Origin of the sequence: Kitasatospora sp. GP82, assembly GCF_029892105.1 — a bacterium.
Taxonomy (GTDB): Bacteria; Actinomycetota; Actinomycetes; order Streptomycetales; family Streptomycetaceae; genus Kitasatospora.
Window position 1 is genome coordinate 54,089 of sequence record NZ_JARZAJ010000012.1, and the last position, 56,339, is coordinate 110,427.

Sequence of the window (56,339 nt, forward strand, 5' to 3'; positions counted from 1 at the left end):
GGGCAGTGCCGAGGGCTCGCCGAGGGACTCGGTGTCCAGCTCGGTGACGGTGTGCAGCAGGCGGTCGGCGGACTCTGCGACGGCCTTCAGTGCGGCGGTGGCGTTCTCGGCGTCGGCCATGGTTCCTCCAGTGCGGTCTGGGGCAGGCGTTGCCCGGACGGGTGCCTGCTCGTTGTCAGCGGTGGCGGTCAGCGGTGAATCTATCCGGAGGTCGCGGCCCTGAGCAGGGGTTTTCTCGCCAGAGAAGATCGCTGCCGCAGGCGTGCATCACTCGTTCGGGTGGTCTCGGCTGGACAAGCTCGATATTCGAACGTCTGAGCTATAGGCTGGCGTGCGGCAAGCTGGAAGAAATCACCCGATTGCGCAGTTGCCGACTGAGCAGTCCCGGCGGCGCCCGTCGCGACAGACCGTCCCGACGCAGACCGTCCCGACTCCCGAAGTCCCCGACTCCCGTAGTCGCAGCCACCTCCCCCGGGAAAGGCGCCAGAAGCAGTGGCAGACCGCCTCATCGTCCGCGGTGCTCGCGAGCACAACCTCAAGAACGTCTCGCTCGACCTGCCGCGGGACTCCCTGATCGTCTTCACCGGCCTCTCCGGGTCCGGCAAGTCCTCCTTGGCCTTCGACACGATCTTCGCCGAGGGCCAGCGGCGGTACGTGGAGTCGCTGTCCTCGTACGCCCGCCAGTTCCTGGGGCAGATGGACAAGCCCGATGTGGACTTCATCGAGGGTCTCTCCCCGGCGGTCTCGATCGACCAGAAGTCCACCAACCGGAACCCGCGTTCGACGGTCGGCACCATCACCGAGGTGTACGACTACCTGCGGCTGCTCTTCGCCCGGATCGGCAAGCCGCACTGCCCGCACTGCGGCCGCCCGATCGCCAAGCAGTCGCCGCAGGCCATCGTCGACCGGGTGCTGGAGCTCGCCGAGGGCACCCGCTTCCAGGTGCTCAGCCCGGTGGTACGCGAACGCAAGGGCGAGTTCGTCGACCTGTTCGCCGACCTCCAGTCCAAGGGGTACGCGCGCGCCCGGGTGGACGGCACCACCGTCCAGCTGACCGAGCCGCCCACGCTCAAGAAGCAGGAGAAGCACACCATCGAGGTGGTGATCGACCGCCTCACCGTCAAGGAGAGCGCCAAGCGCCGCCTGACGGACTCGGTGGAGACGGCACTGAAGCTGGCCGGCGGCATGGTGGTGCTCGACTTCGTCGACCTCCCCGAGGACGACCCCGAGCGCGAGCGGATGTTCTCCGAGCACCTCTACTGCCCCTACGACGACGTCTCCTTCGAGGAGCTCGAGCCGCGCTCCTTCTCCTTCAACTCCCCGTTCGGCGCCTGCCCGGACTGCTCGGGCCTGGGCAACCGGATGGAGGTCGACCCGGAGCTGGTCATCCCCGACCCGGAGCGCTCGCTGGACGACGGCGCCATCCACCCGTGGTCCCAGGGCCACACCAAGGAGTACTTCCAGCGCCTGGTGGACGCGCTGGCCGGCGAGCTGGGCTTCCGTACCGACATCCCCTGGGCCGGGCTGCCCGCCCGCGCCAGGAAGGCGCTGCTGTACGGGCACAAGACCCAGATCGAGGTCCGCTACCGCAACCGCTACGGACGCGACCGCTCGTACACCACCTCCTTCGAGGGCGCGATCCCGTTCGTCACCCGCCGCCATTCCGAGGCGGAGAGCGACAGCAGCCGCGAGCGCTTCGAGGGCTACATGCGCGAGGTGCCCTGCCCGGCCTGCGAGGGCACGCGCCTCAAGCCGGTGATCCTCTCGGTCACCATCCAGGACAAGTCGATCGCCGACGTCTCCGCGATGTCGATCAGCGACTGCGCCGAGTTCCTGGGCGCGATGAAGCTCACCGCGCGGGACAAGCAGATCGCCGAGCGGGTGCTCAAGGAGGTCAACGAGCGCCTGCGCTTCCTGGTCGACGTGGGCCTGGACTACCTCTCGCTCAACCGCGCCGCGGGCACCCTCTCCGGCGGCGAGGCCCAGCGCATCCGCCTCGCCACCCAGATCGGTTCCGGCCTGGTCGGCGTGCTGTACGTCCTGGACGAGCCGTCCATCGGCCTGCACCAGCGGGACAACCACCGGCTGATCGAGACGCTGGTGCGGCTGCGCGACATCGGCAACACCCTGATCGTCGTCGAGCACGACGAGGACACCATCAAGACGGCCGACTGGGTGGTGGACATCGGCCCCGGTGCCGGTGAGCACGGCGGCAAGGTGGTGCACTCCGGGTCGCTGAAGGAGCTGCTGGCCAACGACGAGTCGATGACCGGCCAGTACCTCTCCGGCAAGCGCTCCATCCCGATCCCGACCGCCCGCCGCGAGCGCGACCGCAAGCGCCAGATCACCGTGCACGGTGCCCGCGAGCACAACCTCAGGGACGTCACGGTCGGCTTCCCGCTCGGCACCTTCACCGCGATCACCGGTGTCTCGGGCTCGGGCAAGTCCACCCTGGTCAACGACATCCTCTACACCCACCTCGCCCGTGAGCTGAACGGCGCCCGCAGCGTGCCCGGTCGGCACACCCGGATCACCGGTACCGACCTGGTGGACAAGGTGGTGCACGTCGACCAGTCGCCGATCGGTCGCACCCCGCGCTCCAACCCGGCCACCTACACCGGTGTGTTCGACCATGTCCGGCGGCTCTTCGCGGAGACGCAGGAGGCCAAGGTCCGCGGCTATCTGCCGGGGCGCTTCTCCTTCAACGTCAAGGGCGGCCGCTGCGAGAACTGCTCCGGCGACGGCACCATCAAGATCGAGATGAACTTCCTGCCGGACGTCTACGTCCCGTGCGAGGTCTGCCACGGCGCCCGGTACAACCGGGAGACGCTGGAGGTCCACTACAAGGGCAAGTCCATCTCCGAGGTGCTGGACATGCCGATCGAGGAGGCCCTGCACTTCTTCGAGGCCGTCCCGGCGATCGCCCGCCACCTGAGGACGCTCAACGACGTCGGCCTCGGCTACGTCAGGCTCGGCCAGTCCGCGCCGACGCTCTCCGGGGGTGAGGCACAGCGCGTCAAGCTCGCCTCCGAGCTGCAGAAGCGCTCCACCGGGCGGACGGTCTACGTCCTGGACGAGCCCACCACCGGCCTGCACTTCGAGGACATCAGCAAGCTGATCAAGGTGCTCGACGGGCTGGTGGAGAAGGGCAACACCGTCATCGTCATCGAGCACAACCTCGATGTCATCAAGACCGCCGACTGGATCGTCGACATGGGCCCCGAGGGCGGCAGCGGCGGTGGCATGGTGGTCGCCGAGGGCACGCCCGAGGAGATCGCCTCGATCACCGCCAGCCACACCGGCAAGTTCCTCCGCGACATCCTGGGCGACGGCCAGGTCGACGCTCCGGCACCGGTCCTGCCGAAGGCCCGTACCGCGAGGGCGGCAAAGGCCGCGACCACGAAGGTGGGCTCGGCCAAGACGTCCACCCGCAAGCGGGCCGCCGCGAAGTAGCGCGAACCATCGGGGGCGCGGGGCTCTGTTCGATCAACTGCGTGCGCGACCAGCCATGCACCTCCGTAGAGGGCCGGTCGCGCACACAGTTGATCGAACAGAGCCTCGCGCCCCTGGGTGGTGCATGGCCGGTCGGGTGCCTTGCAGTGGGGGTGCATGGCTGATCGGCTGCCGGGTTCTTAAGCGGGCGGGCATAGACTGCCGCCGGTCCTGCCCGTACCCCGTCCCGAGGGAGACGTCACCGATGTCCGAGGCCATCGAGAGCCCCACCGCCGCCACGCCCGAGACCTCCCGTCGGACGCTACTGTGCGGCGCGAGCGCCGTTCTGGCCGTCGGCGGTGCCATTGCGGTCAGCGGGTGCTCCTCGCCGTCCTCCACGGGCGAGTCCGCGAGCAGCTCGACCAAGCAGGCCACCCAAGCGGCCGGACCCGTCGACGTCGGCCCTGCGGCGGACGTCCCGGTCGGCGGCGGCACGGTCTACCGCGAGAAGAAGATCGTGGTGACCCAGCCGACGGCCGGCCAGTACAAGGCGTTCAGCGCCGTCTGCACCCACGCGGGCTGCGTGGTGGACAAGGTCGCCGACGGCCAGATCAAGTGCCCCTGCCACGGCAGCCGCTTCGCCATCGCGGACGGCGCCGTCCAGGACGGCCCGGCGCCCTCGCCGCTGCCCGAGTACAAGGTCGTCGAGCAGAGCGGCAGCCTTCAGGTCACACCCTCCTGAGCCACCGGCCCCTCGTACCGCACCAGCCCCTCATACAACACCGGTCACCGTGACCGGTGTTCGGGACGGTCCCCGGAGTGTCGGTCGGGATCGGTACGGTAGAGCCATGGCCGACCCCTCCACGTACCGCCCGGCACCTGGTGCGATCCCGACCTCGCCCGGTGTCTACAAGTTCCGTGACGCGCACGGGCGGGTCATCTACGTCGGCAAGGCCAAGAGCCTGCGGCCGCGGCTCTCCTCGTACTTCCAGGACGTGGCGGGTCTGCACCCGAGGACGGCGACCATGGTCACCACCGCAGCCTCGGTGGAGTGGACGGTGGTCGCCACCGAGGTCGAGGCGCTCCAGCTGGAGTACTCCTGGATCAAGGAGTTCGACCCCCGCTTCAACGTCAAGTACCGCGACGACAAGAGCTATCCGGAGCTCGCCGTCACGCTCAACGAGGAGTTCCCCCGGGTCCAGGTGATGCGCGGGGCGCACAAGAAGGGCGTGCGCTACTTCGGTCCGTACGGGCATGCCTGGGCGATCCGCGAGACGGTCGACCTGATGCTGCGGGTCTTCCCCGTCCGCACCTGCTCCAACGGTGTCTTCAAGCGCGCCCAGCAGGTCGGCCGCCCCTGCCTGCTCGGCTACATCGGCAAGTGTGCCGCGCCGTGCGTCGGCCGGATCTCCCAGGCCGAGCATGTCGAACTGGCCGAGGAGTTCTGCGACTTCATGGCCGGCCGCACCGGTGGCTACCTGCGCCGCCTGGAGCAGCAGATGCAGGAGGCCGCCGTCGCGATGGAGTACGAGCGCGCGGCCAGGCTGCGCGACGACATCGCGGCGCTCAGGCGCGCGATGGAGAAGAACGCGGTGGTCCTCGGCGACGGCACCGACGCCGACCTGTTCGCCCTCGCCGAGGACGAGTTGGAGGCCGCCGTGCAGATCTTCCACGTCCGCGGCGGCCGGGTGCGCGGCCAGCGCGGCTGGGTCACCGACAAGGTCGAGGACGTCGACACCGCCGCCCTGGTCGAGCATGCGCTCCAGCAGCTCTACGGCGGCGGCACCGAGTCCGTCCCGCGCGAGGTGCTCGTCCCCGAGCTGCCCCGCCCGCTGGAGCCGGTGCAGGAGTGGCTGAGCGGTCTGCGAGGCTCTCAGGTGGACCTGCGGGTGCCGCAGCGCGGCGACAAGAAGGACCTGATGGTGACGGTCCAGCGCAACGCCCAGCAGGCGCTCGCGCTGCACAAGACCAAGCGCGCCTCCGACCTGACCACCCGCAGCCGGGCCCTCCAGGAGATCACCGACGCACTGGAGTTGGACTCCGTCCCGCTGCGCATCGAGTGCTTCGACATCTCCCACCTCCAGGGGGACGACGTGGTCGCCTCGATGGTGGTCTTCGAGGACGGTCTGGCCCGCAAGAGCGAGTACCGGCGGTTCCAGATCAAGGGTCTTGCCGGAGGCGGGCAGTTCGATCGCAGTGCGGGGCAGGACGACGTCCGCTCGATGCACGAGGTGATCAGCCGCCGCTTCCGCCGCTACCTCCAGGAGCGCGAGCAGACCGGCGAATGGGCCGTCCCCGAGGAGGACGACGACACCACGGCCAACGGCCCGGTCGATCCGGAGACCGGGCGGCCCAGGCGTTTCGCCTACCCGCCCCAGCTGTTGGTGGTCGACGGCGGCCAGCCGCAGGTCGCCGCCGCCAAGCGGGCGTTGGACGAGCTGGGCATCGACGACGTCGCACTCTGCGGTCTGGCCAAGCGACTTGAGGAGGTCTGGCTGCCCGGTGAGGACGACCCGGTGGTGCTGCCCCGCAGCAGCGAGGGCCTCTATCTGCTCCAGCGAGTCCGCGACGAGGCGCACCGCTTCGCGATCACCTACCAGCGCAGCAAGCGCGCCAAGCGCTTCACGGCGGGGGAGCTGGACTCCGTCTCCGGTCTCGGTGAGACTCGCCGCAAAGCGTTGCTCAAGCACTTCGGCTCGCTGAAGAGACTGCGCGCGGCCACCGTGGACGAACTCTGCGAGGTCCCGGGTATCGGCAGGCGGACGGCGGAAACTGTTGCCGCAGCGTTGGCCTCTCGTACACCGGCCGCACCCGCGGTGAACACCGCAACCGGCGAGATCATTGAAGACGACGCAACGCAGGAGACGCCTTGACGGCCGACGCCGCCCGTCAGTCCCCGAGGCCCTTCTCACTCTCCAGAGTGAGACAGGGATGCCCGGGCGACGCCAGACGCGTTCTCCCCAGCAGAACCATCGAAAGCGGGGAACCGAAGTGACAGTGTCCGACGTGGGCGAGAGCGCCCCAGAGCTGGTGATCATCTCCGGGATGTCCGGAGCCGGCCGCAGCACCGCAGCCAAGTGCCTGGAGGACTTGGGCTGGTTCGTCGTGGACAACCTGCCTCCGGCTCTCATTCCGACCATGGTCGATCTCGGCGCCCGCTCCCAGGGCGCGGTGCCCCGGATCGGCGTCGTGGTGGACGTCCGGGGCCGCAAGTTCTTCGACGACCTGCTGACTTCCCTGGACGAGCTGGAGAAGCGCGGGGTGAGACTCAGGGTGGTCTTCCTGGAGTCCTCGGACGACGCCCTGGTGCGCCGTTTCGAGTCCGTCCGCCGCCCGCACCCGCTGCAGGGCGACGGCCGGATCGTGGACGGCATCAGCCAGGAGCGCGAGCTGCTGCGCGACCTGCGCGGCGAGGCCGATCTGGTGATCGACACCTCCAACCTCAACGTCCATCAGCTCAGGGGCAAGATGGACGCCCAGTTCAGCGACCACGACGAGCCCGAGCTGCGGGCCACCGTGATGTCCTTCGGCTTCAAGTACGGCCTCCCGGTCGACGCCGACCTGGTGGTGGACTGCCGCTTCCTGCCCAACCCGCACTGGGTGCCAGAGCTGCGCGCCCGTACCGGTACCGACAGCGACGTGGCGGACTACGTCTTCCAGCAGCCCGGCGCCAACGAGTTCCTCAACGGTTACGCGGAGCTGCTGCGGATTGTGACCGAGGGGTACCGCAGGGAGGGAAAGCGGTACATGACCCTTGCCGTAGGCTGCACCGGTGGCAAGCATCGAAGCGTCGCCATGTCCGAGCGGCTGACGAAGCGTCTGATCGCGGACGGCGTGGAAACGGTGCTGGTCCACCGCGACATGGGCAGGGAGTAAGTCCTGCGGGAGTGACATCACCGTCCCGCCGGCCGCTTCCAGGGGTATGAAACAGGAACGTGGGGTCGGTGTGACGGGATACTCGCCAGTACGGCAGCAGCTCCAGCACAAGTCTGCCGACCGGCGGGATCACCCTGCACCCAGGCCCCGCCCCGGCGCGCCCAGAATCACCGCGCTGGGCGGGGGCCAGGGCCTGTCCGCCTCGCTCTCGGCGCTGCGCCGGCTGACCACCGAGCTGACCGCCGTGGTCACCGTCGCCGACGACGGAGGCTCCAGCGGACGGCTGCGGGCCGAGCTCGGCGTGCTGCCCCCCGGGGATCTGCGCAAGGCGCTGGCCGCGCTCTGCGGCGACGACGACTGGGGCCGCACCTGGTCCGAGGTGATCCAGCAGCGCTTCACCGGCGACGGCGAGCTCGGCGGCCACGCGGTCGGCAATCTGCTGATCGTCGCGCTCTGGGAGAAGCTGGGCGACCCGGTCGAGGCCCTCAACTGGGTCGGCCGGCTGCTCAACGTGCAGGGCCGGGTGCTGCCGATGTCGGCCGTTCCGCTGGACATCGAGGCGCAGGTCCGCGGCCACGACCCGGCGCGCCCGGACGAGATCAGCTTCGTCCGGGGGCAGGCCGACGTGGCGGTGACCCCCGGCACGGTGCAGTCGATCCGGCTGCTGCCCGAGGAGCCGCCGGCCGTACCGGAGGCGGTGACGGCGGTGCTGGAGGCGGACTGGGTGGTGCTCGGGCCGGGGTCCTGGTTCACCAGCGTGCTGCCGCACCTGCTGGTCCCCGAGCTGGCCAAGGCGCTCACCGAGACCCGGGCGCGTCGCCTGCTGACCCTCAACCTGGCCCCGCAGCCGGGCGAGACCGAGGGCTTCACCCCGCAGCGCCACCTGGAGGTGATCGCCGACCACGCCCCCGATCTGGCGGTGGATGCGATCCTGGTGGACGAGCGGGCGGTCACCGGCGGCGCCTTCGGCGTGGCCGACCTGGAGGGCCTGGAGAAGGCCGCCGAGCGGATGGGCGCCGCCCTGGTGCTCGGCCGGGTGGCGCGCACCGACGGCACGCCGCGACACGACCCGGAGCTCTTGGCGGCTGCGTACGACCGGATTTTCCGGACACATGGAAGGATCGGCCCATGGCGATGACGGCAGCGGTGAAGGACGAAATCAGCCGGCTCCCCGTCACCCGGGCCTGCTGCCGCAAGGCGGAGGTCTCGGCGATCCTGCGATTCGCGGGCGGTCTGCACATTGTGAGCGGCCGGATCGTGATCGAGGCGGAGCTGGACACCGGCATTGCGGCGCGGCGGCTGCGCAAGGACCTGCTGGAGATCTTCGGACACTCCTCGGATCTGGTGGTGATGGCCCCCGGCGGCCTGCGACGCGGCAGCCGGTACGTGGTGCGGGTGGTGAAGGACGGCGAACTGCTGGCCCGGCAGACCGGGCTGGTGGACGGGCGCGGAAGGCCGATCCGGGGTCTTCCCCCGGCGGTGGTCTCCGGGGCGACCTGTGATGCGGAGGCCGCCTGGCGCGGGGCTTTCCTGGCCCACGGCTCGCTGACCGAGCCGGGCAGGTCCTCCTCACTGGAGATCACCTGTCCGGGTTCCGAGGCGGCGCTGGCCCTGGTCGGCGCGGCCCGGCGGCTCGGTATCCCGGCCAAGGCCCGCGAGGTGCGCGGGGTGGACCGGGTGGTGATCCGGGACGGCGACGCGATCGGAGCGCTGCTGACCAGGCTGGGTGCGCACGAGTCGGTGCTGGCCTGGGAGGAGCGCCGGATGCGCCGCGAGGTGCGGGCCACCGCCAACCGGCTGGCCAACTTCGACGACGCGAACCTGCGCCGCTCGGCCCGCGCGGCGGTCGCGGCCGGTGCCCGGGTGGCCAGGGCGCTGGAGATCCTCGGCGACGAGGTGCCCGAGCACCTGGCCGCCGCCGGTCAGCTGCGGATGCAGCACAAGCAGGCCTCGCTGGAGGAACTGGGGGCGCTGGCCGACCCGCCGCTGACCAAGGACGCGGTGGCCGGACGGATCCGCCGTCTGCTGGCGATGGCCGACAAGCGGGCCGCCGAGCTGGGCCTGCCCAGCACCGAGGCCAACCTCACCGACGAGATGGCGCTCAACTGACCGGTACCCAGCTGACCGGGGTCCGACTGACAGCATCCAACCGGCAGGGCCGTACGGTCTCAACAGGCGAACGGCCGGTGTCCGCATCGCGGGCACCGGCCGTTCCCTGTCCGGACGGTCGTTCCCGGGTCGGAAGGCGGTGCCGCCCGAGGCAGTTCGCAGGCCGTCGCAGGAGCGGGACCAACTGCCCTGCCCGGGTGGGGCCGAGGGCCCGGGACACGCTGCCAGGGCCGCCACGCCAAGGGCTTGACGGAGAGGCGATGTGCCCAGCCGACGTCGGGAGGGGTAGGGTCATGGGTGGTCGGGGACATCCCATTTCCACCCCGTCGGCATAGTTCCGGCGTACCTAACGAGGAGATCGGTTTCGTGACGATCCGGGTAGGCATCAACGGATTCGGCCGCATCGGCCGCAACTTCTTCCGTGCGGTTAAGGCCCAGGGCGCGGACATCGAGATCGTCGGTGTCAACGACCTGACCGACACGAAGACCCTGGCGCACCTGCTCAAGTACGACTCGATCCTGGGTACCTTCCCGGGTGAGGTCAGCCACACCGCCGACAGCATCACCGTCGACGGCAAGACCTTCAAGGTCATCGCCGAGCGCGACCCGGCCAACCTCCCCTGGGGCGAGCTGGGTGTGGACATCGTCATCGAGTCCACCGGCATCTTCACCAAGGCCGAGGCGGCCAAGAAGCACGTCACCGCCGGTGCCAAGAAGGTCATCATCTCGGCGCCCGCCACCGACGAGGACGTCACCATCGTCATGGGCGTCAACGACGACAAGTACGACCCGGCGAACCACACGGTCATCTCCAACGCCTCCTGCACCACCAACTGCGTGGCGCCGCTGGCCAAGGTGCTGAACGAGAACTTCGGCATCGTCAAGGGCCTGATGACCACGGTCCACGCGTTCACCAACGACCAGGTCACCCTGGACTTCCCGCACAAGGACCTGCGCCGCGCCCGCGCCGCGTCGATCAACATCATCCCGACCTCGACCGGTGCCGCCAAGGCCACCGCGCTGGTCCTGCCGGAGCTCAAGGGCAAGCTGGACGGCACCTCGCTGCGCGTCCCGGTCCCGACCGGCTCGATCACCGACCTGGTCGTGACCCTGGAGCGCGAGGTCACCGTCGAGGAGGTCAACGCGGCCTTCCAGAAGGCGTCCGAGGGCAGCCTCAAGGGTATCCTGCAGTACACCGAGGACCCGATCGTCTCCTCCGACATCGTGAACTCGCCGTTCTCCACGATCTTCGACTCCCTGATGACCATGGTCCAGGGCAACCAGGTCAAGGTCTTCGGCTGGTACGACAACGAGTGGGGCTACTCCAACCGCCTCGTCAACCTGACCACCCTCGTCGGTGGCCAGCTCTGACCAGCGGGAGCTGACATGAGGTAAGTGGCAGGGCCCGGAAGGCACTTGAGCCGTCCGGGCTCTGTCCCTTGTCCAACACGTGTCTCTGCGCACCCTCACTCTTTCTTGGCGGCCCGGTGCCGTGCCGCCGCCGGGCGTTACCTTCTCCCCAGGAGACCCGAACCGTGAAGACCATCGAAGACCTGGACGTCGCCGGTAAGCGTGTGTTCGTCCGCGCCGACCTCAACGTGCCGCTGTCGGACGGCAGGATCACCGACGACGGCCGGATCCGCGCCGTCGCCCCGACCATCGCCAAGCTGGTGCAGCGCGGCGCTCGCGTGGTCGTCGCGTCGCACCTGGGCCGCCCGAAGGGCGAGCCCGACCCGCAGTTCTCCCTCGCCCCGGTCGCCGTGCGCCTGGGTGAGGTGCTCGGCCAGTCCGTCTCGTTCGCCACCGACACCGTCGGCGAGAGCGCGAAGGCCACCGTCGCCGCCCTGGCCGACGGCGAGGTCACGCTGCTTGAGAACCTGCGCTTCAACGCGGGCGAGACCAGCAAGGACGACGCCGAGCGCGGCACCTTCGCCGACCGGCTCGCCGCCCTGGCGGACCTCTACGTCGGCGACGGCTTCGGTGCGGTGCACCGCAAGCACGCCTCGGTCTACGACCTGCCGGCCCGGCTGCCGCACGCCGTCGGCGACCTGATCGCCACCGAGGTGGCCGTGCTCAAGCGCCTCACCGAGGACGTCGCCCGCCCGTATGCGGTGGTCCTCGGCGGTGCCAAGGTCTCCGACAAGCTCGGTGTGATCGACAGCCTGCTGGGCAAGGCCGACCGGATCCTGATCGGTGGCGGCATGGCGTACACCTTCCTCGCGGCCAAGGGCTACGAGGTCGGCATCTCGCTGCTGCAGAAGGACCAGATCGACAACGTCAAGGCGTACATGAAGCGGGCGGAGGAGAGCGGCGTCGAGTTCGTCCTGCCGGTCGACATCTGCGTCTCCGCGCACTTCCCCGACACCAAGACCCACGCCCCGGTGCCGGACTTCGAGATCGTCGACGCCGACAAGATCCCCGCGATCAAGGAGGGCCTGGACATCGGCCCGAAGACGCGGGAGCTGTTCGCCTCGAAGCTGGCCGACGCCGCCACGGTGTTCTGGAACGGCCCGGTGGGCGTCTTCGAGCACCCGACCTTCGCCGAGGGCTGCAAGGCCGTCGCGCAGGCGCTGCTGGACAGTGACGCGTTCACCGTGGTCGGCGGCGGCGACTCCGCCGCGGCCGTTCGCATCCTGGGCTTCGACGAGACGAAGTTCGGGCACATCTCGACCGGCGGTGGCGCAAGCCTCGAGTACCTGGAGGGCAAGACCCTTCCCGGTCTCGCCGCCCTGGAAGGCTGATCGTATGACTGAGCGCCTCCCGCTGATGGCGGGCAACTGGAAGATGAACCTCAACCACCTCGAGGCCATCGCCCACACCCAGAAGCTGGCCTTCGCGCTGGCCGACAAGGACTACGAGGCGGTCGAGGTGGCGGTCCTGCCGCCGTTCACCGACCTGCGCTCGGTGCAGACCCTGGTCGACGGCGACAAGCTGAAGATCAAGTACGGCGCCCAGGACCTCTCGGCGCACGAATCCGGTGCCTACACCGGTGAGATCTCCGGCTCGATGCTCGCCAAGCTGAAGTGCACCTATGTGGCCATCGGCCACTCGGAGCGCCGCCAGTACCACGGTGAGAACGAGGAGATCGTCAACGCCAAGGTCAAGGCCGCCTACCGCAACGGCCTGCTGCCGATCCTGTGCATCGGCGAGCCGCTGGAGATCCGAAAGGCCGGCACCCACGTCGAGTACACCCTGGCGCAGCTGGACGGCGCGCTGGCGGACATCCCGGCGGACCAGGCCGAGCAGATCGTCGTCGCGTACGAGCCGGTCTGGGCGATCGGCACCGGCGAGGTGGCGACTCCCGAGGACGCCCAGGAGGTCTGCGCGGCGATCCGGGTACGCCTGGCCGAGCTGTACGGCGCCGAGCTGGCCGACAAGGTCCGCATCCTGTACGGCGGTTCGGTGAAGTCCTCCAGCGCGGCCGGTCTGATGGCCAAGGCGGACATCGACGGCGCGCTGATCGGCGGCGCTTCGCTCGACGCCGACGAGTTCGTCAAGATCGTGCGCTACCGCGAGCAGGCAGTAGGCTAACGCCGCCGCAGCAACGTAGGCTTTGGGGCCGGACCGCATCGGCGGCCCGGCCCCTTCGCCGAAGATACGTAGAGAGTTGGTCCCGTCGTGGTTCTCGGGTTCTCGATTGCCCTGATCATCTTCAGTCTGTTGATGGTCCTCCTGGTGCTGCTGCACAAGGGGAAGGGCGGCGGCCTGTCCGACATGTTCGGCGGTGGCGCGATGTCGGCCGGTGGCGGCTCCGCAGTGGCCGAGCGCAACCTCGACCGCATCACCATCATCGTGGGCATCGGATGGTTCGCCTGCATCGTGGTGCTCGGCCTGCTGCTCAAGTACAAGGGCTGACAACCGAATCACGGCCTGTCGGCTGCCCGTCCCCGGATCCGGGCGAGTGGGCCGAGGATCTGACGGTGCGTCTCTCGGGCGCTTATGCTGGAATGCGCCCGGAGGCGGTGGTGGCAGATCCTTAACTCCCGCTTACACTGGGACGACTTCGCCACCGTCCGCAGATAGCGGCGGGCGGCAGTGGATACGCAGGGAGTCAGACCGTGGCAAGTGGCAACGCCATTCGTGGCAGCAGAGTAGGCGCCGGCCCGATGGGCGAGGCGGAGCGCGGCGAGTCCGCCCCCCGTAACCGGATCTCCTTCTGGTGCGCCAACAAGCACGAGACGCGCCCCAGCTTCGCGGCCGAGGCTGCGATCCCGGACACCTGGGACTGCCCGCGCTGCGGCTTCCCGGCCGGCCAGGACGAGCACAACCCGCCGGCGCCCTCGCGCAACGAGCCGTACAAGACGCACCTCGCGTATGTCCGCGAGCGCCGTACCGACGCGGACGGCGAGGCCATCCTGGCCGAGGCGCTCGCCAAGCTGCGCGGCGAGATCTGAGTACGCGTCACCGTAGTACCTGGGCTGGGCCATTGGCCCGGCCCTTTTTCCTTTGCCTTTTTCCTTCCCCGCGAGCGCACCTCACGAGCCCCGTCGTCGACTCGGGTTGACGGTGGGGCTCTCTTGCACCACCATTCCACTAATCAACTAGTGGAATGGTGGTGCAAGTGGTCGACTATCGCATCGACCGGCGAAGTGGTGTCGCCACCTACCTCCAGATCGTGCAGCAGACCAAGCAGGCCCTCAGGCTCGGCCTGCTGGTGCCGGGGGACCGGCTGCCGACTGCCAGACAGGTGGTGGAAGCCACCGCCATCAACCCGAACACGGTGCTGAAGGCGTACCGGGAGCTGGAGCGCGAGGGCCTGGTCGCGCCCCGCCCCGGCCTCGGCACCTTCGTCCTGCGGACACTGGCCCGCGAGGAAGCGGCGCCCGACTCCCCGCTGCGCACGGAACTGGCGGCCTGGGCCGCCAGGGCCCGGCGGGCCGGGCTGGACCGGGACGACATCGCCGCCCTGGTCACCGCCGTGGTCGACGAGGAGTTAAGGGCCCGTCCGGGGGGCGCGGCCGAGAGGGACAAGGGGAACCGATGACCGAGTTCTACACCGGCGACGGCGACGACCGTGCCGAGACCGGGCCGACCGCCCTGGTGGCCGACGGCCTGGGCAAGCGGTACCGGCGCGGCTGGGCCCTGCGGGACTGCTCCTTCCGTCTGCCCGCCGGGCGGATCTGCGCCCTGGTCGGCCCCAGCTGACGGCCGAGGCCGCCGAGCGCGGCACCACCGTGCTGATGTCCTCGCATGTGGTCGCCGAACTGGAGGAAGCCTGTGACTACCTCGTCCTGCTCTCCGAAGGTAGGGTCCTCCTAGCGGGTGACATCGAGGAGATCGTCGACGCTCACCGGATCGTCACCAGCGCCGCCCCACAGGGCAGTACGCCCGCCGTACCGGGCCCACCGGCCCAACTCGCCCCACACCTGGTGATCGAGACCCGCCGCACCGGCCGCCAGATCACCGCCTTGCTCCGCCCCGACGGCCCGCTGCCCGTCGGCTGGCATGCCGAGACTCCCACCCTGGAGGAAGTCCTGCTGGCCCACCTCCGTACCCCCGGTGCCCCCGCCCTGCTCACCGACGAGGCCCGCCCGGCAGCCCTGGCGGTGTCGGTATGAGCGTCGGCCGGACCACCGCCGTCGAGGGCCGTCCGTGCCCGCACGGCCTCCGCTGGTTGATGTGGCGTCAACACCGACTGCTGGCCTGGTCCTGGCTGGCCGTGATCGTCCTGGCCGCCGCGGTCTTCCCGTTCCTGCGCAGCGCGATGGTCGACTACATCGACAGCCACCACATCGCCGGCTGCGCCGGGATATCCCTGGACTCCGAGTGCCAGGGCCAGGGCATGCAGCAGTCGGTGATGAACTTCCGCGAGCACTACGGACTGCTGCTCAAGGGCATCGGTGCGCTGCTCCTGCTGCTGCCCACAGCGCTCGGAGTCTTCGTGGCCGCCCCGCTGTTCGCCCGCGAACTGGAGAGCGGCACCTGGCGACTGGTGCTGGCGCAGTCGGTCAGCCGGACCCGCTGGGTGCTCGCCAAGCTCGCCACCGTCGCGCTGATCGGGACGCTCGGCTCCGCGGCGCTGATGCTGCTCTACCGCTGGCTCTGGCTGCCCTCCGCCAACGACGTCTCCGGAGTGGCCTGGTCCAGCCGGGCGTTCATCGTCTCCGGCGGCCCGGTCCTGGTCGCCACCGTCCTGCTGGCGCTGGCGATCGGCGCCACCGTGGGGGCCCTGCTGGGGAGGGTGGTCCCGGCGATGGCCGTGACCCTCGGTGTGATGGTGGTGTACCAGTACGCGATCTCCACCGTCCGCCCGTACCTGGTGGGCTGGAAGACCGAGTACGTCTCACGCTCGCAACTGCCCAACAACACCTGGGGCTTCGGCCAGGGCTACATGCGCCCGGACGGTACGAAGCTGCCGATGGACGCGTGCCTGCGCCAGCCCGACTATCAGGCCTGCATGGCCGACGCGAGGGAGTACACCAACCTCCACCACGCCTCCGACTACTGGCCGTTGCAGGGCGTCGAGTCCGGCATCTGCCTCGTCCTGGCCGCCGCACTGGTCGTCTTCCTGCTGCTGCGCACCCGCCGCCGCATGGCCTGAGCCACCAGGGGCAACGCGAACAGGCGGTCAGGGGCGCGGGGCCCTGCTTGATCAACTGCGTGCGCGAAACCTTCCGCTGCGCGCACGCAGTTGATCAAGCAGGGCCCCGCGCCCCTGACCGGTTAACCGTTGCCCTGAGAAGGGTTGGCTTCGGCTAGGCCGGCGGGTACAGGCCGGACGGGATCTTCGCTGCCGCTGCGCGGTCGAGCAGCCACAGGGTGCGGCTGAAGCCACGGGCGGCGGAGGCCGGGGCCTGGAGTGCCCCGGGGCCCGACAGTGCCAGCGCCACGGCGTCGGCCTTGTCCTCGCCCGCCGCCAGCAGCCAGACCTCGCGGGCCGCCCGGATGGCCGGGAGGGTGAGCGAGATCCGGGTGGGCGGGGGCTTGGGCGCCCCGCGTACGCCGATCACGGTGAGTTCGGTCTCGCGGACGCCCGGGTGCTCCGGGAACAGCGAGGCGACATGGGTGTCCGGGCCGACGCCGAGCAGCAGCACGTCGAAGGCCGGGACACCGGCGTGGTCACCGGGACCGGCCGCCTTGGCCAGCTCCTGGGCGTAGCGGGCGGCGGCGGCCTCCACGTCGGAGCCGTCCACCCCGTCCGAGGCGGGCATCTCGTGCACCCGCGCCGGGTCGACCGGGACGGAGCCGAGCAGTTCCGCGCGGGCCTGGACGGCGTTCCGCTCCGTGGCCTCGGCCGGGACGAAGCGCTCATCGCCCCACCAGAGGTCCAGGTGCGCCCAGTCCACCGCGTCGCGCGCCGGGGAGGCGGCGATCGCGGCGAGCAGGGCGTTGCCGTTGCGCCCGCCCGTGAGCACCACCGAAGCGGTGCCACGGGCGGCCTGGGCGTCCACGATCCGGGTGATGAGCCGGGCTGCGGCCGCCTGGGCCATCAGCTCCTTGTCGCGGTGGACGACCAGCTGCGGCGTGGTGGCCGCGGTCACGAGGAGGCCCGCTTCCTGGGCGCGGCCTTCTTCGCGCCCTTCTCCGCCGCTGCCTCCTCGGCGGCCGGCACCTGGGCGGTCGCCCCGTCCGGGTCGCCCGCGTCCGCCTCGACCACCGGGGTGGCCGCAGCGACGGCCGGGTCGGCCTTGGCGTCGGACTCGCGCAGCCGGTCCACCGGGGTGCGGACGGCTGCCGCGTAGATGTCGTCCGGGTCGAGCCGGCGCAGCTCCTCGGCGATCAGCTCCGAGGTCTCGCGGCGCTTGAGCGCGACCTGGCGGTCCGGCGAGCCGGGCATGGAGAGCGTGCCCATCAGACCGTCCGGGCGGTCCAGGACGATCTCGCCGTCCTTGGTCCGCAGGGTGACCGAGGTGATCCCGGGGCCTGAGGTGACCACCCGCTCGACTGGGACGCGCAGTCGGTTCATCAGCCACAGCCCGAGCAGTTCGACACTCGGGTTGTAGGACTCGCCCTCGACCACGGCGGAGGTGATCTTCACCGGGTGCTGGTCCAGGGCGGCGGCCAGCATGGAGCGCCAGCCGGTGATCCTGGTCCAGGCGAGGTCGGTGTCGCCCGGGGTGTAGCTCTCGGCCCGCTGGGCGAGCTGGCCGACCGGGGACTCCGCGGTGACGGCGTCGGTGATCCGGCGCTGGGCGAGCGCGCCCAGCGGGTCCTGTGCCGGGTGCAGCGGGGCGTTGTCCGGCCACCAGACCACCACTGGGGCGTCGGGCAGCAGCAGCGGGAGCACCACCGACTGGGCGTGCGCGGCGAGTTCGCCGTGCATGCGCAGGATGACGGTCTCGCCCGAACCGGCGTCCGAGCCGACCAGGATCTCGGCGTCGAGCCGGGTCTCGGCCCGGGCCCGGGGCGAGCGCCCGGCGCGCTTGATGACCGCCAGGGTGCGGTTGGGGTGCTCGCGGGAGGCGTCGTTGGCGGCCTTGAGCGCGTCGTACGCGCTGCCCTCGTCGGTGACGATGACGAGGGTGAGCACCATGCCGGCCGCGGCGTTGCCACCGGCCCGGCGGGCGTCCATCAGCGAAGCGTTGATCTTGCTGGACGTGGTGTTGGTCAGGTCGATCTTCATGGCCGACGCCAGCTCCTGCCGTCTCGTGCGAGCATCTCGTCCGCCTCGGTCGGCCCCCACGTCCCGGCGGGGTACTGGGCGGGAGTGCCGTGGGTGTCCCAGTATTTCTCGATCGGGTCGAGGATCTGCCAGGAGAGCTCGACCTCCTGGTGGCGCGGGAACAGGTTGGCGTCGCCGAGCAGGACGTCCAGGATGAGCCGCTCGTACGCCTCCGGGCTGGACTCGGTGAACGACTCGCCGTAGGCGAAGTCCATGGTGACGTCGCGGACCTCGAAGGAGGTGCCCGGCACCTTGGAGCCGAACCGCACCGTCACACCCTCGTCCGGCTGCACCCGGATGACCAGGGCGTTCTGCCCCAGCTCCTCGGTGGCGTAGGCGTCGAAGGGCAGGTACGGGGCGCGCTTGAAGACCACCGCGATCTCGGTGACCCGGCGGCCGAGGCGCTTGCCGGTGCGCAGGTAGAACGGGACGCCCGCCCAGCGGCGGTTGTTGATCTCCAGCTTGATCGCCGCGTAGGTGTCGGTCTTGGACTGCGGGTTGATGCCGTCCTCGTCCAGGTAGCCGACCACCTCCTCGCCACCCTGCCAGCCCGCCGCGTACTGGCCGCGCACGGTGTGCTTGCCCAGGTCGGCGGGGAGCTTGACCGCGCTCAGCACCTTGAGCTTCTCGGCGACGAGAGCCTTCGGGTGGAAGGACGCGGGCTCCTCGATGGCGGTCAGGGCCATCAGCTGGAGCAGGTGGTTCTGGATGACGTCACGGGCCGAGCCGATGCCGTCGTAGTACCCGGCACGGCCGCCGATACCGATGTCCTCGGCCATGGTGATCTGCACGTGGTCCACGTAGGACCGGTTCCAGATCGGCTCGAACATGGTGTTGGCGAAGCGGAGCGCCAGGATGTTCTGGACGGTCTCCTTGCCCAGGTAGTGGTCGATCCGGAAGACCTCGTCCCGGGGAAAGACCTCGTGGACGACCCGGTTCAGCTCCTGGGCGCTCTCCAGGTCGTGGCCGAACGGCTTCTCGATCACCGCACGGCGCCAGGAGCCCTTCGGAGCGTCGGCCAGGCCGTGCTTCTTGAGCTGCTGGACGACGATCGGGAAGGACTTCGGCGGCACCGACAGGTAGAAGGCGAAGTTGCCGCTGGTGCCCTGCGCCTCATCGAGGTGCTCGATGGTCTTGCGCAGGTGCTCGAAGGCGTCGTCGTCCTCGAAGTCGCCCTGGACGAAGCGCATGCCCTTGGCGAGCTGCCGCCAGACCTCCTCGCGGAAGGGGGTACGGGCGTGCTGCTTGACGGAGTCGTGGACCTCCTTGGCGAAGTCCTCGTCCTCCCACTCGCGGCGGGCGAAGCCGACGAGTGAGAAGCCCGGCGGCAGCAGACCCCGGTTGGCGAGGTCGTAGATGGCCGGCATCAGCTTCTTGCGCGACAGGTCGCCGGTGACACCGAAGATGACCAGCCCGGACGGGCCGGCAATGCGCGGCAACCGGCGGTCGGCTGGGTCGCGCAGCGGGTTCGAGGGCGGGAGCGGGGGTTCGCCCTGCTCGACCTCGGGGAAGTCAGTGCTCACTTCGTGGGCTCCGCTTTCGATGGGACGGGTGTGAGCAGGACGGTCACTTCTCGCCGGCGAAGGAGGCCAGGGAGGCGGTGACGGTGTCGAGCAGCTCGTTCCAGGACTGCTCGAACTTCTCCACGCCCTCGTCCTCCAGCACCTGGACCACGTCGTCGTAGTCGACACCGGCGGCGGCGATGGCGTCCATCACGGCCTTGGCGTCGGCGTAGTTGACGGTGATGGTGTCACCGGTGACCACGCCGTGGTCGTCGGTGGCGTCCAGGGTGCCTTCGGGCATGGTGTTCACGGTGCCGGGGGCGACCAGCTCGGTGACGTACAGGGTGTCCGGCAGGGCCGGGTCCTTGACGCCGGTGGAGGCCCACAGCGGGCGCTGCGCCTTGGCGCCGGCGGCCTCAAGGGCCTTCCAGCGGTCGGAGCCCTGCCTCGAACCGTCGGCCGAGCCGAACACCTCCTCGTACGCCTGGTAGGCGAGGCGGGCGTTGGCCAGGCCGGCCTTCGAGCGGAGCTCCCTGGCCTCGCCGCCGATCTTCTCCAGGCGCTTGTCGATCTCGGTGTCCACGCGGGACACGAAGAAGGAGGCGACCGACTCGATGCCGGAGAGGTCCAGGCCGGCGGCCTTGGCCTGCTCCAGACCGGTCAGGTAGGCGTCCATCACCGCGTGGTAGCGCTCCAGGGAGAAGATCAGCGTGACATTGACGCTGATGCCCTTGCCGAGCACGGCGGAGATGGCGGGCAGACCGGCCTTGGTGGCGGGGATCTTGATGAACACGTTGGGACGGTCCACCAGCCACCACAGCTGCTTGGCCTCGGCGACGGTGGGGGCGGTCTCGTGCGCCAGCCGCGGGTCGACCTCGATGGAGACCCGGCCGTCGCGGCCGTTGGAGGCGTCGTAGACCGGGCGCAGCACGTCGGCCGCGTCGCGCACGTCCGAGGTGGTGATCATGCGGACGGCCTCGTCGGTGCTGACCTTGCGGACCGCCAGGTCCTTCAGCTGGCCCTCGTAGGCGGTGCTGCCGCCGCCGATGGCCTTCTGGAAGATGGTCGGGTTGGTGGTGACACCCACCACGTGCTTGCTCTGCACCAGTTCGGCCAGGTTCCCGCTGTTCAGCCGATCGCGGCTGAGGTCGTCCAGCCAGATCGCCACGCCTTCGTCGCTGAGGCGCTTCAGTGCGTCAGTCATGGTGCTTCATCCTCTTCTTCGTCTTTGTTCGTCTGCTGTGGGGTCGTCAGACGGGCCGGGCATCCAATGTGCGGTCGGATGCCCGGCTCGCTACATCCCGCCGGCCTCCGGGCGCTGTGGTCCGATGTCGACGCTGGTGGCTCTCGGCATCGGCGCGCCCTTCGGTCGGCGGGGGTGGTACTAGCGGGAGACGGCCTCGACCGTGCGGAGCGAGGCGCGGGCGGCGTTGGCCACGGCGTCGGCGGTCAGGCCGAACTCGTTGAACAGCACCTTGTAGTCGGCGGAGGCACCGTAGTGCTCCAGGCTGATGATCCGACCGGCGTCGCCGACCAGCTCGCGCCAGCCCTGGGCGATGCCCGCCTCGACCGAGACCCGGGCCCGGACGTTCGGCGGCAGCACGCTGTCGCGGTACGCCTGGTCCTGCTCGTTGAACCACTCGATGGACGGCATGGACACCACGCGGGTGGCGATGCCGTCGGCCTCCAGCGCCTCGCGGGCCTTGACCGCGAGCTGCACCTCGGAGCCGGTGCCGATCAGGATCACCTGCGGGGCGCTGTTGGACGCCTCGGCCAGCACGTAACCGCCCTTGGCGGCGCCGTCGGCCGAGTGGAAGACCTCGCGGTCGAAGGTCGGCACACCCTGGCGGGTGAGGGCGAGGCCGACCGGGCCCGGGTGGCTGGAGTGCCGCTCGGTGATGGTGCGCCAGGCGACGGCCGTCTCGTTGGCGTCGGCCGGGCGGACCACGGCCAGGCCCGGGATGGCGCGCAGTGCGGCCAGGTGCTCGACCGGCTGGTGGGTCGGGCCGTCCTCGCCGAGGCCGATCGAGTCGTGCGTCCAGACATAGGTGACCGGGAGCTTCATCAGCGCGGCGAGGCGGACGGCCGGGCGCATGTAGTCGGAGAACACCAGGAAGGTGCCGCCGAAGACCCGGGTGTTGCCGTGCAGCGCGATGCCGTTCATGGTCGAGCCCATGGCGTGCTCGCGGATGCCGAAGTGGATCGTCCGGCCGTACGGGCTGGCCGACTTCAGCGGGTTGCCCTCGGGCAGGAAGGAGCTGTCCTCGTCGATGGTGGTGAGGTTGGACTCCGCGAGGTCGGCCGAGCCGCCCCACAGCTCCGGGATCACCGCGCCGAGCGCCTTGAGGGTGTCGCCGCTGGCCTTGCGGGTGGCGACGTCCTTGCCGGCCGGGAAGACCGGCACGGCCTTCTCCCAGCCGTCGGGGAGCTCACCGGCGGTGATCCGGTCGAACTCGGCGGCGCGCTGCGGGTTGGCCTCGCGCCAGGCGTGGAAGGACTCCTCCCACTCGTGGCGCTTCGCCTTGCCGCGCTGGACGACCTCGCGGGCGTGGTTGATGACGGTGTCGCTGACCTCGAAGTGCTTCTGCGGGTCGAAGCCCAGCACCTTCTTGGTGGCGGCGATCTCGGCCTCGCCGAGCGCCGAACCGTGCGCCTTGGCGGTGTTCTGCGCGTCCGGCGCGGGCCAGGCGATGATGGTGCGCATCGCGATGATCGACGGGCGGGAGGTCTCGGCGCGGGCCGCGTCCAGGGCCGTCGCCAGAGCGTGCACGTCGATGTCGCCGTCGGCCTTGGGGGTCACGCGCTGGACGTGCCAGCCGTAAGCCTCGTAGCGGGTCAGGACGTCCTCGGAGAAGGCGGTCGCGGTGTCGCCCTCGATCGAGATGTGGTTGTCGTCGTAGAGCGCGACCAGGTTGCCCAGCTTCTGGTGCCCCGCCAGCGAGGACGCCTCGGCGGAGATGCCCTCCTCCAGGTCGCCGTCGGAGACGATCGCCCAGATGGTGTGGTCGAACGGGGACTCGCCCGCCGGGGCCTCGGGGTCGAACAGACCGCGCTCGTAGCGGGCGGCCATCGCCATGCCGACCGCGTTGCCGATGCCCTGGCCCAGCGGCCCGGTGGTGGTCTCGACACCGGCGGTGTGGCCGTGCTCCGGGTGCCCCGGGGTGCGGCTGCCCGCGACGCGGAACGCCTTGAGGTCGTCCAGCGACAGCCCGTAACCCGCGAGGTAGAGCTGGGTGTAGAGGGTCAGCGAGGTGTGCCCGGGGGAGAGCACGAAGCGGTCGCGCCCGGTCCAGGCCGGGTCGGTGGGGTCGTGGCGCAGGAAGCGCTGGAAGATCAGGTACGCCGCGGGGGCCAGCGACATGGCCGTACCGGGATGTCCGTTGCCAACCTTCTGGACGGCGTCCATGGCCAAAACCCGGGCCGTGTCGACCGTCCTCTGGTCCAGCTCGGTCCACTCGAATGTGTTCGTCGGCGTGGTGCTCACCCTGAGTCAGGGCTCCTTCCATAAATGAAGAGTGACCCCGTGAGGGACCGGGTCGGCCCACGTCGCTGTGGTTCGACGCCACGATGGTGCCGGTCACGGAGGGTTGATCCCGCTTCTCTGTGCGAGCCTACCGCCAGAGCGGGCCTCACCCTGCGTGCTGGAACAACCAGGAGTTCACGGCCGCGATTCCCTGCGGAGGCGGCACACACCTTGTCCTACCCTGACCCATCTCGATCGGCTTTGCGCGTCCGCAGAGCAAGACGGGCGAGCGGGTGGTTTGCGGTGATTCACCCGGCGGTGTGCGCTTGCGCCTCGCCGGGGGACCCCGAGGCCGGTGCGGAGATATGGAACGTCTAAGGTGGCGTGGTACGCGCAGCGCGGTCGTGACGGAACCGAGTGGTCCCGGGGACGCCTGTGAAGATTCATCTTGAGTTGGGGTGTTCGTGACCGCCGTCGAGAGCCGCCCTGCCGGGGCGGTCGGGGCGAGCCCTGCGCGCCGGCCCTTCGGGGCCCGTGTCGGGGCCTTCGTCGCACTGACCAAGCCTCGGATCATCGAGCTGCTGCTGATGACCACCGTTCCGGTGATGTTCCTGGCGCAGCGCGGGGTACCCGATCTGCTGATGGTCCTGTACGTGGTCATCGGCGGCTATCTGTCGGCCGGTGGAGCCAATGCGCTCAACATGTACATCGACCGCGACATCGACGCGGTGATGTCCAGGACCGAGCGCCGCCCGATCGTCACGGGCATGGTGTCGCCGCGCGAGGCGCTGCTCTTCGGTATCGCGCTCGCGATCGGCTCGACCGTCTGGCTGGGCGAGTTGGTCAACTGGCTGTCCGCGGGCCTGGCGCTGACCGCACTGCTCTTCTACGTCTTCGTCTACACGCTGGGCCTCAAGCGCCGGACCACCCAGAACATCGTCTGGGGCGGTATCGCGGGCTGTATGCCGGTCTTCGTGGGCTGGGCGGCGGTGACCAACTCGCTGTCCTGGTCGGCGCTGGTGCTCTTCCTGGTCATCTTCTTCTGGACGCCGCCGCACTACTGGCCGCTGTCCATGAAGGTCCGTGAGGACTACGAGAGGGCCGGGGTCCCGATGCTCCCGGTGCTCAAGGGCAACCTCGCGGTGGCCAAGCAGATCGTCATCTACTCCTGGGTCATGGTGGCCGTCTCGCTGGCCCTGTGGCCGCTGGCGCACACCACGCTGCTGTATCCGATCGCGGCGGTCGTGCTCGGTGCCTTCTGGCTCAAGGAGGCGCACGGCCTGTACGCCCGGGCCAAGGCCGGGGTCGTGGGGGCGCAGCTGAAGGAGATGCGGCTCTTCCACTGGTCCATCACCTATCTCTCGCTACTCTTCGTGGTCATCGCGGTGGATCCGTTCCTCTGATCGACCACCGCAGAAGGGCCCGACCTCATCAGGTCGGGCCCTTCTGCGTCAGGTGGCGGGCTGTCATGTGGCCCGCCGCACACGGCTCTCCCGTCGCCAGCCGGACTACTGGTCGGTAGCATGCGGGCATGAGCAGCGCAGAGACCGCCACCACCGCCGCACCGGACGCCCGCGCCGAGCGCCGTGCCAAGCGCATCGCCAAGCACATCGACAGCTTCGCCAGGCAGCACGGCGGCAGCGCCGAGGGCGTGGTCGAGTACGTCGGCCGCACGGCCACCCGGATCGTCATGGTCGGCGCGGACGGCGCCTGGGGCGACCAGATCGCCCCGACCTATGCGATCGGCCGCCGGGCCGCCGCGCTGTCCGGGCTCACCCTGCACGACAGCTTCGAGGGCGAGCTCGGCCTCAAGGTGAAGACCGGCCCGTACGAGTGGAAGCGGATGGCCGGCATCCAGCTCGGCGGCTGAGAACCCCCCCGGGGGCCCCGCGCAAACCTTTAGGGGCAAGGGCCAACTTTTCAGGGGCCGCGCCCCTGTTTAGTCGGCCCTTGCCCTGAGAGGCTCAGGCGGGCTGCAGGGCCTTGGTCGGGGCGGCCGGGGCGGGGTCCTCGGCGGAGCGGGTGCGCAGGGCCAGCGGGATCCGCAGGGCGGCAGCCCAGATCAGGGCAGCACCGAGCATGTGCAGGCCGACCATGACCTCGGGGGCGTCGGTGAAGTACTGGACGAACCCCAGCGTGCCCTGCACCAGCAGCAGGACGAAGAGATCCCGCACTCGTGCCCGGGCCGCCGGCGGAGCCTTGATCGCGGCGAACACGAAGATCACCGCCAGCGTCAGACCGACCGAGAGGAAGACCAGGTCCGCGTGGGCCTGGGCGAGGCGGTCGTAGTCGATCGGGATACGCGGCACGGGCTTGCCGTCCTTGCCGGGCGCGCCGGGGTGGTGACCGGCACCGGTCACCACCGTGCCGACGGCAACCAGCAGGCCGATCACCGTAATCAGCACGTACGAGAGCTGGATGATCGGCCGACTGACGGAGGGCTGCGGCGCGCCGTCGCCCTCCTTGGTGCGCTCCCACATCAGCAGGGCGACCCAGACCAGGCCCATCGCCGAGATCATGTGCACGGCCACCGAGTACGGGTTGAGCCCGGTCAGTACGGTGATGCCGCCGATCACGGAGTTGCTCATCACCAGCCAGAACTGGGTCCAGCCCAGCTTGGTCAGGCTGCGGCGCCACGGCTTGTGGGACCGCGCGGCCAGGGTGGCCCAGGCGATCGCCGCGCAGAGCACGTACGTCAGCATCCGGTTGGTGAACTCGATGATGCCGTGGACGCCCATCTGGGGAGTCGGCGTCAGGCTCTCGCCGGTGCAGCGGGGCCAGGTGGTGCAGCCGAGGCCGGAGGCGGTGAGCCGGACGGCGCCGCCGGTGACCACGATCACCACGCTCATCACCAGCGCGGCGAGCGCGGCCCGCCGGACCGTCTCGGCGGTGGGGTGCCAGCGGTCGGCGAGGAGGGAGGAGGGGGTACGCACCCGTTCATCCTAGGTCGGCTTATGCCGGATCTTGGTGCGGGGCCGCCGCTTCCGGGCGGGGCGCGCAGAAGGAGACGTTTTCCGGCGGACCGGTCACCGTTCTTGACCGACTGGTCCGCCCGGCCGCGAGGGTGTGCACCCGGTCCGCACCCATTGGTCCAGACCCATCGCCCTGATGGTCGGGGCGCTATCCAGGTCGGCTCCGCAGGCACCGAGGTGATGTACCGCAACGGTGTCCACTCCGGGGAGAAGGTAGGCTCTGGCCGTCTGGAGGCGCACTCCGGGACGGCCTCGAAGGGCCCGTCCCCGATCGACTTCGCGGCCGAGTTCGCCAAGCTGCGTGCTGCCTCGACCGCGCCGGCCTCGGCCGCCCCTCCGCCGGTGTCACGGTCACGACCGAAGGCAGCGGAGGCGGCAGCCGGATCACCTTCACCGGCGGCGGCGCGTCGGCGCGCGGGCCGCAAGGTCCGGCACTCCACCGAACAGGCGAAATGCACCATGTCCGATCGGAAGCGTTCGGGCAGGGTGCATTTTCTGTATTCCCGCATGGCCGACTTCCTTGCCGTGATGGGCTGTTGGGCCACACACATTCGGCCGTTCGACGGGGGTGGCACAGCGCGCCCGGCCCGGTAGAGTGCCCCATCTCAGGCCGGGGCGGAGTCGTCGGAACCGTCAACGCCCGTCCGCGGCAAGGAAATTCGGGAGGGACGATCCGGCATGGCGGGACAGCGGCGGATTCGGAACGGCGCACTGGTGGCAGCGGTCGCACTCGGCACGGCAGCACCCCTGGCGGTGGCGGGCAGCGCCTCGGCACACGTACCGCACTGGTCGGTGACCTGCGACAGGGTGAGCATCCAGCTGACCGACTACAACGCGAAGTTCAAGAACACCGTCACCCTCGTCCTGGACGGGCAGAAGGTGGTCGACCAGAGCTTCGGTGAGACCTTCGGCAAGGACGTTCCCGTCAAGGCGCACAGCAAGGACGTCAAGGCCGAGCTCATCGTCCTCACCGACGAGGACCCCAAGGGCCAGAACGGCTGGAGCATCGACCAGACCAGGACCGTCGTGCCCTGCCAGACACCGCCGCCCTCGCACAGCCCGAGCCCGAGCCCGAGTCCGAGCCACAGTCCCAGCCCCTCGCACTCGGCCACCCCGTCGAAGAGCCCGACGCCCACCCCCGGCACCAGGAAGCCGAGCCCGTCCCCGAGTCCGTCCGGGCCGGAGCTGGCCTCGACCGGGGGCGGCGGCAACGCCCCCGTGATCGCGGCGGGCGGCGCGGCCGTGATCGTGGTCGGTGGCGGACTGCTGTTCGCCACCCGCCGCCGGTCGCGCCGCCACTGACCCGGCCTGCCGGCCGCCGGTCCTGCAACCAGCCCTACCGGGCGGGGAGTTCGCTCGGCCCGACGTGGTTGTCCAGCCAGGCTCGCAGCGGTTGGGAGGCGCGCAGGAAGGTGGTGATCCGCTTGGCGGCGGTGCGGGTGCCGAGCCAGGCGGCGGGCGGCCACTCCTGCCAGGCGACCAGGCCCTTGTAGCGGAGGAGTTCGATCCGGGGGTGGTCCTTCGGGTAGCCGCGCGGTGCGGTCTTGAGGGCGTCCCGGCCGTGCACGGTCGGCCCGGCCTGCTCGACATCGGCGATGACGCGCTTCAGTTGGGCGCCGGTGATGTCCTCGGAGACGGCGGTGCGGTAGCGCTCCAGCTGGTCCGGGGCGAGCTGGTACATGCCGTTGCCGCAGGCCAGGCCGTCGGCGGAGAGCTGGATGTAGCCGCCGCTGCCCAGGTGGGCGCCGATATGCGTCTTGTACGGCGACTTGTCGGCACTGAACCGGACATCGCGGTTGGGCCGGAAGATCTTGCCGGGGCCGAACTCGTCCTCCAGCTCGTCCAGCAGGTCGGCCATCGGGGTGCGGACGGTCTCCTCGTACGTGGAGCGGTGCGCATCCCAGAACGTCTTGGAGTTGTCGGCCTCCAGGTGCTCGTAGAACTCGAGCGCCTCGGCCGACCAGCCATGAAAGGTCACGGCACCAGCGTAAGTGTCAGGGGCCCCGCACCCCTGAGCAGCTACTCGTTCGCCCCCGGAAAGTCCCTTACTCCCAGCGGAAGAAGCGGGCCGCGGCGCCGAGCCCCAGCACCGCCCAGACGCCGAGGATGCCCAGGTCGGACCAGGGGATCCCGGCGCCGTACTGGAGGACCGAGCGGAGGCCGTCGGAGAGGGCGCTGATCGGGAGGAGCTCCAGGGCCGACCGGACGCCGGAGGGGAACTTGGAGAGCGGGACCACCACGCCGCCGGCCAGCAGCAGCAGGATGAACACCAGGTTGGCGGCGGCCAGGGTGGCCTCCGCCCGCAGGGTGCCCGCCATCAGCAGGCCGAGGCCGGAGAAGGCGGCGGTGCCGAGGACCAGGAGTCCGACGACGGCCGGCAGGTTGCCGTGCGGGGACCAGCCGAGGGTGAGGGCGATCACCGAGAGCAGGGCGACCTGGAGGACCTCGGTGATCAGTACGCAGCCGGTCTTGGCGGTCAGCAGTGCCCAGCGCGGCAGCGGGCTGGCCCCGAGCCGCTTGAGGACGCCGTAGCGGCGCTCGAAGCCGGTGCCGATGGCCTGGCCGGTGAAGGCGGTGGACATCACGGCCAGCGCCAGCAGGCCGGGCGCCAGGAAGTCCACCCGCTTGCCGGGGCCGTCCACCGAGACGACGTCCACGGCGCTGAAGAGCACCAGCAGCACGGTCGGGATGACCACGGTGAGCAGCAGCTGTTCGCCGTTGCGCAGCAGCATCTTCGTCTCGAAGGCGGTCTGCGCCAGCAGCATCCGGCCGACGGGCGCGGCACCCGGAGCGGGGGAGTAGGAGGTCATGAACGAAGGTCCCGTCCGGTCAGGTCGAGGAAGACGTCTTCGAGGCTGCGGCGCTGGACCGTCAGCTTCTCCGGCATCACGCCGGAGGAGGCGCACCAGGCGGTGACGGTGGCGAGCAGCTGGGGATCGAGCGGGGCCTCGATGCGGTACGTGCCGGGGCGCGGTTCGGCGACCGAGGAGCCGTCGGGCAGCACCTTGAGCAGTGAGCCGAGGTCGAGTCCGGCCGGTCCTTCGAAGTGCAGGCTGCTCTCGGCGCCGTCCCGGCAGAGTTCCTCGGGGCTGCCCTCGGCGATCACCCGGCCGCGGTCGACGATGGCGACCCGGTCGGCGAGCTGCTCGGCCTCGTCCATGTGGTGGGTGGTGACGACGACGCTGACGCCGTCGCGGCGCAGGTCGCGGACCAGGTCCCAGGTGGCGCGGCGGGCCTGCGGGTCGAGCCCGGCGGTGGGCTCGTCCAGGAAGACCAGTTCGGGGCGGCCGACCACGGCCATCGCCAGGGCGAGGCGCTGCTGCTGGCCGCCGGAGAGGCGGCGGTAGCTGGTGCGGCCGCAGGAGTCGAGGCCGAGACGCTCGACGAGGGTGTCCACGTCGAGCGGGTCGGCGTGCAGCCTGGCGGTGTGGCGAAGCATCTCCACGGCGCGGGCGCCCGCGTAGACGCCGCCGGACTGGAGCATCACGCCGACCCTGGGCCGCAGCTGCCGGGCGTCGGCGACCGGGTCGAGGCCGAGGACGCGTACCGTCCCGGCGTCGGGGCGGCGGTAGCCCTCGCAGGTCTCGATGGTGGTGGTCTTGCCGGCGCCGTTGGGGCCGAGCACGGCGGTGATCGCGCCGCGCCGGACGGTGAGGTCCAGGCCGTCCACTGCGGTCTTGTCGCCGTACCGCTTGACCAGTCCGGTCACCTCGACGGCGGGGTCTGCATGCATACCGGCGAGTCTAAAAGGACCGCACGGGCGGGCTTGACACCGAGTGCCGTGATCATTTCCGCAGGTCAGGTAAGGCTTACCTGCGTGACAGATGCCACCAATGAGGCGTGGATCACGGCTTGTCGCATCGGAAGGAATTACGCAACACTGGTGTTGTGAAAAACGTGCGCGAGCAGGTTGAGCAGCTGGAGGCCGAGTCGGCCCCCGGCTGCGCCGTGCCCGCGACGGCGGCAGAGGTGCTGCTGGAGGGCCATCGGGCGACTCGGGACCGGGTCGCCCGTTCGATCCTGGACCACGGTCCGTCCTCCGCTGCCGACCTGGCCAGCCGCCTGGGCCTGACCACCGCCGCAGTCCGCCGTCACATCGACGGGCTGCTGGCCGCCGGTCTGGTCGAGTCCCGCGAACAGCGGGTCTACGGCAGTCGGGGCCGGGGCCGTCCGGCCAAGGTCTTCGCTCTCACCGAGTCCGGGCGGGACGCCTTCTACCAGGCGTACGACCAGCTCGCGGCCGACGCGCTGCGCTGGATCTCCGACGCGGTGGGCGGCGGCAAGGCGGGCGAGGAGGCGGTCGCCGCCTTCGCCCGGGCCCGCTTCGGCGAGCAGGGCCAGAAATACCTCACCGTGCTGGGCCAGGCCGAGCCCGACCAGCGCACCGAGGCTCTCGCCCAGGCGCTGAGTGCCGACGGGTACGCTGCCACTGTGCGGCGAGTGCCGTCGGCGGGCGCTGCAAAGACCCCCGCAGGCGCCCAGCTGTGCCAGCACCACTGCCCGGTCGCGCACATCGCCGAGCAGTTCCCGCAGCTCTGCGAGGCGGAGACCGAGGTCTTCTCCCAGCTTCTGGGCACCCATGTGCAACGGCTGGCCACCATCGCCCACGGCGACGGGGTCTGCACCACCTATGTGCCGGCACCCGGTGCAGCATCGTCGCCCGGCGGCCGCCCGGTGTCCGATGCCGTGCCGACTGCCGGTACGGATACCGATCAGAATTCAGCGTCCGCGCGGAGGAACCTCGCATGACTGACACCGTTTCGCACCCGGAGCTCGAGGGCCTGGGCACCTACGAGTACGGCTGGGCGGACCCGGACGTCGCGGGGGCCGAAGCCAAGCGTGGCCTCAGCGAGGACGTCGTCCGCGACATCTCGGCGAAGAAGTCCGAGTCCGAGTGGATGCTCAACCTGCGTCTCAAGGGCCTGAAGCTGTTCGGCAAGAAGCCCATGCCGACCTGGGGTTCCGACCTCTCCGGCATCGACTTCGACAACATCAAGTACTTCGTCCGCTCCACCGAGAAGCAGGCCGAGTCCTGGGAGGACCTGCCCGCGGACATCAAGGCGACGTACGACAAGCTGGGCATCCCGGAGGCGGAGAAGCAGCGCCTGGTCGCCGGTGTCGCCGCACAGTACGAGTCCGAGGTCGTCTACCACCAGATCCGCGAGGACCTGGAGGAGCAGGGCGTCATCTTCCTGGACACGGACACCGCGCTGCGCGAGCACCCGGAGATCTTCAAGGAGTACTTCGGCACCGTCATCCCGCCCGGTGACAACAAGTTCGCCGCGCTGAACACGGCCGTGTGGTCCGGCGGTTCGTTCATCTACGTGCCGAAGGGCGTGCACGTCGACATTCCGCTCCAGGCCTACTTCCGGATCAACACCGAGAACATGGGCCAGTTCGAGCGGACGCTGATCATCGTCGACGAGGACGCCTACGTCCACTACGTCGAGGGCTGCACCGCGCCGATCTACTCCTCGGACTCGCTGCACAGCGCCGTGGTCGAGATCATCGTCAAGAAGGGCGGCCGCTGCCGCTACACGACCATCCAGAACTGGTCGAACAACGTCTACAACCTGGTCACCAAGCGCGCCGTGGCGTACGAGGGCGCGACCATGGAGTGGGTCGACGGCAACATCGGCTCCAAGGTCACCATGAAGTACCCGGCCGTCTACCTGATGGGCGAGCACGCCAAGGGCGAGACCCTGTCGATCGCTTTCGCGGGCGAGGGCCAGCACCAGGACGCCGGCGCCAAGATGGTCCACATGGCGCCGAACACCTCCTCCAACATCGTCTCCAAGTCGGTGGCGCGTGGCGGTGGCCGCACGTCCTACCGCGGTCTGATCGAGATCGGCGAGGGCTCCAAGGGCGCCAAGTCCAACGTGCTCTGCGACGCGCTGCTGGTCGACACAATCTCCCGCTCGGACACCTACCCGTACGTGGACGTCCGCGAGGACGACGTGTCCATGGGCCACGAGGCCACCGTCTCCAAGGTCAGCGAGGACCAGCTCTTCTACCTGATGAGCCGTGGCATGACCGAGTTCGAGGCGATGGCGATGATCGTCCGCGGCTTCGTCGAGCCGATCGCCCGCGAGCTGCCGATGGAGTACGCGCTTGAGCTCAACCGGCTGATCGAGCTGCAGATGGAGGGCTCCGTCGGCTGACGCCCAGCCGAACGCGGTCCATCCACACCATTGAGGAAGAGAGCACTACGAACAGCCATGGCTGACGTTCAGAACACCTCCGGCGCCACCACCGCCGGTTCGATCGAGGTCGGCACCACCGGAGCCGGTGCCCAGCTGGCCGGTCCCGGCACGGGTCGGGCCACCGTCCAGCAGCCGATCGACGCCCGGGTCGCGGTCAAGCCCTCGTTTGACGTGAACGACTTCCCGGTGCCGCACGGCCGTGAGGAGGACTGGCGGTTCACGCCGATGCACCGCCTGGGCGGTCTGCACGACGGCACCGCCGCCTCAACCGCCGCGCGTGGCGGCGAGGGTACTGACAAGGTCGAGCTGGCCCTGCCGGACGGCGTCACCGCCGAGACCGTCGGCCGTGACGACGCCCGCCTGGGCAAGGCCGGTACGCCGGTCGACCGGGTCGCCGCGCAGGCGTTCAGCGCCTTCGAGCAGGCGCTGGTCGTCACCGTCCCCGCGGAGACCGTGCTCACCGAGCCGGTGAAGATCGACGTGCACGCCGAGGGCGGCGTCCGCTTCGCGCACGTGGTGATCGACGTCAAGCCGTTCGCCGAGGCGGTCGTGGTGCTGAACCACACCGGCACCGGCACCCGGGCCGCCAACGTCGAGCTGCTGGTCGGCGACGGCGCCAAGCTCACCTTCGTCTCCGTCCAGGACTGGGAGCGCGACGCGGTGCACGTCGCCCAGCAGTCCGCCCTGGTCGGCCGGGACGCCTCGCTCAAGTCCGTGATCGTCACCTTCGGCGGCGACCTGGTCCGGATCCACCCCAGGGTGCGCTACGCAGGTCCCGGCGGCGAGGCCGAGCTGTACGGGCTGTACTTCGCCGACGCGGGCCAGCACCTGGAGCACCGCCTGATCATCGACCACGACACCCCGCACTGCCGGTCCAACGTGGTCTACAAGGGCGCCCTCCAGGGTCAGGACGCGCACGCGGTCTGGGTCGGCGACGTGCTGATCCGCGCCGCCGCCGAGGGCACCGACACCTATGAGCACAACCGCAACCTGGTGCTCACCGACGGTGCCCGGGTCGACTCGATCCCCAACCTGGAGATCGAGACCGGTGAGATCGTCGGCGCCGGCCACGCCTCCGCCACCGGCCGCTTCGACGACGAGCAGCTCTTCTACCTGCAGGCTCGCGGTATCCCGGCCGACGAGGCCCGCCGCCTCGTGGTGCGCGGCTTCTTCGCCGAGCTGGTCCAGCAGATCGGCGTCGCCGAGATCCAGGACCACCTGATGGAGAAGATCGAGGCCGAGCTGGAAGCGAACGTCGGATGAGTTTCCTTCGCGCCTGCTCGCTGAGCGAACTCCACGAGGACGTGCCCAAGCGCGTCGAGCTCAACGGCGTCCCGGTCGCTCTCGTCTTCACCGAGGGCGAGGTGTTCGCGATCAACGACATCTGCTCGCACGCGAACGTCTCCCTCTCCGAGGGCGAGGTCGAGGACTGCATGATCGAGTGCTGGCTGCACGGCTCCAGCTTCGACCTGCGCTCCGGCAAGCCCTCCGGGCTGCCCGCCACCAAGCCGGTCGCCGTCTACCCCGTAAAGATCGAAGGGGACGATGTGCTCGTCTCCGTCAACCAGGAGTCCTGAGTACACATGGCAACGCTTGAAATCCGTGACCTGCACGTCTCCGTCGACGCCGAAGGCGGCCCGCGCGAGATCCTGCGCGGCGTCGACCTGACCGTGAAGCAGGGCGAGACCCACGCGATCATGGGCCCCAACGGCTCCGGCAAGTCCACCCTGGCCTACTCGCTGGCCGGTCACCCCAAGTACACCGTCACCAGCGGCTCGGTGCTGCTGGACGGCGAGAACGTGCTGGAGATGACCGTCGACGAGCGCGCCCGCGCCGGTGTCTTCCTCGCCATGCAGTACCCGGTCGAGGTCCCCGGTGTCTCGGTCTCCAACTTCCTGCGCACCGCCGCCACCGCCGTGCGCGGCGAGGCCCCCAAGCTGCGCACCTGGGTGAAGGAGGTCAAGGAGGCGATGGCCGCCCTCCAGATGGACCCGGCCTTCGCCGAGCGCAACGTCAACGAGGGCTTCTCCGGCGGCGAGAAGAAGCGGCACGAGATCCTCCAGCTGGAGCTGCTCAAGCCGAAGATCGCCATCCTGGACGAGACCGACTCCGGCCTGGACGTCGACGCGCTGCGCATCGTCTCCGAGGGCATCAACCGGGTTCGCTCCACCGGCGAGGTCGGCACCCTGCTGGTCACCCACTACACCCGCATCCTGCGGTACATCCAGCCCGACTACGTCCACGTCTTCGCGGGCGGCCGCATCGTCGAGTCCGGCGGCGCCGAGCTCGCCGACAAGCTGGAGAACGAGGGCTACGAGGCTTACGTGAAGGGCGGCGCTTCCGAGTGACCCAATCTCGCAGTTCAGAGGGGCATACCGGCTCGGCGCTGACCGGGCTGCTCGACACCGACGCGATCCGCAAGGACTTCCCGATCCTGCAGCGGGTGCTGCACGACGGCAAGCCCCTGATCTACTTGGACAACGCGGCGACCTCGCAGAAGCCCCGGCAGGTGCTCGAAGCCCTCAACGCTTACTACGAGCGGTACAACGCCAATGTGCACCGCGGGGTGCATGTGCTGGCCGAGGAGGCCACGGCGCTGTACGAGGGTGCCCGCGACAAGGTCGCGGCCTTCGTCAACGCGCCGAGCCGGGACGAGGTGATCTTCACCAAGAACGCCTCGGAGTCCCTCAACCTGGTTGCCAACATGCTGGGTTGGGCCGACGAGCCCTACCGCGTGGACGCGGACGCCGAGATCGTCATCACGGAGATGGAGCACCACTCCAACATCGTTCCGTGGCAGCTGCTCTCGCAGCGCACCGGCGCGAAGCTGAAGTGGTTCGGGCTGACCGACGAGGGCCGGCTCGACCTGTCCAACATCGACGAGCTGATCACCGAGAAGACGAAGATCGTCTCCTTCACCCTGGTCTCCAACCTGATGGGCACCATCAACCCGGTCGAGACCATCGTCCGCAAGGCCCAGTCGGTCGGCGCCCTGGTGCTGATCGACGCCTCCCAGGCCGCCCCGCACATGGTGCTGGACGTCCAGGCGCTGGAGGCCGACTTCGTCGCCTTCACCGGGCACAAGATGCTGGCACCCACGGGTATCGGCGTGCTCTGGGGCCGCCAGGAGCTGCTCGAGGACCTGCCCCCGTTCCTCGGTGGCGGCGAGATGATCGAGACCGTCACCATGGGCTCGTCCACCTACGCCCCCGCGCCGCACAAGTTCGAGGCGGGCACCCCGCCGATCGCCCAGGCGGTCGGTCTCGGCGCGGCCATCGACTACCTGTCGAACATCGGCATGGAGAAGATCGCCGCTCATGAGCACGCGATCACCGAGTACGCGGTCGAGCGCCTTCTCGAGGTGCCGGAACTGCGGATCATCGGCCCCCGTACGGCTGTTGACCGCGGCGCCGCGATCTCCTTCGTCCTCGGCGACATCCACCCGCACGACGTGGGCCAGGTGCTGGACGAGCAGGGCATCGCCGTGCGCGTCGGTCACCACTGCGCACGGCCGGTCTGCCTGCGGTACGGAATTCCGGCGACCACGCGAGCGTCGTTCTATCTGTACTCGACGCCGGCCGAGGTCGATGCGCTGATCGCCGGCCTGCACCACGTCCGCAACTTCTTCGGCTGAGGGACTGGGCCACTGAGATGAAGCTCGACTCGATGTACCAGGAGATCATCCTGGACCACTACCGCAACCCCCACGGCAAGGGGCTGCGGGACGGCGACGCCGAGGTGCACCACGTCAACCCGACCTGTGGGGACGAGATCACCCTGCGGGTCAGGCTCGACGGCGCCGTGGTGGCGGATGTCAGCTACGAGTCGCAGGGCTGCTCGATCAGCCAGGCCAGCGCCTCGGTGCTGAACGACCTGGTGGTCGGCAAGACCGTCGGCGAGGGCCAGGTCATCCAGGAGGCCTTCCTGGAGCTGATGCAGAGCAAGGGCCAGGGCGAGGGCGACGAGGAGGTGCTGGAGGACGCGGTCGCGTTCGCCGGTGTCTCCAAGTACCCCGCCCGGGTCAAGTGCGCGCTGCTGAGCTGGATGGCCTGGAAGGACGCCACCGCCAAGGCGCTCGCCGAGCAGCCCGCCATCAACGACTGAAGGACTGATCAATGAGCGAGACCGAGACCCCGGCTGCGGACAGCAGCCAGGACGGCCCGGTGGGCACCAGCGCGGGCACCGTGTCCGTCGAGGACCTGACCGAGGCCCTGATGGACGTCGTCGACCCCGAACTGGGCATCGACGTCGTCAACCTGGGCCTCATCTACGGCGTCCACATCGACGAGGACGACGTGGCCACCATCGACATGACGCTCACCTCGGCGGCCTGCCCGCTGACCGACGTCATCGAGGACCAGGCGAAGACCGCCACCGACGGCCTGGTGAAGGACCTGCGTATCAACTGGGTCTGGATGCCGCCGTGGGGCCCCGACAAGATCACCGACGACGGCCGCGATCAGCTCCGCGCCCTCGGCTTCAACGTCTGATCGGCCCAGCACCTGCAGAAACGCCACTGCCGCGTGGATCGCTCCTTCGGGGGACGATCCACGCGGCAGTGGCGTTTGCGCTGCGCGCAGCGCCTGGGGACGGAGCCCCCGCGCCCTGTCGCTCAGCGCCTGCGGACGATGCGGTCAGCGCTTGCGGACGACGGTCGCCGCGAGGCCCAGGCAGGCGAGCGCTGCGATGCTCGCGAAGCCGCTGACGGCCGCAAGCAGACCGTAGGAGCGGACCAGGGCGCCCACGGCGACGATCGGCAGCGAGCTGCCCAGGTAGACGACGACCCACAGGGTGGAGAGTTCACTGCCGCGCCGTTCGGGGTCCATGGCGGCGACGGCGTTGGTGAACAGGGAGCGGAACGCCACGCCCTGGCAGGCACCACCGAGGACGCTGCCGATGAAGAGCAGCGCCGGGGTGCCGGTGTACTGGGCGGCGACCACCATGCCCAGGCCGGCGGCCAGTCCGGTCATGCCGAGGGCGATGACCAGACGGTCGGCGGTCGGCGGGATCAGCAGCTGGGCGATCGCCGAGGAGCCGAGCAGCAGGGCGGCGACCACCGCGCCCGTCAGATGCGAGGTGGTGTGCAGCAGCTTCGCCGAGAAGGCGGGCGCCAGGCTGAGGTAGACCCCGAAGACGGCGTAGGAGATGAAGCCGGCACCGGCGGCGAGCAGGAACTCGCGGCGGCCCTTGGCGGGCAGGGCGAGCCGCTTGGGCCGCAGATGGGCCGGGGTGGTGATGCGGGGAGGGGCGGCCGGCGGGCGTTCGCGTCCCGGCATCCGGGGATGGACCAGGGCCAGCGGGACGCACAGGGCCAGCAGCGCCACCGCGTGTGCCATGAAGGGCGTCAGCAGCGGGTTCGAACCGCCTGCGAGCAGGGCGCCGATGATCGGGCCGAGTGCCACCCCGCCCGCCGAACAGGCCAGGGTGAGCTTGGCGGCCAGCGTCTGGTGGTCCGGCAGCAGATCGCCGAGGGCGGCCCCGGCGGCACCGGTGGACAGCGCGACCGCGACGCCCTGGACGGCCCGTCCGGCGGCGAGCTGGCCGAAGCTGCCCGCGGTGGCGAAGATCGCGTCGCCGGCGGCGGCCAGCACCACGGCGGGCAGGATCATCGCGCGGCGCCCGAGGTGGTCCGACCAGTGGCCGACCGCGGCCAGCACCGGGACCAGGGCGAAGACGTAGACGGTGAAGAGGATGGTGGTGTCGAGGGCGGTCAGCCCGAGGCGCTGCTGGAGCACCGGATAGATCGGGGTCGCCAGGTTGGCACCGATCAGCAGAAGCAGAAGGGCGGCGGCCACCAGGCCGACGCGTATGCCGCGCAGCGCGTTCCAGCGGCTGACCGCGGCGAGCTGGAGTTGCGTGCGTGGTGCGAGCTCCAGGGGGAGCAGGGCCTCCGAGAGCCGGCGTACCGGGTACTGCGCTGTGGGCAGTCCGGGGCCGGCGGGGGAGAGGTCCGCCATGGCAGGGGTCTCCTGTGGCCGGGCACCACCGGGCCCGGGCAGGGCCTGGGGTGGTGGCCTGGATTCGGGGTCTCCGGCGGGGCAGGATGAGTACTGGTGCGGTCCTCCCGCCGTACGCGCCCCGGCAGCCCGCAGGAGGGCATGGGGAAGCAGTCGAGCGAGGAGGGGGGTGGGCGTCGTTGCCCGGTGGCCGTGCGGGGTTGTGCACTGCGCCAAGCGAAGGATACGGCTTCGCGCCCGTCGACGGCGGGTGAGGGCCCTGTCCGGCCGCGACCCCGTCGGCTGCGACACCCGGGGGTTGACGCCGCGCGCCGGGCAGGACCGGCCGGATCGGGCCTGGAGGCCACCGGTCGGGCGCGGCGCCGCCCCGACGGCTACGCTGAGTAGATGGACGGGTACCCACTCGGCCCTGCGGACGGTGGCCACCGCTGCTGCGGGTGATGCCACTGTGACCACCGCCACTACGACCTTGTCAGTACGGGAGAGCACGCACGATGGCCGGACGACGACGCACCAACCCTGACAGCTCTTCGGAGAGCGGGCCCGGCGCGAAGCCCGAGGGCCTGCTTCCTGCCGACTACGAGCTGGCCGATCTGTACGGGGCGTTCGCCGCGCACGGTCGCGAGGAGGACGACATGGACGATGCCGTCGTCCTCGTCCCGCCGGTCCTGCTGCCGCCGGAGGAGGAGCTGGCCGCCGCCGCGCTCGCGGTGCCGCTGATCGACCATGCGCTGAAGCTGGCCCGCTGGGCCGCGCCGCACCGGCCGGTGGACGAGTTCGGTGACCTGACCGGTCCCGACCGTGCCCCCGCCGCCCGGCTGCTCGGTCTGGCGCCCGCCGAGGGCGACGCGCCGGAGGACGCGGTGGTCGAGGCCATGCGGGCCTGGTCGCTCGCCTGCGATCTGGAGCTGATCGAGATCGGCACCACCGCCGAGGGCGAGCATGTGGCCGTCCCGGGCCCGGATCTGGACGACGCCGAGCAGGGCGATGCGGAGACCGTCCTCGAACTGTGGCTCACCGCCGCCGGCATCGTCCGCGAGCTGGCCGTCGAAGCCGACTCCCTCACCCTGGAGGGCGAGGGCGAGGGCGAGGAGAAGGGCGAGAGCGACGAGGCCGGGCTCGCCGAGCTGGAGGAGTCCCGGAAGGCGGCCGAGGAGCTGCTGGACGAGGCGCTCCAGGTGCTCTACGAGACCACCGCCTTTGCCGAGCCGGGGCAGGAGACCGTACCGCTGGGCGTGCTGGCCGCGCTGCTGGTCGTACCGGAGGGCGAGGAGCCCGACGAGGAGATGCTCGGCGACATCACCGACCTGATGGTGACGCTCGACCCGATGCTCGGCGACCTCGCCGAGCTCGGGCTGCTGGAGCACCAGCCGATCGACCCGGAGCTGTTCGAGGAGGAGACCGGCGAGGAGCCGGTGGCGGAGGGCACCGAGCCGCTGGACGAGGCGGAGGCCGCCCGGTTCGGGCTGGTCAGGCTCACCGCGCTCGGGCAGTACGGCGTGCGCCAGTGGCTGCTGGAGGACGGCTTCGAGGCCCCGCTGATCGGCGAGCTGGCCCAGGGCACCGCCGAGGAACTGCTGCGCGGGATCTCGGAGACCGACAACGTGCTCCCCGAGCGGGAGCTGGCCGCCTGGCTCACCGGACGGGAGCCGCTCGCGGCGGCGCGTGAACTGCTGGCGGCGGCCCGGGGGACCGACCCGTACAGCCCGGTGCGGCGGCTGCTGTGCCTGTCCGCGCTGGAGCAGCTCGGCACCGCGGCCCGTCCTGCCGCGCAGGAGGTGGTGGACGACGCCGAGCTCGGTGGCGCGGCGCGGGCCTGGCTGCTCGAACAGGGCGTGGAGGTCGCGGCGCCGGAGCGGCCGGTGGTGCTCTGGACGATGGTGGACACCTTTGCCGCCCAGTTGCTGACCAACGAGGGTGAGCTTGAGGAGGTGCAGCAGCTGGTGGCCGGGCTGCCGGTGGACGACGACCCGGAGGGCTTCTTCGGCGAACTGTGGCGCATCGAGCACCCGTACACGGTGGAGGTGCTGGAGGCCGTCGGCGAGCTGCACCAGGACCGCGGGGTGGCCAAGGAAGCCAGGAAGGCGGCGTTCAAGGCCCGCTCCCGCCGCGGCAAGTAGCTCCGGCGCGCGCGACACCCGGTACGACCGCCCCGGCCGATCACGACGCCCGCTGAGTTTTGGCAGCGCTGCGGTACTTGCCACAGGGCCGCCAACGTGAGATGGCGGCCCTGTGGCGATCTTTGACGTCCTCTCTCCCCGGATCGGGGGTGAGGCATTCGCCTACCAGGAGGCGCTGGCGGCGATCTGCCGGGTGGTGGCGTTGAGGCGGTTGAAGAGGTTGGTCACGGCGATCATGAGGGTCAGGGCGGCGAGCCCCTTCTCGTCGTAGTGCCGCGCGGCCTCGTCCCAGATCTCGTCGGGCACCGGGTCGGTCCGGTCGGCCAGCCGGGTGGCGGATTCGGCGAGCGCCAGTGCGGCACGCTCGGCGTCGGTGAAGTACGGCGCCTCCCGCCAGGCCGCCACCGCGAACAGTCGCTCATCGCTCTCCCCGGCCTTCCTGGCGCTGCGCGCACCCGCGTCCACGCAGACGCTGCAGCCGTTGATCTGGCTCGCCCGCAGGTGGACGAGCTCCAGCGTCGTCTTCGGCACGCCACCCTTCTCCACGGCCTTGAGTACGTTGAGGATGGCGGGCATGGCATCGGGAAGGACCATGGCCGGGTTCTGCATACGGGCCTGCATCGCTGCTTCCTCCTGTTGTCTTGTCACATCGCAGTGGCGGGATCCGTCACAGCACTGACGGATCCCGACGGAAAGGTGTGACAGATGGACGAGAACGAATCTCTGGCGGAGGGCTTCGAGGCCAACCGCAGCCACCTTCGGGCGGTGGCCTACCGGATTCTGGGTTCTCTCAACGAGGCCGACGATGCCGTGCAGGAGGCCTGGCTGCGGCTCCACCGCACGGACACCAGTGGCGTGGAGAACCTGGGCGGATGGCTGACCACAGTCGTCGGCCGGGTCTGCCTGGACATGCTGCGCTCACGCACCTCACGCCGTGAGGAACCCCTGGAGACGCAACAGCCGCACGCGATCGACGAAGGCGAGGGCGGAACCGAGCCGGAGCACGAGGCGCTGCTGGCCGACTCCGTCGGCCTCGCCCTGCTCGTCGTACTCGACACACTGGCTCCTGCCGAACGGCTGGCGTTCGTGCTGCACGACCTGTTCGCCGTGCCCTTCGACGACATCGCCACCATCCTGGACCGCACCCCGGCAGCGACCCGGCAGCTCGCCAGCCGGGCGCGGCGCCGCGTCCAGGGGCGGTCCCCGGAGGCCGCAGCCGGGGCCGACCAGATCCGCCGTCGCGAAGTCGTCGACGCCTTCCTCACCGCGGCTCGCGGAGGCGACTTCGACGCCCTGCTGGCCGTGCTGGACCCGGACGTGGTGCTCCGTGCCGACCGGGTGGTCCCGCTGTTGGGAACGGAACACGAACTCCGCGGCCGGCCCTCGGTGCTCAGCGCCTTCCTGGGCCGCGCTCAGGACGCCCGCACTGCCCTGCTGGACGGCACCGTGGGAGCCGCCTGGGCCCCGGACGGAAAGCTCCGCGGCGCACTGCGCTTCACGATCGCCGATGGCAAGGTCGTCGCGATCGACGTGGTCGCCGACCCCGACCAACTCGACCGGCTCGACGTGGCGTTCCTCGACGTCTGACCGGTCGTCCGCTGCCACCTCTCGGACCGGCTCCGACGGTCTCTGGATCGACGCGCCCGACTTCCTCCGCGCACTGTCCACGCACATTCCCTCGAACTGCGTCAGTAGCGGACAGGCCGCCTGCGCTGTGCGGCGGGCTGCTGTCGTTGAGGTGAGTCTTCGTCGTACGGCCGGGAAGACCGACTGGCGCAGGCCGGAACGACCAAGGACTCGGCCGCGGTGCGGTCGGGGGCCTTCGTCTGCCCTGGCGGGCGGAGGCGGAGGATACGAGATTCGCACTCGTGAGGGGCGCCCCCAACACGCCCTCCGAGGATGGGCCGCCCCCGCATGGTGCATGGGGTCCGGTGCCCCCGGGGGCGTCAGGGAGTCAGGTGGGTGCGCAGGCCGCGTTCGCCCGCGCGCATCATTGCGGCGTGGTTGGCGAGGAAGAGGGGGCGGGCGATCAGGGCAAGGCGGCGCATCAGGGCCTTGCCGGGGCGTACGTCTTCTTCGAAGAGGATGCGGCTGCCGGCCGGGCCGGCCGGGCTCAGCTGCCAGCGTGACCAGCCTTGCAGGTCGCCGCGGAGTTCGGCCTGGAGCAGGCCGGCCGCCGCGTCCCGGTGCTGCTCGCGAACGGTGAAGCGCAGCTCGTAGGGCAGGAACGAGCGCACCCGTAACTCACCCGTGGTCTCGTCGAGTTGGCGGACCGTGCGGATCTGCGGCCACCAGGCCGGGTAGCGGGCGACGTCCTCCAGCACCCGGTAGACCTGCTCGGGGTGGGCGGGCACCGACCAGACGGAGGAGAGGTGGTAGCGGTTGGGATCCACGGCGGCCCCCCGGCTGCGAAGGATGGTTACGGCAAGTCCAGGCTGCCGGATTCGGTGAACGGGAAGAAGGGGTTGTGGGCCAGCTCCCAGAGGTGGCCGTCCAAGTCCTCGAAGTAGCCGGAGTAGCCGCCCCAGTGGGTGGCGGTCGGGGGCTTGACCACCGTGGCGCCTGCCGCGACCGCCGTTTCGAGGGCCGCGTCAACCAGCTCGGGCGATTCGAGGTTCACCGCGAGAGTGACACCGCGGAAGGACGGCTCGCCCGTCACCGGCACCCCGGCGTCGGCCGCCAGCGCCTCGGCAGGGAAGAGGCCGAGGGCCGAATCCGCCGTCCGGAACCAGACGATCTCGGGGCTGGAGGCGGCGGAGCGCTGCCAGCCCAGGGCCTCGTAGAACTCGGCGCTGCGCTGCAGGTCGGACACCCCGAGAGTGACGATGCTGATCCTGGCGGGGAAGTTCTTGGCTGCTGTCATGCCGCTCAGGGTAGGCAAGGCTACTGACAATTCGGGCCGCGCGTGGCCGGGCGGGCCATCTGACAACCGTACGAGGGAAGCTGATGGCCCAGCAGATGCTTCCAACGTATCGTGGGGCGGACGCGGCGCCGGTGTGCCGGGCCAGGCCCGGTGCAGTGGTGCCCCGAGACCGACGGCGAGGCGAGCACACGGGGGTGCGGCACAGGATGAAGAGGCAGAGCGCGAGCAGGCCCCAGGGTCCCGAGGACTTCTACGCCGACCACGAGGAGTACAGCCGTCAGGTCCTCGCAGACGCGGACTTCCCGGTCTACGCGGTGGACCGGGGCGCGCCCGGTGGGGGAGTGCACCGTGCCGATCCAGCGCGCGGCGGCGAGAGTGCGCCCCCGGGTGGTGGTACCGGCGCGGCGGAGGCCGGTGAGGACAGCGACGCGCTGGCCGAGTACGAGCTCCGCAACGGTGAGCTGGGGTGGGTCGAGGTGCGCTCCGGCGACTGGAGTTCGGCCGAGGGCCCGTATGTGACCGTCCGCACCTACCGCCCCGGTACCGACACCGACCAGCTGCCCGAGCTGGAGGATGTCGTCGAGGACGAACGCGACCGGGTCTTCGAGCAGTTGGGCGTCGACGAGGGTGATGGCCCCGGCAGTGTGCGGGCCCTGCGCGAGTGGATCACCGTGGAGGGCGAGCCCAGGGCCGTCCAGATCCACGAGGACCGCGCGCGGGACGCGGGCTGCGAGCTCGCGGACGCGGTCTCGGAGGCGGTGTCCGCGGTGGGGGAGGAGGGCCTCGCCCTGAACGCGGGCCGCCGGAGGCCGGTCTGGGCGGGCCGCCTGCGGGTGGACGGCATCACCGTCACGGTGACCGGACGCGGCGTGCCGCCGGGCGGCATCGAGCTGAAGCGGATCGAGGACTTCGAGCGCTACATCCTCGGCCGGACCGACCTGATGCGGAAGCTGGCCGCCCAGCAGGCCCGGCGGGTGGCCCTGGAAGAGCGTGAACTGCCGTCGGTGCTCGGTCTTGAGGCGCACCGGATGGTGGTCGAGCACGCCGTCCGCGAGGCACTCGCGATCGCGGCGCAGATCCGTGCCGAGCAGAAGCCCAGGGTGCCGCGCCGCTCGCGCGGCGAGGCGGCGGCCGTCCGCTGGGAGGCTGCCGTGCGGCAGCAGATGAAGCTGGCGTCGGAGAGCCGGGAGGAGGCCGGGGAGTCGGTCACCGCCATGGTGAACCACCTCACCAGGCTGGCCCAGCACGCTGATTGGGCCGTCGGCACTTCGGAGGGCCTGGCGGCGATGGAGGAGGTCATCCGGTACACGGTCTTCGCCAGTGAGGTGCCGAGCCTGCCGGCCCAGCGGGCCTGGGAGCGGCTGTGGTCGGGCGGGCTGCGCAACGCATCGGCGGCGGAGGACAGCTGGCTGACGGCGTGGGAGCAGTGGCGGGTGGAGCGTACGCAGCACTGAGTCCGGACCCGGCGTGCACTCGGGCGTCATGCCGACGCGGGCGTGCGGGGGCGCCGCTGCGGCCGTGGGCCGTGGGTCGTCGGCCGTCGGCCGTCGGGCGGAGGCAGGTTGCGGCCGCATAGAGCCCCGCAGAGCCCGGGCGCGCCGCGCTGAACGGCTCAGTTGGCCGAGTCCTCGGCGGGCAGGCGGAGTTGGAGCATCGCCAGCAGGCGCTGCTGGGGCTGGGTCAGGTCGATGCCCGTCAACTGTTCGGCGCGGCGGACCCGGTAGCGCAGGGTGTTGGGGTGGATGTGCAGGGCGTCCGCCGCGACGCGGACCTCGCCCAGCGCGTCCAGCCAGGCCAGCACCGATTCGGCGAGCCGGGTGCCGTGCCGCCGGTCGTACTCGGCCAGGGCCGTGAGCCTGGGGTCGCGCAGGCCCTGGCGCTCCTGGAGCAGCGCCAGCACCTCGCTGACCAGCACCTCCGCCTGAACATCGATCAGCGCCGCGACGTCGAGATCGACCCCGCCGCGCCCCATCGCGTCCAGGATCCGGTCCGCCTGCGCCCGGGACTCCGGGACCGCCGCCAGGGCGTCCACCGTCGAGCCGATCGCGGCCCGCAGCGGGATCCCCAGGTGCTCCCTGGCCGCCACCACCACCTCCTGCGCCCAGCTGCGCACGGTGGCCATCGGCAGCCCGGCGGGCAGCTCCGGCAGCAGGACGTACACCCGGGACTCGATCGGGGCGAGCAGCGCGCTGCGGTGCCGGGCGGCGGTGTGCACCGAGATCAGCCCGGTGACCTCGCCCATCGCCCGTTCCAGCCCGCCGCCCTCCCCGGGGGAGCCCGCCGCGTACGCCAGCACGGTGGCCGGGCGGCGCGGCTCCAGGCCCAGGTGGGTGGCCAGCGACTGCGGACCGGTGGAGCCCTCCAGCAGACCGGTGAGCAGCGTCTGGGTCAGCCGGACGTCCGCCGACAGTTCCCGTCTGCGCCGCACCAGTTGCGCCGCCGCGACCCGGGCCGCGCCGACCAGCGCCTGTTTGGCCAGCGGGGCGAGCGGCTGGGCGCCCTCCTGGACCCAGATGGTGCCCAGCGGCTGGGCGCCCGCCCGGATGCCGATCGCCAGTCGGCGGCGGATGCCGAGTTCGGGGTGCGGCTCGACCTCGATGACGCTGTCGGAGGTGCGCAGGTGCTGGAAGATGCCCCACTCGCGCAGCTTGGACAGGTACGGCTCCGGGCCCTGCCAGCCGAGGATGGAGAGCCTGCGCAGGTCGTCCACCTCGTCGGAGTCGGAGGAGCGGGAGTAGGCGAGGACGCGGCTGGAGGTGTCCTCGATCGAGACGATGCCGCCGGTCAGTACGGAGACGGTCTGGGCGAGCGAGAAGAGGTCGCCGACGTTGTGCTCGGGAGTCTCGGGGGCGTCGGGGCCGGCGATGATCGCCCGGGCGAGTGAGTCCAGGTGCTCCCAGCGGGTCTCGCGGCGGACCGAGAGCAGCGCCACCCCGGCCTCGGTCGCGGCCTCGCGCAGCGCGTCGGCCTGACCGGGCGCGTCCAGTTTGACCGCGACGGCCGCCGCCCTGGCCCGTCCGGCAGCGCGCAGTGCCGGCAGCGCGGCCCGGCCCCGGGCGCCGATCGCCAGCACCAGTTCGCCGGGGGCGGCGGTGGCCGGGTCCTCGGGGTCGAGGATCGCCACGTCCCGCACCGGTACGTCCAGGCCCGCCGGAGCGGCCTGAAGCTCCACCAGCGGCTCGCCGAGCGACATCAGCAGCTGCCGCAGGGGCAGACCGGGCGCGGGGGCTTTCATCGGGGGCTCTTCCAGGTCGGGCCGGGTGGGGCGGGTGTGGCGGGTGTGGGGTGTCGGGAGGGCGCCGGACCGTGTCCGGCCGATCTGCCCGTGGACCGCAGCCGCACGGCTGCGCGGGCCCCGGTGTGGCCTGCACGGCCGACCTGACAAGTCCCGGGGGCGCTTCTGTCCACTCTTACAACTCTGTCCGAATGACTTTAGCCGCCTGGCCAATCAAGTGCTCCGGCCTTGGGGAATAGCGTTTCTTCATGGCCGGCGTGCGATCCCCGTCGGCTCCCCGCCCACGACTCGAAAGAGAGCGCGCGCCCATGGATGCTGTAACCCAGGTCCCCGCGCCGGTGAACGAGCCGGTCCACAGCTACGCCCCCGGCAGCCCGGAACGGGCCCGTCTGGAGGCCAAGCTGAAGGAGCTGGGTGGCCAGGAGCCGATCCAGCTGACCATGACGATCAACGGTGAGCGCCGCCTGGGCGGCGGCGCCGAGATCCACGTCGTCCAGCCGCACAACCACGCGGCTCGGCTCGGCACCCTGCGCAACGCCACCCAGGACGACGCGCGGGATGCCATCGACGCTGCCCTGGCCGCTGCCCCGGCCTGGCAGGCGCTCTCCTTCGACTCGCGCGCCGCGATCTTCCTCAAGGCCGCCGACCTGATCGCAGGGCCCTGGCGCGAGACGCTGGCCGCCGCGACCATGCTCGGCCAGTCCAAGACCGCTCAGCAGGCCGAGATCGACACCCCCTGCGAGCTGGTCGACTTCCTGCGCTTCAACGTGCACTTCGCCCGGCAGATCATCGCCGAGCAGCCGATCTCCTCGCCCGGCGTGTGGAACCGCAGCGACCACCGTGCGCTGGAGGGCTTCGTCTACGCGATCACGCCCTTCAACTTCACCGCCATCGCGGCCAACCTGCCCACCGCCCCGGCCCTGATGGGCAACGTGGTGCTCTGGAAGCCGTCCCCGACCCAGCAGTTCTCCGCGCACCTGCTGATGCAGGTCTTCGAGGAGGCCGGTCTGCCCAAGGGCGTCATCAACATGGTGACCGGTGACGGCCTGGCCGTCTCCGAGGTCGCGCTGAAGCACCCGGATCTGGCCGGCATTCACTTCACCGGCTCCACCGCGACCTTCCAGCACCTGTGGCGCGAGGTCGGCAACAACATCTCGGGCTACCGCACCTACCCGCGGATCGTCGGCGAGACCGGCGGCAAGGACTTCCTGGTCGCGCACCCGTCCGCCGACAAGGCCGTGCTGAAGACCGCGATGACCCGCGGTGCCTTCGAGTTCCAGGGCCAGAAGTGCTCGGCGCTCTCCCGCGCCTACGTCCCGGCCTCGATCTGGGCCGAGCTCAAGGACGAGTTCCGCGACGAGGTCGACGGCCTGACCATGGGTGACGTAACCGACCTGTCGAACTTCATGAGCGCCGTCATCGACGAGCGGTCCTTCGCCAAGAACAAGGCCGCGATCGACCGCGCCCAGGCCGACCCCAAGGTCGAGGTCCTGGCCGGTGGCAGCTACGACGACTCGGTCGGCTACTTCGTCCGTCCGACCGTCCTGGTCTGCGAGGACCCGGCGGCCGAGTACTTCCGTGAGGAGTACTTCGGGCCGATCCTCTCGGTGTACGTCTACGAGGACGACAAGTACGACGAGATGCTCACGCAGATGGAGTCGGTCTCCGCGTACGGCCTGACCGGCGCGGTCATCGCCCAGGACCGCGAGGCCGTGCAGTACACCATGCACAAGCTGCGCAACGCGGCCGGCAACTTCTACATCAACGACAAGCCGACCGGCGCCGTCGTCGGCCAGCAGCCCTTCGGCGGTGGCCGGGCCTCCGGCACCAACGACAAGGCCGGCGCCAAGCAGAACCTGACCCGCTGGGTGTCCACCCGGTCCATCAAGGAGACCTTCGTCCCGCCGACGGACTACCGCTACCCGCACCAGGGCTGACCAGCCCGACCACGGACCGGCCCGGCCCACACCCGGCCGCGTCCGCACCCGGGGACGGCGGCCCACCCTCAACCGCCGTCCCCGCCACTCTCCCCCTGCTGAACCATCTCCAGGAGTACCGATGCTCCGCTCCGCCCTCCTCGCCGCCTCCCGCTCCCCGCAGGTGCGCACCGTCGTCGAGAAGTTCCCGCCCACCCACGCGATAGTCGAGCGCTTCGTCGCCGGTGAGCTGCTGGACCAGGCCGTCACCGCGACCGACGAGCTGGTCGCCACCGGCCGCAAGGTCACCCTCGACCACCTCGGTGAGGACACCAAGGACGCGGGCCAGGCCGCCGACACCGCCGAGGCGTACGAGCACCTGCTCACCGCCCTCAAGGAGACCGGCCTCGCCGCCAACGCCGAGGTCTCGGTCAAGCTCTCGGCGGTCGGCCAGTTCCTTCCGGTGGACGGCGAGAAGATCGCGCTGGAGAACGCCCGGCGGATCTGCGCGGCGGCGGCCGAGGCGGGCACCACGGTCACCCTGGACATGGAGGACCACACCACCACCGACTCCACCCTGTCGATCGCCCGCGAGCTGCGCGCCGACTTCCCGTGGCTGGGCGTCGTGCTCCAGGCCTACCTGCGCCGCACCGAGGCCGACTGCCGCGACTTCTCCGGCCCCGGCTCGCGCGTGCGCATCTGCAAGGGCGCCTACAAGGAGCCCGAGTCGGTCGCCTTCCAGGGCAAGCACGAGGTGGACCTCGCGTACGTCCGCGCGCTCAAGGTCCTGATGGCGGGCGAGGGATACCCGATGGTGGCCTCGCACGACCCCAACATGATCAAGATCGCCGGCCAGCTGGCCGAGTGGAACGGCCGCAGCCGGGACAGCTTCGAGTACCAGATGCTCTTCGGCATCCGCCCGGAGGAGCAGCTGCGCCTCGCCGACGAGGGCAACACCATGCGCGTCTACCTGCCGTACGGGCAGGAGTGGTACGGCTACTTCATGCGCCGTCTCGCGGAGCGACCGGCCAACCTGACCTTCTTCCTCCGCGCCATGGCCACGCGCAGCTGACGATCGGTCAGATGAACGGCTGGGTGTCCAGCTCGAAGCCGAACGGCTCGGGCAGCGCCAGCGGCTTCCCGAAGGGGGCGAGGTGCACTTCGGTGTACTCGTCCCCTTCGGGCTTGCTGAAGACGCTGGCCCGGGACTCCTCACGGTCGATCAGCAGATAGAGCGGGATCGCGGCCCGGGCGTAGCAGTGGCGCTTGGCGATCCGGTCCTGGTACGGCCTGGTGGAGGTGACCTCGGCGACCATCGCCACGCCCTCCGGGTCCATCCATGGCGGGGCACCCCGGAACAGCTGGAGCTCCTCCGGAGCGAACGTGACGTGGTCCTGGTCGCGCTAGTGGCGGAGGGGGATCTGCGCGCCGTGCACCGTCGGTTTTCGCCCGATCGGGTGGCGGGGGAGGCTGGTGGCTTCGCAGTTCCGGCCGCCAGGCGTGTGCGCCGAGCCGGTGGCGGCCGGCCTGGCGCTGCCCGAGGCTGCCGAGTGCGGGCGGCAGTTGGCCGAGGACGCCGGTCTCACCGGGGCCGCCGCCCGCCTCGTTGACGTCGGGTCCGCGCCGTCGTCCTGGTCCGGGTGCCCGTCTGACGGGGGCGCACAGGTGACGATGCGTCAGGCAGTGGGGGTGAACGCGGCGTTGAGCATCTCGGGGAAGAGGTCGAGCGGCGGGCAGCCCCAGTCGCCGTTGACGTTCATGGCGGCCACCTTGCCACCGTCGCGGGTGCCGTACAGGTACGACCAGTTGCCGGTGATCATGCCGCCGTGACCGAAGACCGTGGTGCCGCAGGGCAGTTCGAAGGAGGAGAGGCCCAGGCCGTAGCTGTAGCCGTCCAGCCACGTGCCGTCCGGGACGGGGGTCATGGTGAGCATCTCGTCCAGCTGCGCGGGCGGCAGCAGCCGGCCGCCCAGCAGCGCGCCGAGGAAGGTGCTGAGGTCGCCGGTGGTGGAAACCAGCTCGCCGGTCGCGAAGCCGTAGGTGGCGTCCAGCTCGGTGACGTCGTGGGACGGGGCGTCGGACTCGGGCAGCGTCAGCCGGGAGTAGCTGTGCACGTGCGGGCCCCGGAACCGGGTCTCGCGGCCTGTTGCGTACGTCCCGGTGAGCTTGAGCGGGCGGATGATCCGCAGCTCGACCACGTCGGCGTAGGACATGCCCGTCGCCCGCTCGATGATCATCCCCGGATGACGAAGTTGGTGTTGGAGTACGCGAAGCCCTTGCCCGGCTCGAAGTCGGCCGGGTGGGCGAGCGAGATCCTCACCAGCTCCTCCGGGGTCCACCGGTCGAAGCGGTGTGCCAGCAGCTCCGGGCTCGCGTAGCGCCGGAGAATGTCCTTGTCCAGGGTGAACGCGAACAGCCCGCTGCTGTGGCTGAGCAGGTGCCGGATGGTGATCCGGCTGCCGTCGTGGCCGTTGCCCTGCACCAGGCCCGGCAGCCACTTCTCCACCGTGTCCTCCAGGCTCAGCACGTACTCGGCCGCCAGCTGGAGCACCACGGTGGCGGTGAAGGTCTTGGTGATGCTGCCGACCCGGAACTGCTCCCCGGCCAGCCGCTCCCGGCCGGTGCCGAGCTCGGCCACGCCGGCCGAGCCGAACCACCGCTGCGCGCCGTCGCGGACCTCGGCCACCATGCCCGGGTAGCCCTGCTCGGTCACCGCGCGGTCCAGGATCTGGGTGATGGTCATCTCGAACTCCTCTGCCCTCTCGCCGCGTCCTTCGCGACATGAGAAAGGCTATGTTGCGTTCAGGAAAACCTCAATTGACTGAATGCTCTGACTCGCATTACTGCAGGTAGAAGGCGCGAAATTGTTGCAATGAGAATGCCGATGAATGCAAAAACTGCTGCCGATGTGTTGCAATGATGTGGACGTGAACGCAGCAGGAGGAGGACACCGTGCCTGGAGGCAGGCTGACCCAGCAGGACCGCAGGCAGATCGCCACCGGCCTGGCCGAGGATCTCTCCTACACCGAGATCGCCAAGCGCCTGGAGCGCCCCACCTCGACCGTCACCCGCGAGGTGATGCGCAACGGCGGCCCCACCGACTACCGGGCAGAGCGGGCGCACCACGCCACCGAGCGCCGCGCCCGTCGCAGCAGGCAGGCCCCGCCCCCGGCCGCACCCGCCCCGGCCGCCGACTCCTTCGGGCGCGACCCCGCGACGGTGCAGGACTTCGCCGAGCGGTTCACCGAACTGCTGGTCGCCACCGGCATCCCCCGGATGATGGCCGGCGTGCTCGCCTGCCTGTACACCTGCGACACCGGCAGCCTCACCGCCGCCGAGCTGGCCCAGCGGCTGCGGGTCAGCCCGGCCTCGATCTCCAAGGCCGTCGGTTACCTGGAGGGGCAGGAGCTGATCCGGCGCGAGCGCGACACCCGGGAGCGGCGCGACCGGTACGTCATCGACGAGGACGTCTGGTTCCGGGCCATGCTGGCCAGCGCCCGGCTGAACGCCGTGCTCGCCGACGCCGCCGGGGACGGAGCCGGGCTCCTCGGTGCCGATACCCCCGCAGGTGCCCGGCTGGCGGACATGGGGCAGTTCCTCGGCCACGTCGGCCAGGACCTGGTCCGGGCCGCCGAGCACTGGCGGGAGGTCTTCGCGGCCCAGCGCGATGCCCGGCAGTAGTTCGGAGAACGCCCGAAGGCGTGCAAGACCACGAACCGCCGGTGGTGGCGCCACCGGCTGGAGGCCGTCGGCATCGGCATCGCGTTCATCACCGGGGCCGAGGAGGGGTCCAGCCAAGATGCCTGCAAAAGGGGCCATGACGTGATCTTGGTGGGGTGACGGGTCCGGTAGAGGTGCCTCAGTTGGCGGGGTGGCGCGCTGTGGCGGGCCGGGGATGGGGGATCTCTTCGGTAGGCAGGGCTGCGAAGTCGGCGTGAGCCTGCTCGATGGCTTCGGGGTACGTCTGGGCTTTCTCGTGCTCGGCGAGCGCGCGGTAGATGCTGGCGAGGCCGGGGTTCTGGCCCTTGCGCTTGCCGGTGGGGATGATTAGGTCGGGGCGGATCTGCTCGACGGACTCGCCCGCTGCCCGGCGCCGCAGCACGGTGTGCAGCATGTCGTCGGTGATGACGGTCGGCCGGCCGCCGTGCTTGCCCTTGCGGGCGGCGGCGTCGAGTCCTTCGAGGGTGGCTTCGCGGATGCTCTCGCGCTCGGTCTCGGCCATGGCGGCGAAGAACCCGAACAGCATCCGGCCCGGACCGGACGGGTCGTAGATGCCAGGCAGCGGGCCGGCCAGCATCTCCAGGACCAGGCCGTGGGCGGTCAGGTGGTCGGCCAGCGCAGTGAGTTCGGCGGCGTCGCGGCCAAGCCGCTTCATCTCGTAGACGGTGAACAGCACGCGGCAGTGCGGGGCGTGCGCCTTGATCTCCCGGGCCAGGGTGAGGGCGGCCTCGAACTGGGGGCGGACCCGGATGCGGGTGCTGATCTTCTCGGAGAAGATCTTGTCCCGGGGGATGCCGTGCGCGCTGAGCGCGTCCAGCTGCGACTGCAGCTCCTGAGTGAGGTGGCTGCACCGCGCGTATCCGATGCGGATGTCCGCGCCCGGGGTGCCGGTCTCGGGCGCGACCGGCGGCGGGGTGCCGGGTCGCCAAGGCTGGCCGGGGCCGCGGTCGGCGGGGGTCGGCACCCGCAGCAGCTTGGCGAGCCGGGCCACCTTCTTGAAGCGGCCGGTGTGGTAGATCCCGGCGACCGCGCCCGAGCGTGAGCGGCAGGGCGAACCGGGCTGGACGCCGCAGCGCGGGCAGTTTTGGCGCTCGACGTCGTCCGCGTCGCTTCCGGAGATGTTCTGAGGGTCCGTCACGCCCGAAATTTTCTCACAAACCATTCCCAGAACAGGGTCTCGTGGCCACTTGCGTGAGAACGAGTTCTGGGAACCGATCGGGCCTCCGGGGGCGACCCCTGCACCCCTTCCCGATCTTCCTCCCGGAAAGGATCGTTTGCGGGAGTGGTCGAACGCGGTGGCGGCGACCCTCCATAGGCCGCCCATGTGCCCAGCGAGCTGTCGATCACTCCGCTTGACATGGCATCAGTTTCCTAGTTCTATAGTGCTAGGAAGCTAGATAAATGAGGTTACGGTGATCGAGTTTCACATCGAGGCCCGGTCCGGTGTCGCGCCTTACATGCAGTTGGTCCACCAGGTACGCCAGGCCCTGCGGCTGGGTTTGCTGTCGGAGGGGGATCGCCTGCCGAAGGTCAAGGACGTCGCGGCCAAGGTCGCGATCAACCCCAACACCGTGCTCAAGGCTTACCGGCAGCTGGAGAACGAGGGCCTGGTCTCCCCCAAGCCCGGGGTCGGCACGTTTGTCACCGGCACGCTCGGCGACATGCCGCGATCCGAGCACGAGCCGTTGCGTCAGGAGTTGCAGCGCTGGCTCGCCAGGGCCCGTGGCGCCGGACTGGACGAGGAGAGCATCGAGGCCCTGTTCCTCAACACCTTTCGCAGTTCCACCGAAGAGGAGAAATGACCGCGATCATCGAAGCAAGAGGGCTTGGCAAACGCTATGGCCGACGTCAGGCGCTGTCCGACTGCACGCTGAGCGTGCCAGCGGGGCGGGTCGTCGGGCTGGTCGGCCCGAACGGTGCGGGCAAGTCGACCCTGCTGCAGCTGGCCTGCGGCATGCTCACCCCGACCTCCGGCAGCATCGAAGTCCTCGGCGAACGCCCCGCGTCCAGCACCGCGCAGATGGCCCGGGTCGGCTTCGTCGCCCAGGACACGCCCACCTACGCCGCGCTGTCGATCGCAGACCATCTGTGCCTGGGCGCCAAGCTCAACCCCCGTTGGGACGCCGCTCTGGCCGAGCGCCGGATCCAGCAGCTGGGCCTCGACCCCGCGCAGCGGGCCGGCCGGCTCTCCGGCGGGCAGCGGGCTCAACTGGCGCTGACCCTTGCTGTGGCCAAGCGCCCGGACCTGTTGCTGCTCGACGAACCCGTCGCGGCGCTTGACCCCCTGGCCCGGCGCGGGTTCCTGCAGAGCCTGATGGAGTTCGTGGCCGAGACCGAGGCGACCGTCGTGCTCTCCTCGCACCTCGTCTCGGATCTGGAGCGGGTCTGCGACCACCTGATCGTCCTGGCCGCCTCCCGGGTCCAGGCGGTCGGCGAGATCGACGACCTGCTGGCCACCCACTTCCGGCTGACCACGGCCCGCCGCGAGGCCGACACGCTGCCCGCGGGCATGCAGGTCGTCCAGGCCGACCACACCGACCGGCAGAGCACCTTCGTCGTGCGCGCCGACACGGCCGTCGACGATCCGTCCTGGGTGATGGAGCCGCTCGCCTTGGAGGACCTCGTCCTGTCCTACATGACCCGGGCCCGGGACACCGGCGCCGACCACCGACCCGTGCTGGAGACGCAGCGATGACCTGGCTGACCTGGCGCCAATTCCGAATGCAGTTGCTGGTGGCCTTGGCCGCCCTGTCCGCTGTCACGGCATACCTGCTGATCAGCGGCTTCCAACTGCACAACGCCTACAACAGCGCCCTGGCCGGCTGCCCGAACGGCGGCTGCTCGCCGGTGTCCCAGCTGACCACCCAGTACCGCTTCCCGTACTACCTCGGCACCGGCCTGGTACTCCTGGTACCGGGCCTGATCGGGGCCTTCTGGGGCGCGCCGCTGATCGCCCGCGAGCTGGAGACGGGCACGCACCGGCTGATCTGGAACCAGAGCATCACCCGCACCCGCTGGCTCGCGGTCAAGCTCGTGTTCATCGGCCTGGCCGCCGCGGTCACCACCGGACTGCTCAGCCTGCTGGTGTCCTGGTTCGCGAGCCCGCTCGACCGGATCAACAACAACCGCTTTACCCCGCTGCTCTTTAGCGCCCGAGGCGTCGTCCCGCTCAGCTACGCCGCTTTCGCGGTGGCCCTCGGAACGTGTGTCGGCCTGCTGATCCGGCGCAGCGTGCCCGCGATGGCGGCCACGCTGGCGGTCTTCGCCGCCGTCCAGATCCTTGTGCCGCTGGCGGTTCGGCCGCACCTGGAGTCGCCCGTCCGCGGGGACGTGGCGCTCACCTCCGAGGCGATGAAGTCCGCGTCGCTCATCGGGTTCACGAACCGAACACCTGCTGCCCCGTTCGTGGCGGATCTGAACGTACCCGGCGCCTGGGTCCTTTCCGGGGCCGAACCGGTCAGGACCTCGTCCGGTCAAGCGCTCACCATGGCGACCCAGCCCTGTGCGACGGTCTCGGACGCGGCCGCTCACGACGCCTGCCTTGCCAACGCCGACCTGCACGTTACGGTCTCCTACCAGCCCGCCGACCGTTACTGGGCTTTCCAGTGGTCCGAGACAGCGATCTTCCTTGCGCTCACTGCCGGCCTGGTTGGCTTCAGCGCCTGGTGGCTGCGCGGCAGGCTCGCCTGACCCGGGTGGGGCAGTGACACGAGCAGAACACCGCGTGGGGCGGCCGAAGCCATCGCAACTGGCTTCGGCCGCCCCACCACCATACGAGCCCGCATCGACCCGAATCGACGGCATTCGACCGCCGTGTCACCCCACGCCCATCCTCCTGGCTGAACTTGGCCGCCCCCTCAGGTGCGACAAGGACCTGCAGCAGCAGGGGGAAGAACGATCAACACGGAATCCGTGCCTGATCCAGCTCAGGAAACCGGTGCCGCCTCAGGCTGATCCTGGTGGTCGAGTTTGGCGAAGTCGACGTCCAGGTGTGGCTCGTACGCCTCCGGCGGCACGTCGAGCTCATGGGTGGAGTACTCGCCGAACCGCATGATCTTCTCGGTCAGGTAAGGCGAGACCTCCGCCAGGTCCTCCGGGTCGACCTTCCAACCCTCGGCCTGCAGCTCGCGCACCGCCTCGGCGATGTCGAGGGTGTTGTGGAAGATCAGGCAGTTGGTGAGCAGGGCGTTGAACTTCACCGCCTTCTCCTGCTCGACGGGGTCGTTTTCGCTGATGACGCCCCGATTACCGAAGCGCACCCACTCGGAGAACCCGTTGTACGACTCGACCTTGTTGGTCGCGGCCGTCACCCGCCGACGCATCTGAGGGTCCGTCAGGTACCGCAGCAGCTGGACAGTGCGGATCACCC

Annotated in this window: 52 protein-coding genes and 2 pseudogenes (2 of these 54 running past the window's edge); 34 read left to right on the forward strand and 20 right to left on the reverse strand. The window is 70.3% G+C overall.

What is annotated here, in order from left to right:
- Positions 1–120, reverse strand: partial view of a maleylpyruvate isomerase family mycothiol-dependent enzyme gene (locus P3T39_RS14475; RefSeq protein ID WP_280697962.1) — the 5' portion only. The gene continues 633 nt to the left of window position 1, outside the view; only the first 120 of its 753 coding nucleotides appear in the window; its start codon is at positions 118–120; the stop codon falls past the left edge of the window.
- Positions 121–492: 372 nt separating this feature from the next.
- Between P3T39_RS14475 and uvrA the strand changes: the two genes are divergently transcribed.
- The 14 genes and pseudogenes from uvrA to P3T39_RS14545 all read left to right on the forward strand — a co-directional run bounded on the left by uvrA (position 493) and on the right by P3T39_RS14545 (position 15,958).
- Complete coding sequence (gene uvrA, locus P3T39_RS14480; protein ID WP_280697963.1) at positions 493–3,453, forward strand: excinuclease ABC subunit UvrA; 2,961 nt, start codon at positions 493–495, stop codon at positions 3,451–3,453.
- 244 nt (positions 3,454–3,697) lie between these two features.
- A complete protein-coding gene (locus P3T39_RS14485) occupies positions 3,698–4,174 on the forward strand; it encodes a Rieske (2Fe-2S) protein (RefSeq protein ID WP_280697964.1) in 477 nt (158 codons plus the stop codon).
- 106 nt (positions 4,175–4,280) lie between these two features.
- Positions 4,281–6,305 (forward strand): excinuclease ABC subunit UvrC, encoded by a 2,025-nt coding sequence (gene uvrC, locus P3T39_RS14490; RefSeq protein WP_280697965.1) that lies wholly within the window; start codon positions 4,281–4,283, stop codon positions 6,303–6,305.
- A 58-nt stretch (positions 6,306–6,363) separates the two neighbouring features.
- Positions 6,364–7,308 (forward strand): RNase adapter RapZ, encoded by a 945-nt coding sequence (gene rapZ, locus P3T39_RS14495; RefSeq protein WP_280697966.1) that lies wholly within the window; start codon positions 6,364–6,366, stop codon positions 7,306–7,308.
- Between the two features lie 46 nt (positions 7,309–7,354).
- Positions 7,355–8,446: a uridine diphosphate-N-acetylglucosamine-binding protein YvcK gene (gene yvcK, locus P3T39_RS14500; protein WP_280697967.1), complete on the forward strand. Its 1,092-nt coding sequence runs from the start codon at positions 7,355–7,357 to the stop codon at positions 8,444–8,446.
- On the forward strand, positions 8,437–9,417 hold the full coding sequence (gene whiA, locus P3T39_RS14505) for a DNA-binding protein WhiA (RefSeq protein WP_280697968.1): 981 nt from the start codon (positions 8,437–8,439) through the stop codon (positions 9,415–9,417). Before yvcK ends, whiA begins: the two co-directional genes overlap by 10 nt.
- 366 nt (positions 9,418–9,783) lie before the next feature.
- A complete protein-coding gene (gap, locus tag P3T39_RS14510; protein WP_280697969.1) occupies positions 9,784–10,788 on the forward strand; it encodes a type I glyceraldehyde-3-phosphate dehydrogenase in 1,005 nt (334 codons plus the stop codon).
- A 164-nt stretch (positions 10,789–10,952) separates the two neighbouring features.
- Positions 10,953–12,158, forward strand: a complete 1,206-nt coding sequence (locus P3T39_RS14515; RefSeq protein WP_280697970.1) for a phosphoglycerate kinase — start codon at positions 10,953–10,955, stop codon at positions 12,156–12,158.
- A gap of 4 nt (positions 12,159–12,162) precedes the next feature.
- The gene (gene tpiA, locus P3T39_RS14520; RefSeq protein ID WP_280697971.1) at positions 12,163–12,948 is read left to right on the forward strand and encodes a triose-phosphate isomerase; all 786 of its coding nucleotides are present in this window, start codon (positions 12,163–12,165) and stop codon (positions 12,946–12,948) included.
- A gap of 87 nt (positions 12,949–13,035) precedes the next feature.
- The gene (secG, locus tag P3T39_RS14525) at positions 13,036–13,272 is read left to right on the forward strand and encodes a preprotein translocase subunit SecG (protein ID WP_280697972.1); all 237 of its coding nucleotides are present in this window, start codon (positions 13,036–13,038) and stop codon (positions 13,270–13,272) included.
- Positions 13,273–13,475: 203 nt separating this feature from the next.
- Entirely contained in the window at positions 13,476–13,811 is a 336-nt protein-coding gene (locus tag P3T39_RS14530) for an RNA polymerase-binding protein RbpA (RefSeq protein WP_082119361.1), read from the forward strand.
- A gap of 155 nt (positions 13,812–13,966) precedes the next feature.
- On the forward strand, positions 13,967–14,401 hold the full coding sequence (locus tag P3T39_RS14535) for a GntR family transcriptional regulator (RefSeq protein WP_280697973.1): 435 nt from the start codon (positions 13,967–13,969) through the stop codon (positions 14,399–14,401).
- A pseudogene (locus tag P3T39_RS14540) lies at positions 14,398–14,975 on the forward strand (hypothetical protein). Before P3T39_RS14535 ends, P3T39_RS14540 begins: the two are co-directional and overlap by 4 nt.
- Positions 14,972–15,958 (forward strand): ABC transporter permease, encoded by a 987-nt coding sequence (locus tag P3T39_RS14545; RefSeq protein WP_280697974.1) that lies wholly within the window; start codon positions 14,972–14,974, stop codon positions 15,956–15,958. The pseudogene P3T39_RS14540 and the gene P3T39_RS14545 overlap by 4 nt, the downstream one beginning before the upstream one ends.
- Positions 15,959–16,112: 154 nt before the next feature.
- On the opposite strand, the gene pgl is transcribed toward P3T39_RS14545, so the two are convergent.
- From pgl to tkt, 5 genes are all read right to left on the reverse strand, one after another.
- Entirely contained in the window at positions 16,113–16,898 is a 786-nt protein-coding gene (gene pgl, locus P3T39_RS14550) for a 6-phosphogluconolactonase (RefSeq protein ID WP_280697975.1), read from the reverse strand.
- Positions 16,895–17,980, reverse strand: a complete 1,086-nt coding sequence (gene opcA / locus P3T39_RS14555) for a glucose-6-phosphate dehydrogenase assembly protein OpcA (protein ID WP_280697976.1) — start codon at positions 17,978–17,980, stop codon at positions 16,895–16,897. The genes pgl and opcA overlap by 4 nt, the downstream gene beginning before the upstream one ends.
- Positions 17,977–19,542: a glucose-6-phosphate dehydrogenase gene (gene zwf / locus P3T39_RS14560; RefSeq protein ID WP_280697977.1), complete on the reverse strand. Its 1,566-nt coding sequence runs from the start codon at positions 19,540–19,542 to the stop codon at positions 17,977–17,979. The genes opcA and zwf overlap by 4 nt, the downstream gene beginning before the upstream one ends.
- Before the next feature lie 43 nt (positions 19,543–19,585).
- Positions 19,586–20,725 (reverse strand): transaldolase, encoded by a 1,140-nt coding sequence (tal, locus tag P3T39_RS14565; RefSeq protein ID WP_280697978.1) that lies wholly within the window; start codon positions 20,723–20,725, stop codon positions 19,586–19,588.
- Between the two features lie 180 nt (positions 20,726–20,905).
- Positions 20,906–23,005 (reverse strand): transketolase, encoded by a 2,100-nt coding sequence (gene tkt, locus P3T39_RS14570; RefSeq protein WP_280697979.1) that lies wholly within the window; start codon positions 23,003–23,005, stop codon positions 20,906–20,908.
- A gap of 437 nt (positions 23,006–23,442) precedes the next feature.
- Here tkt and P3T39_RS14575 point away from each other — a divergent pair, with 437 nt between their 5' ends.
- Positions 23,443–24,387 carry a heme o synthase gene (locus P3T39_RS14575; protein ID WP_280697980.1) on the forward strand — a complete coding sequence of 315 codons (945 nt, stop codon included), beginning with the start codon at positions 23,443–23,445 and terminating at the stop codon, positions 24,385–24,387.
- A 128-nt stretch (positions 24,388–24,515) separates the two neighbouring features.
- The gene (locus tag P3T39_RS14580) at positions 24,516–24,854 is read left to right on the forward strand and encodes a hypothetical protein (RefSeq protein ID WP_280697981.1); all 339 of its coding nucleotides are present in this window, start codon (positions 24,516–24,518) and stop codon (positions 24,852–24,854) included.
- A 94-nt stretch (positions 24,855–24,948) separates the two neighbouring features.
- Here P3T39_RS14580 and P3T39_RS14585 read toward each other — a convergent pair whose 3' ends face one another.
- Positions 24,949–25,917 (reverse strand): COX15/CtaA family protein, encoded by a 969-nt coding sequence (locus tag P3T39_RS14585; protein ID WP_280697982.1) that lies wholly within the window; start codon positions 25,915–25,917, stop codon positions 24,949–24,951.
- 717 nt (positions 25,918–26,634) lie between these two features.
- Between P3T39_RS14585 and P3T39_RS14590 the strand changes: the two genes are divergently transcribed.
- A complete protein-coding gene (locus tag P3T39_RS14590) occupies positions 26,635–27,258 on the forward strand; it encodes an LAETG motif-containing sortase-dependent surface protein (protein WP_280697983.1) in 624 nt (207 codons plus the stop codon).
- A gap of 34 nt (positions 27,259–27,292) precedes the next feature.
- Here P3T39_RS14590 and P3T39_RS14595 read toward each other — a convergent pair whose 3' ends face one another.
- The 3 genes from P3T39_RS14595 to P3T39_RS14605 form a co-directional block, all read right to left on the reverse strand.
- The gene (locus P3T39_RS14595) at positions 27,293–27,934 is read right to left on the reverse strand and encodes a DUF2461 domain-containing protein (RefSeq protein WP_280697984.1); all 642 of its coding nucleotides are present in this window, start codon (positions 27,932–27,934) and stop codon (positions 27,293–27,295) included.
- A 67-nt stretch (positions 27,935–28,001) separates the two neighbouring features.
- Positions 28,002–28,766, reverse strand: a complete 765-nt coding sequence (locus P3T39_RS14600; RefSeq protein WP_280697985.1) for an ABC transporter permease — start codon at positions 28,764–28,766, stop codon at positions 28,002–28,004.
- Positions 28,763–29,689: an ABC transporter ATP-binding protein gene (locus P3T39_RS14605; protein ID WP_280697986.1), complete on the reverse strand. Its 927-nt coding sequence runs from the start codon at positions 29,687–29,689 to the stop codon at positions 28,763–28,765. The genes P3T39_RS14600 and P3T39_RS14605 overlap by 4 nt, the downstream gene beginning before the upstream one ends.
- A gap of 215 nt (positions 29,690–29,904) precedes the next feature.
- Here P3T39_RS14605 and P3T39_RS14610 point away from each other — a divergent pair, with 215 nt between their 5' ends.
- From P3T39_RS14610 to P3T39_RS14645, 8 genes are read left to right on the forward strand one after another with little or no spacing between them, the layout of a single operon-like run.
- Complete coding sequence (locus tag P3T39_RS14610) at positions 29,905–30,705, forward strand: MarR family transcriptional regulator (protein ID WP_280698107.1); 801 nt, start codon at positions 29,905–29,907, stop codon at positions 30,703–30,705.
- On the forward strand, positions 30,702–32,117 hold the full coding sequence (gene sufB / locus P3T39_RS14615) for a Fe-S cluster assembly protein SufB (RefSeq protein WP_280697987.1): 1,416 nt from the start codon (positions 30,702–30,704) through the stop codon (positions 32,115–32,117). Before P3T39_RS14610 ends, sufB begins: the two co-directional genes overlap by 4 nt.
- A 57-nt stretch (positions 32,118–32,174) precedes the next feature.
- Positions 32,175–33,422, forward strand: a complete 1,248-nt coding sequence (gene sufD / locus P3T39_RS14620) for a Fe-S cluster assembly protein SufD (protein ID WP_280697988.1) — start codon at positions 32,175–32,177, stop codon at positions 33,420–33,422.
- Positions 33,419–33,736, forward strand: a complete 318-nt coding sequence (locus P3T39_RS14625) for a non-heme iron oxygenase ferredoxin subunit (protein ID WP_280697989.1) — start codon at positions 33,419–33,421, stop codon at positions 33,734–33,736. Before sufD ends, P3T39_RS14625 begins: the two co-directional genes overlap by 4 nt.
- A 6-nt stretch (positions 33,737–33,742) precedes the next feature.
- Positions 33,743–34,507: a Fe-S cluster assembly ATPase SufC gene (gene sufC / locus P3T39_RS14630; RefSeq protein WP_280697990.1), complete on the forward strand. Its 765-nt coding sequence runs from the start codon at positions 33,743–33,745 to the stop codon at positions 34,505–34,507.
- A 38-nt stretch (positions 34,508–34,545) separates the two neighbouring features.
- On the forward strand, positions 34,546–35,793 hold the full coding sequence (locus tag P3T39_RS14635; RefSeq protein ID WP_280698108.1) for a cysteine desulfurase: 1,248 nt from the start codon (positions 34,546–34,548) through the stop codon (positions 35,791–35,793).
- Between the two features lie 17 nt (positions 35,794–35,810).
- Positions 35,811–36,263, forward strand: a complete 453-nt coding sequence (gene sufU, locus P3T39_RS14640) for a Fe-S cluster assembly sulfur transfer protein SufU (RefSeq protein WP_280697991.1) — start codon at positions 35,811–35,813, stop codon at positions 36,261–36,263.
- An 11-nt stretch (positions 36,264–36,274) separates the two neighbouring features.
- Positions 36,275–36,649, forward strand: coding sequence for a metal-sulfur cluster assembly factor (locus P3T39_RS14645; RefSeq protein WP_280697992.1), 375 nt, complete (start codon positions 36,275–36,277; stop codon positions 36,647–36,649).
- 144 nt (positions 36,650–36,793) lie between these two features.
- Here P3T39_RS14645 and P3T39_RS14650 read toward each other — a convergent pair whose 3' ends face one another.
- Positions 36,794–38,116, reverse strand: coding sequence for an MFS transporter (locus P3T39_RS14650; protein ID WP_280697993.1), 1,323 nt, complete (start codon positions 38,114–38,116; stop codon positions 36,794–36,796).
- Positions 38,117–38,610: 494 nt separating this feature from the next.
- Between P3T39_RS14650 and P3T39_RS14655 the strand changes: the two genes are divergently transcribed.
- Positions 38,611–40,236 carry a hypothetical protein gene (locus P3T39_RS14655; RefSeq protein WP_280697994.1) on the forward strand — a complete coding sequence of 542 codons (1,626 nt, stop codon included), beginning with the start codon at positions 38,611–38,613 and terminating at the stop codon, positions 40,234–40,236.
- Between the two features lie 162 nt (positions 40,237–40,398).
- On the opposite strand, the gene P3T39_RS14660 is transcribed toward P3T39_RS14655, so the two are convergent.
- Complete coding sequence (locus tag P3T39_RS14660) at positions 40,399–40,857, reverse strand: carboxymuconolactone decarboxylase family protein (RefSeq protein WP_280697995.1); 459 nt, start codon at positions 40,855–40,857, stop codon at positions 40,399–40,401.
- Between the two features lie 84 nt (positions 40,858–40,941).
- Here P3T39_RS14660 and P3T39_RS14665 point away from each other — a divergent pair, with 84 nt between their 5' ends.
- Positions 40,942–41,823 carry a sigma-70 family RNA polymerase sigma factor gene (locus P3T39_RS14665; protein WP_280697996.1) on the forward strand — a complete coding sequence of 294 codons (882 nt, stop codon included), beginning with the start codon at positions 40,942–40,944 and terminating at the stop codon, positions 41,821–41,823.
- Between the two features lie 359 nt (positions 41,824–42,182).
- Here the strand turns inward: P3T39_RS14665 and P3T39_RS14670 are convergent, their stop codons facing one another.
- Both P3T39_RS14670 and P3T39_RS14675 read right to left on the reverse strand, forming a co-directional pair.
- Complete coding sequence (locus tag P3T39_RS14670) at positions 42,183–42,629, reverse strand: SRPBCC family protein (protein WP_280697997.1); 447 nt, start codon at positions 42,627–42,629, stop codon at positions 42,183–42,185.
- A gap of 26 nt (positions 42,630–42,655) precedes the next feature.
- A complete protein-coding gene (locus P3T39_RS14675; RefSeq protein WP_280697998.1) occupies positions 42,656–43,099 on the reverse strand; it encodes a VOC family protein in 444 nt (147 codons plus the stop codon).
- Positions 43,100–43,305: 206 nt separating this feature from the next.
- On the opposite strand from P3T39_RS14675, the gene P3T39_RS14680 reads away from it, so the two are divergent.
- Positions 43,306–44,553 (forward strand): hypothetical protein, encoded by a 1,248-nt coding sequence (locus P3T39_RS14680; protein ID WP_280697999.1) that lies wholly within the window; start codon positions 43,306–43,308, stop codon positions 44,551–44,553.
- A 158-nt stretch (positions 44,554–44,711) separates the two neighbouring features.
- On the opposite strand, the gene P3T39_RS14685 is transcribed toward P3T39_RS14680, so the two are convergent.
- Positions 44,712–46,334 carry a helix-turn-helix domain-containing protein gene (locus P3T39_RS14685; protein WP_280698000.1) on the reverse strand — a complete coding sequence of 541 codons (1,623 nt, stop codon included), beginning with the start codon at positions 46,332–46,334 and terminating at the stop codon, positions 44,712–44,714.
- Positions 46,335–46,642: 308 nt separating this feature from the next.
- Here P3T39_RS14685 and pruA point away from each other — a divergent pair, with 308 nt between their 5' ends.
- Both pruA and P3T39_RS14695 read left to right on the forward strand, forming a co-directional pair.
- The gene (pruA, locus tag P3T39_RS14690; RefSeq protein WP_280698001.1) at positions 46,643–48,271 is read left to right on the forward strand and encodes an L-glutamate gamma-semialdehyde dehydrogenase; all 1,629 of its coding nucleotides are present in this window, start codon (positions 46,643–46,645) and stop codon (positions 48,269–48,271) included.
- A gap of 121 nt (positions 48,272–48,392) precedes the next feature.
- On the forward strand, positions 48,393–49,322 hold the full coding sequence (locus tag P3T39_RS14695) for a proline dehydrogenase family protein (protein ID WP_280698002.1): 930 nt from the start codon (positions 48,393–48,395) through the stop codon (positions 49,320–49,322).
- A 7-nt stretch (positions 49,323–49,329) separates the two neighbouring features.
- Here the strand turns inward: P3T39_RS14695 and P3T39_RS14700 are convergent.
- The 3 genes and pseudogenes from P3T39_RS14700 to P3T39_RS14710 form a co-directional block, all read right to left on the reverse strand.
- Positions 49,330–49,635: pseudogene (locus tag P3T39_RS14700) on the reverse strand (Uma2 family endonuclease); the annotation flags it as partial.
- Positions 49,636–49,926: 291 nt separating this feature from the next.
- The gene (locus tag P3T39_RS14705) at positions 49,927–50,487 is read right to left on the reverse strand and encodes a serine hydrolase domain-containing protein (protein ID WP_280698003.1); all 561 of its coding nucleotides are present in this window, start codon (positions 50,485–50,487) and stop codon (positions 49,927–49,929) included.
- The gene (locus P3T39_RS14710) at positions 50,484–50,993 is read right to left on the reverse strand and encodes a serine hydrolase domain-containing protein (protein ID WP_280698004.1); all 510 of its coding nucleotides are present in this window, start codon (positions 50,991–50,993) and stop codon (positions 50,484–50,486) included. The genes P3T39_RS14705 and P3T39_RS14710 overlap by 4 nt, the downstream gene beginning before the upstream one ends.
- A 209-nt stretch (positions 50,994–51,202) precedes the next feature.
- Here P3T39_RS14710 and P3T39_RS14715 point away from each other — a divergent pair, with 209 nt between their 5' ends.
- Positions 51,203–51,931, forward strand: a complete 729-nt coding sequence (locus P3T39_RS14715) for a helix-turn-helix domain-containing protein (protein ID WP_280698005.1) — start codon at positions 51,203–51,205, stop codon at positions 51,929–51,931.
- Between the two features lie 178 nt (positions 51,932–52,109).
- On the opposite strand, the gene P3T39_RS14720 is transcribed toward P3T39_RS14715, so the two are convergent.
- A complete protein-coding gene (locus tag P3T39_RS14720) occupies positions 52,110–53,108 on the reverse strand; it encodes a recombinase family protein (protein ID WP_280698006.1) in 999 nt (332 codons plus the stop codon).
- Between the two features lie 274 nt (positions 53,109–53,382).
- Here P3T39_RS14720 and P3T39_RS14725 point away from each other — a divergent pair, with 274 nt between their 5' ends.
- From P3T39_RS14725 to P3T39_RS14735, 3 genes are read left to right on the forward strand one after another with little or no spacing between them, the layout of a single operon-like run.
- Positions 53,383–53,772 carry a GntR family transcriptional regulator gene (locus P3T39_RS14725; RefSeq protein ID WP_280698007.1) on the forward strand — a complete coding sequence of 130 codons (390 nt, stop codon included), beginning with the start codon at positions 53,383–53,385 and terminating at the stop codon, positions 53,770–53,772.
- Entirely contained in the window at positions 53,769–54,665 is an 897-nt protein-coding gene (locus P3T39_RS14730; RefSeq protein ID WP_280698008.1) for an ABC transporter ATP-binding protein, read from the forward strand. Before P3T39_RS14725 ends, P3T39_RS14730 begins: the two co-directional genes overlap by 4 nt.
- Positions 54,662–55,660 (forward strand): ABC transporter permease subunit, encoded by a 999-nt coding sequence (locus P3T39_RS14735; protein WP_280698009.1) that lies wholly within the window; start codon positions 54,662–54,664, stop codon positions 55,658–55,660. The genes P3T39_RS14730 and P3T39_RS14735 overlap by 4 nt, the downstream gene beginning before the upstream one ends.
- Before the next feature lie 236 nt (positions 55,661–55,896).
- Here P3T39_RS14735 and P3T39_RS14740 read toward each other — a convergent pair whose 3' ends face one another.
- On the reverse strand, positions 55,897–56,339 hold the 3' end of the coding sequence (locus P3T39_RS14740; RefSeq protein ID WP_280698010.1) for a Tn3 family transposase. It continues 2,779 nt past the right edge of the window; the window shows 443 of its 3,222 coding nt (coding positions 2,780–3,222); its start codon lies off the right edge, out of view; the stop codon is at positions 55,897–55,899.

Excerpts from the sequence above, each read along its gene's own strand:
- P3T39_RS14485 (WP_280697964.1), top strand. The coding sequence starts at position 3,698 with ATGTCCGAGGCCATCGAGAGCCCCACCGCCGCCACGCCCGAGACCTCC.
- uvrC (WP_280697965.1), top strand. The coding sequence starts at position 4,281 with ATGGCCGACCCCTCCACGTACCGCCCGGCACCTGGTGCGATCCCGACC.
- rapZ (WP_280697966.1), top strand. The coding sequence starts at position 6,364 with ATGCCCGGGCGACGCCAGACGCGTTCTCCCCAGCAGAACCATCGAAAG.
- yvcK (WP_280697967.1), top strand. The coding sequence starts at position 7,355 with ATGAAACAGGAACGTGGGGTCGGTGTGACGGGATACTCGCCAGTACGG.
- whiA (WP_280697968.1), top strand. The coding sequence starts at position 8,437 with ATGGCGATGACGGCAGCGGTGAAGGACGAAATCAGCCGGCTCCCCGTC.
- tpiA (WP_280697971.1), top strand. The coding sequence starts at position 12,163 with ATGACTGAGCGCCTCCCGCTGATGGCGGGCAACTGGAAGATGAACCTC.
- P3T39_RS14535 (WP_280697973.1), top strand. The coding sequence starts at position 13,967 with ATGGTGGTGCAAGTGGTCGACTATCGCATCGACCGGCGAAGTGGTGTC.
- P3T39_RS14545 (WP_280697974.1), top strand. The coding sequence starts at position 14,972 with ATGAGCGTCGGCCGGACCACCGCCGTCGAGGGCCGTCCGTGCCCGCAC.
- opcA (WP_280697976.1), bottom strand. The coding sequence starts at position 17,980 with ATGAAGATCGACCTGACCAACACCACGTCCAGCAAGATCAACGCTTCG.
- tal (WP_280697978.1), bottom strand. The coding sequence starts at position 20,725 with ATGACTGACGCACTGAAGCGCCTCAGCGACGAAGGCGTGGCGATCTGG.
- P3T39_RS14580 (WP_280697981.1), top strand. The coding sequence starts at position 24,516 with ATGAGCAGCGCAGAGACCGCCACCACCGCCGCACCGGACGCCCGCGCC.
- P3T39_RS14590 (WP_280697983.1), top strand. The coding sequence starts at position 26,635 with ATGGCGGGACAGCGGCGGATTCGGAACGGCGCACTGGTGGCAGCGGTC.
- P3T39_RS14600 (WP_280697985.1), bottom strand. The coding sequence starts at position 28,766 with ATGACCTCCTACTCCCCCGCTCCGGGTGCCGCGCCCGTCGGCCGGATG.
- P3T39_RS14605 (WP_280697986.1), bottom strand. The coding sequence starts at position 29,689 with ATGCATGCAGACCCCGCCGTCGAGGTGACCGGACTGGTCAAGCGGTAC.
- sufB (WP_280697987.1), top strand. The coding sequence starts at position 30,702 with ATGACTGACACCGTTTCGCACCCGGAGCTCGAGGGCCTGGGCACCTAC.
- sufD (WP_280697988.1), top strand. The coding sequence starts at position 32,175 with ATGGCTGACGTTCAGAACACCTCCGGCGCCACCACCGCCGGTTCGATC.
- P3T39_RS14625 (WP_280697989.1), top strand. The coding sequence starts at position 33,419 with ATGAGTTTCCTTCGCGCCTGCTCGCTGAGCGAACTCCACGAGGACGTG.
- sufC (WP_280697990.1), top strand. The coding sequence starts at position 33,743 with ATGGCAACGCTTGAAATCCGTGACCTGCACGTCTCCGTCGACGCCGAA.
- sufU (WP_280697991.1), top strand. The coding sequence starts at position 35,811 with ATGAAGCTCGACTCGATGTACCAGGAGATCATCCTGGACCACTACCGC.
- P3T39_RS14645 (WP_280697992.1), top strand. The coding sequence starts at position 36,275 with ATGAGCGAGACCGAGACCCCGGCTGCGGACAGCAGCCAGGACGGCCCG.
- P3T39_RS14650 (WP_280697993.1), bottom strand. The coding sequence starts at position 38,116 with ATGGCGGACCTCTCCCCCGCCGGCCCCGGACTGCCCACAGCGCAGTAC.
- P3T39_RS14655 (WP_280697994.1), top strand. The coding sequence starts at position 38,611 with ATGGCCGGACGACGACGCACCAACCCTGACAGCTCTTCGGAGAGCGGG.
- P3T39_RS14660 (WP_280697995.1), bottom strand. The coding sequence starts at position 40,857 with ATGCAGGCCCGTATGCAGAACCCGGCCATGGTCCTTCCCGATGCCATG.
- P3T39_RS14665 (WP_280697996.1), top strand. The coding sequence starts at position 40,942 with ATGGACGAGAACGAATCTCTGGCGGAGGGCTTCGAGGCCAACCGCAGC.
- P3T39_RS14675 (WP_280697998.1), bottom strand. The coding sequence starts at position 43,099 with ATGACAGCAGCCAAGAACTTCCCCGCCAGGATCAGCATCGTCACTCTC.
- P3T39_RS14680 (WP_280697999.1), top strand. The coding sequence starts at position 43,306 with ATGAAGAGGCAGAGCGCGAGCAGGCCCCAGGGTCCCGAGGACTTCTAC.
- P3T39_RS14685 (WP_280698000.1), bottom strand. The coding sequence starts at position 46,334 with ATGAAAGCCCCCGCGCCCGGTCTGCCCCTGCGGCAGCTGCTGATGTCG.
- pruA (WP_280698001.1), top strand. The coding sequence starts at position 46,643 with ATGGATGCTGTAACCCAGGTCCCCGCGCCGGTGAACGAGCCGGTCCAC.
- P3T39_RS14695 (WP_280698002.1), top strand. The coding sequence starts at position 48,393 with ATGCTCCGCTCCGCCCTCCTCGCCGCCTCCCGCTCCCCGCAGGTGCGC.
- P3T39_RS14705 (WP_280698003.1), bottom strand. The coding sequence starts at position 50,487 with ATGATCATCGAGCGGGCGACGGGCATGTCCTACGCCGACGTGGTCGAG.
- P3T39_RS14710 (WP_280698004.1), bottom strand. The coding sequence starts at position 50,993 with ATGACCATCACCCAGATCCTGGACCGCGCGGTGACCGAGCAGGGCTAC.
- P3T39_RS14730 (WP_280698008.1), top strand. The coding sequence starts at position 53,769 with ATGACCGCGATCATCGAAGCAAGAGGGCTTGGCAAACGCTATGGCCGA.
- P3T39_RS14735 (WP_280698009.1), top strand. The coding sequence starts at position 54,662 with ATGACCTGGCTGACCTGGCGCCAATTCCGAATGCAGTTGCTGGTGGCC.